We start from the raw sequence: 57,671 nt of genomic DNA on the forward strand, positions 1-57,671 counted from the left end.
TTGAACCATAGTCTACTGTAGGAAGTTCCTCTTCATGCCAGACTAACTTGTGGATTCTGCTGATGTGGATCATTCCGTCTCCGTGAGTTCTCGGCATCAGAGGGTTGACGATAGCCACAATAAGTTTTGCAGTATCTACAGCTGCTCTTGCGATGTCTACAGAGGTTCCCAACGTACAGAAACCGTGTTTGTCCGGTGGAGAAACGGTCACTAACGCCACATCTAACGGCAGTATGTTTTTTCTGAATAAAATAGGGATCTCGCTTAAGAAAACAGGAACGAAATCTCCGCGTTCAGAATTCACAGCTTCCCTCACAGGAGTGGATACGAATAGAGAATTGACAAAGAAACTATTCTTGTATTCAGGTTTTGCGATTTCTACATTTCCCTGCTGGGTAATGGAAACCATTTCTACATTTTCCAGACGGTGAGACTGTCTTGCCAGCTCGTCAATAAGATGATTCGGAGTACATGCACTCCCGTGAAAAAATACGCGGTTTCCGCTTTTTACAGTGTATATAGCTTCTTCTGCACTAATATAATTGTACATAATGAAATTTTTTTATGAATGTTTTTTTTATTCCTGAGAACGGTCTTCGATGGTTTTGTCTGATTCTTCCAGCCATGAAGTTTTGTATGAAGGATCTTCCACTTTCAAAGCTTCTTCCGTGATTTTCAACGGACGGAACGGGTCTACCATTACCGCATATTCTTCAGTGAATTTTTTACCGATACTTCTTTCCATAGCGCCCGGGTGAGGTCCGTGAACGATTCCTCCTGGATGTAAAGTAAAGTCCATCAGGTCGATATGATTACGGCTCATGAAATCTCCTTCCGTATAGAACAGAACCTCATCGGAATCGATGTTGGAGTGGTTGTAGGGAGCCGGAATAGCCATTGGATGGTAGTCGTACATTCTTGCACAGAATGAGCATACTACGAAATTATGACCTTCAAAATTCTGGTGTACCGGTGGCGGTTGGTGAATTCTTCCGGTGATTGGCTCAAAGTTTTTGATATTGAATTTATAAGGATAAAAATATCCATCCCATCCTACGACATCAAACGGGTGTGTAGCGTAGATGAAATCTGTGATCTGGTTTTCTTTTTTTACTTTAATTAAAAATTCTCCTTTTTCATCTTTCGGTTCTTTGAAAACCGGTGCGATCATGTCTCTTTCGCAGAACGGAGAATGTTCCAAAAGCTGCCCGAACTCGTTTCTGTAACGTTTCGGGGTATAAATAGGAGAGTGGCTTTCAAGGACAAAAAATACGGTGTCTTCTGAGTTCACTTCCACCTGATAAATGGTTCCTCTTGGAATAATAAGATAATCACCTGTGACAAATTCCAGGTCTCCTACAAAGGTTTTCAGAATTCCAGTTCCATTGTGAACATATAAAAGTTCGTCACATTCAGCATTTTTGTAGAAATAATCCATAGACTTTCTGGGTTTTGCCAATCCCATTTTCAGGTCATTGTTCATCAGAAGGATCTTTCTGCTGTCCATGAAATCATCTTCCGGCGTTACATTCATTCCCTTAAACATTCTCGGAGCAATATTCTTTTCTACCGCAATTTTTGGTGTCACATCTTTCGGTTCCCCGATAGATTTGATCTGCGTAGGACGGTGGGTATGATAAAGCAGCGATGAAATTCCATGAAAACCCTCCGTGCCGAAAAGCTGTTCATAGTAAAATTTATCTTCCGGTGATTTGAAAATCGTATGTCTTTTTTGTGGGATGTTTCCCGCCTGATGATATCTCATAGTACTTTTATATCTAGTTTCTCAAATTTAATCATTTTTCGTGAATTGATTCTAACAACATTTGTCATGGTGTTTTGTAATTCAAAAATAATTGTTAGATTTGTCTAACAATTTTAATTTCATGAAGCGAATACTATTTTCTATTACTCTTTTATCCTCTTATTGTTTTTCTCAGGAGACCGACAGCCTGAGTTTACAACCCCAAATAAAGCAAGACTCATCTACAGTTTCAAAACCGAAAATCAAGATGAGTACTATTGATGATGTGGTCCTAACCGGAACGATAAAACCTTTCAGCAGATCTAAAAGTCCTGTAGCCGTAGAGGTTTACAGCCAGAAATTTTTCCAAAAGAATCCTACACCAAGCATTTTTGAAGCCATTGCCATGGTGAATGGGGTGAAACCTCAGCTGAACTGCTCGGTATGCAACACGGGAGATATTCATATCAACGGACTGGAAGGTCCTTATACGATGATCTTAATTGATGGAATGCCTATTGTAAGTTCACTTTCTACGGTGTACGGACTCAGCGGAATTCCCAACAGTCTTGTCGACAGAATTGAAGTGGTAAAAGGTCCGGCTTCTTCTATTTACGGCTCAGAAGCGATGGGTGGAGTGATCAATATTATCACCAAAAATGCACTGACCGCACCGAAACTGAGCGTTGACATGATGACCAGCACCTGGAGTGAAAATAATCTTGATGTTTCAACGAAATTTAATATTGGGAAGAATGCAGCCTCTTTGTTAAGCTTAAATTATTTCAGTTTCAAGGAAAAGATAGACCAGAATAAAGACAATTTCACAGATTCAGCTTTGCAGAGCAGAGTTTCTGTTTTTAATAAGTGGAATTTTCAGCGAAAGGAAAACCGGCAGGCAAGTTTTGCTTTGAGGTATTTATATGAAGACCGTTTTGGCGGAGAAATGCAGTGGGACAGATCTCACCGTGGCAGTGGTGATGTGTATGGTGAAAGTATTTATACCAACAGGGCAGAGGTTTTCGGGCTTTATCAATGGCCTTTAAAAGAATATATCGTTACCCAGTTCTCCTATAATTACCATGACCAGAATTCTTTTTATGGGAGCAATCCGTACGATGCCCTTCAGAAAGTAGCGTTTGCACAGACCTATTGGAGTAAAAAGCTTGGAAAACATGATCTGACGGGAGGTGTGACTTTTAAAAGAACATTCTATGATGACAATACACCGGGAACTTTATCTGGCGACGGAATCACCAACGCACCGATGAAATCGCCGATCTGGGGAGCATTTGTTCAGGATCAGTGGGAAATCAGTGATCAGCATACTTTACTGGTAGGTTACCGTTTTGATTATGATAAAATCCATCATGAAGTGCATTCACCGAGGTTTGCGTGGAAATTTTCCCCGAATCCCTATCATACGCTACGTTTCAATTTCGGAACCGGATTCAGAGTGGTGAACCTATTTACGGAAGATCACGCAGCATTGACCGGTTCCAGAGAAGTTCTAATTAAATCGGATTTAAAACCTGAAAAATCTGTCAACGGAAATTTAAACTACATCTGGAAAATTCCTGTGGGAAGCCGGATGATTCAGTTGGATGCTTCAGCCTTTTATACGTATTTCAGCAATAAAATTGTGGGAGATTTTGATACCGATCCGGATAAAATTATTTACGATAACCTTCACGGATATGGAATTTCCAGAGGAGCTTCCATGAATGTGGATTTCAGTTTCAGCTTTCCTTTGAGTGTCAATGTGGGAGTAACTTATCTCGACGTTTATCAGAAATTTGATGCAGACAATAAAAAATCCCAGCAGCTACACGCTCCGAAATGGAGTGGGACCTACAATCTTTCGTATAAGTTCGCCAATGATCTGACTGTAGATTTCACAGGACAATTCTACGGACCAATGAGGCTTCCCGTGCTTCCGAATGACTACCGCCCGGAATATTCGCCATTCTATTCTTTAGCTAATATTCAGGTTTCAAAAAGTTTCAAATCTGGCTTCGAAGTGTATTGCGGAATTAAAAACCTGTTCAATTTTACACCGAAAGATCCTTTGATGAGACCGTTTGACCCGTTTGATAAATATGCAGACGATCCGATAAGCAACCCGAACCATTATACTTTTGACACCGCTTACGGCTACGCGCCGATGCAGAGAATCAGAGGTTTTCTGGGGGTAAAATATACTTTGAAATGAAAACTTTTATTTTATTTTTAATGTTAGTGCCCTGTTTTTATCTGTCTCAGATGAAGACAGGCACTTTTTCTGATCTTGAAGCATCGATGAAAAGAGATCCGAAACCAGTTATCATCCATATGTATACAGACTGGTGCTCGGTCTGTAAAATGGAAAAGCATGCCTTAAACAAAGACCAGGCAACGGTTGATCTGATCAATGAGCATTTTTATATGGTCAATTTTGAAGCTGAAAAAACAAAAGAAAAGATCAAATTCCAGGGCCGTGAATTTGGGTATCTATCCAATGGAAACGCAGGAATTCACGAATTGGCGCTGGCCTTGTCTAAAAATAAAAATCAGCCTGTTTATCCTTTGTGGATTGTTCTTGATAAGAATCAGAAGCTGGTGTATTATCATGAAGGGCTATTGACCCCTGAAACCATGAAGCAGAAACTTCTGGAAATTTCTGCTTTGTAGTTTTTTGTTGATGATCACAAAATTTTTTTTCTAAGTTGGAAGAACGCAAAGGCGCAAGTTTTTTTTAAATTCGAATGTTTTAAGGCGCAAGGATTTTATCTTCGATAAAATTGAGTGCTGTTTATTTCACACCGAATTCCTAGCTGAAGATCTTTGATTTTCTTGCGCCTAAAAAATGTAGTAAATAAAGCCCTGCATCTTTGCGCGTTTGCGTTTTTCCAACTCATAGAATTTCCAGCTTCCCGCAGATTACGCAAATGACACAGATTTTTCATTATTGTGAAATATTTAAACTGTGGAGCAATCTTTAAATCTTTAAATTCTTCAATTTTTAAATCTAAATTTCCGCATCAATCAAAACAGCGAGCTGAATACAAGGCTCATCCGATTTGTTGCTCCACGCATGATTGGTTCCTCTCTGGATAACAATATCTCCCGGTTTGAGAAGCGTTTCGCCTTCATCCATGATTAAATAAAGTTCCCCGGAAAGAATAATAATATAGTCCAGTGTTGGAGTCTGATGCATCATCGGATGGGGTTCACCTGCTTTAAATTCGAGGCCGAGGTTTTTATCCGGTGGAATAACGACGTAACGGAAATAGGTTCCGTTTTTGGGAGTCTGTGGAAATCCGGTGTTGGGGATCCGGATTTCAAGATCCAGTCCTGCCGGCATTTTCTGAGTGTTCCAGATATCTGAAATAATAAGGCCTGGAAGATGTTCCACTGTATTTTCAGTCTGCTGATCTTCTATAATGACAGATTTTCCATCTTTGATTCCTGTTACAACGCGTCTGGGTATTGTATTCATATATTAATGTTTCATGATCAGTTTATGACCTTGGGTCTGATTGTTTTTAAGAAGGGAATGGGCTTTTAAAACCGTATCCAGAGAAAGATCTCCTACCGTTTTATAATTAGGAGCACTGATTTTTCCATTTTCAATAAGCGTTGAAATCTTCTCTAAATTTCCTTTGTAATACTGATAGTCTTTGTTCATGCTGTAGGAATAGTTGGAAATATTCATGATCACAGTTCCTTTATTGAAAAGGGTTTCGTGGGCATCTTTCGAGATTAATGCGGTTACATCTACATAAGTACCGTTGATTTTCAAAACATCTGCCGTAATTTCAGACATATAGTTTCCCACCAAATCAATTCCGAAATCGAAAAGCTGACCATCATTCGCTTTTAAAAGATTGGTGGCAAGGTTTTCGTCTTTATAATTGATGATCTGATGATTCTTAAGACCCAATCCGAGGAGAATCTGTCTGTTTTCTTCACTTCCGACCGTCGCTGTAACTTTTTTAAATTGATTCGCTACTAAGAATTTAATAACAAAAGAACCAACTCCACCTGTCGCACCTGTTACTAAGATGGTGTCATTTTCGTCTAGCTTTAAACGGTTGACGGTCTGTAAACCCGTAAGCCCAGCCGAAGGAATGGCAGCGGCCTGTTCGAAAGAAATGTCTTTAGGTTTAAAGGCAACAATAGCCTCAGGAACTGCAATGTATTCAGCATAAGAACCGTTACTTCCCATAGAGCCGCTTCCGCAGAATACTTCGTCTCCAATGTTGAACTGATGGGCATCTGCTCCTTTTTCAACAACAATTCCCGACATTTCACGGCCTAAAATAGGTGATTTAAGCAGTTTCCGTTCCAGCTCGTTTTCGATCATCTGATAATCTATAGGATTAAAACCGCTGGCTTTGATCCGGATTAAAACTTCATGACTTTTCGGTGTAGGTTTTTCTATCTCAGCTTCTTTAAGCTGGAAATTTTCATCTAATATAATGGCTTTCATAAGAGTAATTTGATAGACAAATGTAAAAAGAGAATAGTTTATATTTGCTACCAGTTAACTATTGGTAACTAGTTACCTTAATGAAACTATTATGGCAAAAATCATAGAAAACGGAATAGAAAGAGAAGCCAACTGTACCGAAGAATTATTTGCAATGCGCGACAGTCTGGATGTTTTAGGTGGAAAATGGAAGCTGATGATTATCCGGTATCTGACCAACAGAACCGATCAGCAGATTCATTTTAAAAAGCTGCAGCGGGGTATTACCGGAATCTCTGCCAAAATGCTCAGCAAAGAATTGAAAGAATTGGAAATGAACCTTCTCATCACAAGAACTATTCAGGATACAAAACCCATCACGGTGGCTTATGCGGTTACAGAATATGGAAAATCAGTTTTCCCGGTGACGGAAACTCTTGTGAATTGGGGAATTATCCATCGGGAGAAGATCAAAGAGTCGATGAGTTAGTTTTATTTAAAGATTGAAGAATTTAAAGATTTAAAGATTTTTCCGCAGTTTAAATCTTTCACATAATGAAAAATCTGTGTCATCTGCGGGAGATATTTTTCTGAGATTGCTTCGTCGCTATGCTCCTCGCAATGACAGCGGTATTCAATTTTATCGGAGATAAAATCCTTGCGCCTTAAAGCATTCGAATTAAAAAAAACTTGCGCCATTGCGTTTTTCCAACTTAGAAAAAATCATACGTCTCTTTACGATCCCCTACAATATATCTAAAAAATTATCTCTGTATAAGCTGAAAACAATGATTCACAACTACGGCAATGATCGCCAGTATTGCCGGCAATGCCTGTACGAAAAATATTCTTTTAGTCGCTGTAACAGCTCCATAAATTCCGGCAATCGCTACACAGCTCAGGAAAAATAGTGAAACATTGGTTTGCCATTTCGGATCTTCAATCAACAATGACCAGATCAGCCCTGCAGCAAGAAAACCATTATACAGCCCCTGATTGGCAGCCAGACCTTTTGTAGGCTTGAACATTTCAGCCGGCAGTGCCGCTTTAAATACTTCCTTTCCTTTGGTTTCCCAGGCGAACATTTCCATCCACAGGATATAAATATGTTCCAGCGCAACGATGGCGATGAGAATTTTAGCAACGAGTTCCATGATTTACGATTTTGTAATTGTAAAACTAAAAAAATAAAGTTAAGTTTGGGTATTCAATTGCAAAGATGGATACTTTCAAAGCGCATTTAAATAAATTTGTTACAGTCACCGATGAAGAATATGCTTCTATATTTTCTTTTTTTCAGGAAATAGAAGTGAAAAAAAAGCAGAGCCTGATGCTTAGTGGTGAGATCTGCAAATCGATGTATTTTGTGTCTGTGGGTTGTCTGAGAAAGTTTTTTGTGAATGAGAAAGGGGCAGAACAGACTACTGAATTTGCCATAGAAAACTGGTGGATCACGGATACTTTCGCGTATGAAAGGCAGATCAAATCAGATTTCTGTATTCAGGCGGTGGAACGCTCTACAGTTCTGGTTATTGATCTTCAGCAGCAGGAACTTTTACTGCAGAAGCATCCGGTCATGGAAAGGTATTTCAGAATGATTTATCAAAGGGCTTATGCTGCTTCAGAGAGAAGGATCCGTTATCTGTATGAAATGTCAAGAGAAGAACTGTATGTGCATTTCAGTACTTTATATCCCTGGTTTATTCAGAGGATTCCTCAATATCTGATCGCTTCTTTTTTAAATCTTACTCCGGAATATCTTAGTGAAATCAGGGCAAAATTACGATCTTAAACCAGTTTAAGATTTTTACCGATTATAAGTCGGAGATTTGTCATGTTATTAAAAGCCAATATCATGACAGACAAAAACGTTCAGTTTCCGCAATTATTTTTAAGACTTGCTATTTCTGTGACCATGCTTTCTGCAGTGGCAGATAGGTTCGGTTTCTGGGGCAAAAATTCAGCCTGGGGCAACTGGGAGAACTTTGAAACATACACCCGAAAACTTACTTTTTTTCTTCCCGAAGGTTTAAGTACGTTTTCCGCTTATACCGCGACTTTTTTTGAAATACTTTTTCCACTCATGCTTCTTATAGGCTGGAAAACCAGGATTGGAGCTTACGGAGCGGGATTTCTTCTGCTGGTCTTCGCTTTGTCCATGACCATGGCATTAGGCGTTAAAGCTCCTTTGGATTACTCGGTCTGGGTAGGAAGTGCCGGAGCGTTTTTACTGGCCGTTCAGCCAAAGTATTCTTTTAGTATAGATCATTTAACCAACAAAAATAAATAATATTATGAGCGCAAGATTAAATATTGCCACAGTAGATTCAGCTGCTTACAAAGCAATGATGGGATTGGAAGGATATCTTCAGACGATTTCATTAAACCACATTCAAAAGGAATTAATTAAAATCAGAGCTTCACAGATCAACAAATGTGCTTTCTGCCTTGATATGCACACGAAAGATGCTCTTAAATACGGAGAAACCACACAGAGAATTTTCATTCTTGAAGGATGGAGAGAAGCCAAAGACTTTTTCACGGAAGAAGAACAGGTGCTTTTAGCGATGACGGAAGAAATTACCCTGATCAGCCATAACGGACTTTCAGAAGAAACTTTCCAAAAGGCAAAACAGTATTTTGATGATGCACAGATTGCACAGATTATTATGGCGATTGTTACCATCAATGCATGGAACAGAATTGCTATAAGTACGCATTTACCTGTTGCCAAATAATTTTCCGTTTAAAGTTATTGACTAAAAAAGAGCGCTTCAGTTGATGAAGTGCTCTTTTCTGTTATAAAAATTAGAAGAAATAAGTTTAATAAATAGCGACAGGGTTGATATTGACCTGGGTAGATCCTACATATAAAGGCTGTCCCAGAACAAATAAAAACTCCCATACTTTATCTTTTACCAATGGACGGCTGTCGATTAGTTCCAGATTGTAAATTCCTTTTTTTGCCAGCATAAACTGATTGATGGGAAATTCCTCTTTAGATTTTGGGTTGGGATACACTTCTGAAGCCCATGTATCGCCTCCGAAAGCGACGATTCCCTGCTCAGCAAGCCATTGCGCTGCCTCCATACCGATCCCCGGTTCTGTTTCTAAAAAACTTTTGTTGTCTTTACCAATCAGTTCCAGCCATCCGGTATTGAACAGTACAATATCTCCTTTTCTAAGGGTAATGTTTTGTTTCTTTAAAACGGCTTTAATATCTGCTGTTGTAAATTCCGTACCACCCGGAACGATGTCTTTTCCGTAATGAGCGGTCATATCTAAAACCACACCTCGGGTCACAAAAGGAGGGACTTTTTCAATACCTAATTTCCTGACGCCTTCTACCGTTACAAAATCAACGGCTTTATTTCCGTTGTAGTAGATGTTATCAATTCCGATGTGTCCGATGCCGTTGAGTTGGGTTCCGACACCTGTCCATCCATTCACAAGTTCGTCATTGAAGGTGAATTTATTGGGACCGATGCTCTTTCCGCCCTGTTCACCGGGCTGGATATTGTACAGATTAAAACTTCTGTGTCTGAAAGCCGGCAGATTTTTATCAATGGGAACAGCTAACGGAAGTGTTTTACCTTGCTTTACTAATCCTACGGCCTGTTTTACTACTTCCGCAGTTAATAGATTCGCGGCTCCTATTTCATCTTTAGCTCCGTAAACAGAAGGATACCAGGATTTATCATTGGGGTTAACGCTGAGGCTTTGAGCTTTTATGTCGATGTTGCTGATGGCCAATAGCATGACCAACCCGAACATTCTGATCAGATTCTTTTTCATTTTTTTTATTTTGTATGAGTGTAAAAGAGAGAAAATCAGTAAACCGTCCCAAAGGGAAAGTTTACTGATGATACAAGATTAAATTTCGCTTAGCGCTGTATTGATGAAATTCAATTCATCCTGAGAAAGATTTATTTCCATTGCTTTGGCATTATCAATGGCCTGCTGTGCATTTCTGGCTCCTGCCAAAACTACGGTAATAGCCGGCTGCAAGGTGGTCCATCTTAATACCAGTTGTGAAAGGGAAGCCCCTTTTTCCTGAGCAATGGGTTCTATTTTGTCTAAGAAAGATTTTACTTTACTTAAATCAAACTGTGAAAAATAACCGTTTCTGTGGTCATTGTCCTTTAATTTATCCTCTTTGAAATATTTACCGGTCAAAAGACCTCTTTCCATAGGACTGTAGACGATGATTCCTGAATTGTGCTCCAAAGCATACGGGACAAGATCGCTTTCAATAGCACGGTTCAGCATGCTGTAAGAAACTTGGTTGCTCGCTAAATGCAGTGTTCTGTTGGCTTCCTGCATTTGTGGAACGGTATAATTACTGACTCCTGCTGCAAGAACTTTTCCCTGCTGGATCAGAAGTTCCATGGCTTCCATGGTTTCACAGATAGGGGTTGTGCTGTCCGGCCAGTGAAGCTGTAAAAGATCGATATAATCTGTTCCCAGCCTTTTTAAGCTTTCTTCCACTTCTTTGATGATATTGGCCTTTGAAGCATATTTGTAAACCGGAAGTGTTTTGCCTTCGTCTTCTGCATCGAAGAAAAATTCACCTTTTCCGTTATTGCTGCCGTCCCATACCAAACCGAATTTGGTTAATAACTGAATTTTCGAACGGTCTTTTCCTTTAATGGCTTCCCCGATCATTTCCTCACTGAGTCCGAAACCATAAAAAGGTGCCGTATCAATGGAAGTTACGCCGTGATCCAAAGAAGCATGAATTGAATTGATGGAATCCTGTTTTTCATTGCCGCCCCACATATTTCCTCCGATAGCAAAGGCTCCGTGAGTAATTGCAGACAGTTCCAGTTCCGTATTTCCTAATTTTCTGTATTCCATTTTTTTGATTATTTATTTAAATTTTAAACTATACAGTATTTTGTTGGTGATCGCGAAGGCGCAATTTTTTTTCTAATTCGAATGCTTTAAGGCGCCAGGATTTTACCTACGATAAAATTGAATACTGTTTATCCCACACTAACACGTTGCTGAAAATCTTTGATTTTTTAAAAACTTATGTGATCTTCTTATTCACAAAGTATTTCAACTTCAAATAACTTAAGTGTTAAAATACTTTTGTGACTTTTGTGGTTAAAAAAAGGTTATCCATTAAGTCTCTTTGTGGTTATTTTTTTGACCACAGATTACACGGATTTTCACAGATGTTTATGTATATTTTTCTGTATAAAATCTTATGTGACCTTCCTATTCACAAAGCATTTGAACGTTAAATAACTTAAGTGTTAAAATACTTTTGTGACTTTTGTGGTTAAAAAAACGTTATCTATTAAGTTTTTTTGTGGTTATTTTTTTGACCACAGATTACACGGATTTTCACAGATGTTTATGTATATTTTTCAGTATAAAATCTTATGTGACCTTCCTATTCACAAAGCATTTGAACTTTAAATAACTTAATTGCTAAAATGCTTTTGTGACTTTTGTGGTTTAAAAAAAAGATTATTAATTAAGTTCCTTTAAGATCGCTTCACCTACACTTTTTGCAGACTGAGGATTCTGCCCTGTGATCACTCTCTGGTCCGTCACCACATGGTTTTGCCAAAGCCCAGATTTTTCAAATTTTGCGCCTCTTTCTTTCAGTTTATCTTCCAGAAGGAAAGGAACCACATTGGTTAATTTTACTTCAGCTTCTTCCTCATTGGTGAAAGCATTGATCTTTTTGCCGTCTACCAGATACTTTCCGTTGTTCAGTTTGATATTGACCAAACCGGAAGGACCGTGACATACCGCTGCTACAATACCGCCATTCTCATAAATTTTTGAAGCGATATCTGCTAATTCCGTATTGTCCGCAAAATCCCACATCGCACCGTGACCTCCTGCGTAGAAGATCGCACTGTAATTGTCCGGTTTCACCTGAGAAGGCTGTAAAGAATGATCGATTTTGTTTTTGTATTCTTTGTTTTCCCAGAATTCTTTGTTGACAGGATCTTTTAAATCAAATCCGTCTACCGGTGGAGTTCCGCCTTTTGGACTTACAAAATCAATTTCATATCCTGCTTTGTGAAGAACTTCCCATGGATGAGAAACTTCCCCCAAATAATATCCGGTATCTTCTCCCGTGTTACCTTTTTTGTCATGACTGGTCACGACGAATAAAATTTTCTTTTTCATACGTTGAGTTTTTTGGTGTTGTGCCTGAACAAATCCTATCGTCAATAGAGTTACCAATAAAAATGCTAATTTTTTCATCTTAAAGAATATGGGTGGTATAAATCTGTGGTTTTTCCTGTAATTTTTCATCTACTATTGCTCCGAAAGCCTGAATGTATGACTGCTGGTTATGTACTGCCAGTCCTTCATCGCTTTTCCAGATTTCGTAGAATATAAACTGGTTTTTGTCTTCGATTCCCTGGTGAAGGCTGTACAGTTCGCATGCGTCTTCTTTTCTGGTTTCTTTGACCATATTCTGAAGAACGTCCAGAACTTCATCACGGTGCTCTTCTTTCGCTTTGATTACTGCTGTAAGATATATTTTCATAACTAAATAAATTTTTCAATGGATTGATATTGCGGCTTCCAGCCCAGTTCTGTTTTTGCTTTGTCTGAATTACACAGGCTGTTGGATGCAAATCCAAAATATCCGCCTGCCGGACCAAAAGTATTCACGGCTTCCTGTATACTCACAGATTGCGCGGGTTGTAAATTATACTGTCTGCTGATATTTTCTGCCAGATTTCTGATCGTTGAAGATCCGTTTTCTGCATAATAAAGAGCGCCTGATTTTGCTTTTTCCAATGCGAGTACATACAGATCTGCCAGATCTTCAATATGGAGATTGGACCATATGTTTTCACCTTTACCAAAATAGACTCCAAACCCTTTTTCTTTAGAGAAATTGATTAAAGCCGGAAGCTGAATGCTATCCTTTTTCGGTCCCAGACCTTCTCCGTAAACCATTGTGGGTACAATCACAATACTTCTTATATCTTTTTTAGCAGACTGAAGAACATAATTATTGATCAATACCCTTGAAGCCATTTCCAGTCTTGGATCCAGAGGAATATCTTCTGTATAAACAAAATTACTTTTTTCCCCATTTTCTTTTCCTCCAAAAATAGCAGAACCTGAGGTGAAAATAAACGTCTTGCCTGTACCTTCCAGTGCATTGATCATGCTGTCTGCTGCATAGGCGTCATCAGCAGAATCTGCGGTGTGGATAATGGCATCAGCCTGGGAAATTGCAGCTTCCAAAACCGCTTCATCATGAATATTCCCTATAATGGGTTCAATTCCCAATGCTCTCAGCTTTTCTGCCGAATCTTCATTACGGACAAGTCCTGCCACACTGTAGTTTTTGTCTAATAACTTTCTGGCAACAGTACCACCGATATAACCGGTAATTCCTGTAATAAATACTCTTTTCATGTTAAGCTAACTGTGGTTTTAATTCCTGTGCAAAAACCTGTTCAAGATGTTCTCTGTAAAGCTTCATATCACGTTCTATATTGGCATTTTTCTCTACATCATGGAAGTGAAAACTTTCCATTTTTTCTAAGGAAACGAAGGCATTCATTCTATGGAAGCCAAATAATGGTCCATTATCTACACTTGTTTCGTTGAAGAATTCTCCTGGAAGTGTAAAAGCTGTTTCAGGAGCATTCCAGCTGGTTGTCACCATATATTTTCTTCCGCCAAGCATTCCTCCTGTTCCGTAATTGATTTCCGGATTTTCTGCATTTCTTCCGTCACTCATATAGATTCCTTTGGCATGGCCGGCTGTAAAAACGTCATCAATATATTTTTTCAGACCGTTGGGAAGCTGGAACCACCAGATCGGAGTGTGGTAGATGATAAAATCTGCCCATACAAATTTCTTTACCTCTTCATCCTTGTCGAAACCTTCTGAAACCTGAGTGGTCTTAACTTCTATATTTCCGAATTTCTCTAATACTTCCAAAGTATTCTGAGCGATGGTGTCGTTATATTTTCCTCCGGAATGTCCGAAATTCTGTCCTCCGTTAATGATCAATACTTTTTTCATTTTTTTATGATTGTTTAAATTTTATGATGCAAAGTTAGTTCGGGCTGTTGTATAATAAAAATAGCATGAATTATATCTAAGTATTAGAATACTGATAGTTTAAATTTTGTCATTCATGTGAAATGTCATACAGTTAATTGGTTCCATTGTCCTTCGTCTCCTGTAAATTTGTTATGATTAATAGAATGGATATGATACAGATTGCGGTTTTTAGTGATGTGCATGGAAATCTTCCCGCGCTGAATGCGGTGTTGGAGGATATGGAGAAAAGAGGGATACAACAGAAATTCTGTCTGGGAGATCTGGTAGATTTTGCTCCGTGGGGAAATGAAGTCACTGAAAAGATAACGCATCTCAACATTCCCTGCCTGATGGGGAATCATGATGAAAGAATTGCTTTCAATATTCCCGTAGTTCCTTTATCAAAACATTCTCAGGAAGAAACAGAGGCCAGGTTCATTGCTATTGATCATTCCAAACAGCATATTACAAAAGAGAATAAACGGTTTTTATCAACACTTCCCTTTCATTTAAAATTAAACTATAAAGTAGGGAAGAAGCATTGGAATATTCAGCTTGTGCATTCAAGTCTGTCCAGTAATGATACGTATTTGTATGAATCGGAGAATGATGAGGTTTTTACAGCTATGCTCAAGGAATCTCGGTCTGATGTTGTTGTTATGGGGCATACTCACTTGTCGTTCAAGAAATCTTTTGAAAATAATAAATGGGCTATAAACTGTGGTTCTGTAGGCCGTTCCAAAGAAGAGAACCGTTTAGCTTCTTACTTGGTTTTAACGATGAGTGAAGAACAGATTATTCCGGAAATTATACAGATCGCTTATCCGCTTGAAGAAACCGTTCACGCCATAGAAGAGAGCGGAATTCCGAATTATTATGCTGATTTTTTAAGAAATGAACAAGCTTTGATGCTCTGAAATATTTTCCAAAATAAATTCAAATTATTGATTTTTAGTGTTTTGTAGATAGTCGAACGTTGTTTTATAGAAAGCCGAACTCATTTTATCCGTTAAAATCAGTTCGACTTTTTTTATCCGGACTTTTCTGAAAATTTTCTGATTCATCTTTGCATCAGATTATTAAAATTTAGAAATCATGAAAAAAACAGCCCTGTTTATTCTTTTACTATTATCAGTATTTTGTTTAGCACAAGCCGTAAAAGTTGACACTATTCTCACCCCCGAAATTGGTGGAATAAAACAAGCCATCGAAATTAAAACCGATGATTCCACTAAGCCGATACTTCTCTTTTTATCAGGAGGCCCCGGAAGCTCAATGATGAAAAATGCGGATTCTTTTACTCATATTTTAAAAAATAAATTCACCATCGTTCAGTGGGATCAGAGAGATGCCGGAAAAACACTGGCATTAAATCCTTCTCCGGTGCAGCCGTCCGTTGAGCTGATGGGTAAAGATACCTATGAAGTGATCAATTTTCTTAGAAAGCAGCTCAAACAGGAAAAAGTATACTTGCTGGGAAGCTCTTGGGGAAATGCTTTAGGGTTTTACATTGTTAGAAATCATCCTGAGCTTCTGCATGCTTATTTTGCGGTCAATCCTGTGATTAGTCAGCTATCCAGTGAAAAGGAACTGCTTACGATTCTGAAAAATCATTTTAAAGAAGATCCTGTTGCCAGCAAAGAATTGGCGAGCGTACATATTCCGTTTACGATAGATGAAGATCTGTTTTATCTTAGAAAATGGCTTTTTTATAAAGACGGTAAAAAAAATGTCACCAGTGATGATTTCAAAAAAGGCTTTCTTCAGTGGTCCAAAACATGGTCACCAGCCTGGAATGAAGTCATGAAAATAGATTTACCAAAGACTTTAAAGAAAGTGAACTGTCCGATCTATTTTTTCGTAGGGAAAAATGATATCCAAACTTCTACCGGTATTACAAAAAAATATTTTGAGCAGGTAAAAGCACCTAAGAAAGACCTGTTTTTATTTGAAAACTCAGGACATCAGATCCATAAGGACGAGCCGGAACTATTTCAAAATAGAATCGTGAAAACATTAGAGTATTAAATTCAAATTAAAGTTTAGAAACCATGAAAAAAACAATTCTTTTTACTGTATCATTTCTCTCAGTATTTTGTTTAGGACAACAGCCAATCAAAGAAACCGATAATCTGAAATCAATAGTTGATCATGCCGTGAATAAGATGGTTGAAAAACCAGTGATCAACGCTGTGTCGATCGGAATTGTTTACCAGGGGCAGGAATACATAGGGCATTATGGTGAATTGGAAAAAGGAAAATCCAACCTGCCGAATAATGAAACCATCTATGAGATTGGTTCTCTGAGTAAAACTTTAACCGGAACATTAGTGGCGAAAGCGGTTTTGGATAAAAAATTAAAGCTTGAAGACCCTGTTCAGAAATATTTATCTGAAGATTATCCTAACCTGGTTTTCAATGGTCATCCCGTTCTTATAAAGGATTTGGTGACTCACACAAGTGGCTTGCCTAAAATGCTGCCTTTGGAAGTGAATGCGGTACTGAATGATTTCACGAATGAAAAAGCACCTGAGAATACCAATAATATCTTGAAAAACTATAAACAAAAAGATTTTTTAAGAGACCTGCACACCGTAAAATTGGATGCGGTACCGGGACATAAGTTTTCATATTCAAATGCCGGCATTGAACTTTTAAGTGCTGTTTTAGAAAAAGCTTATCATAAAAATTTTGAAGTTTTATTAAAAGAATATTTTGCTGATAACCTTCAAATGAAGCATACGAAGATTAATTTATCAAAAAAAGAAGAAGCCCATCTTGCCGTAGGATATCATTGTGATTATAATGCTATAGCTCCTCATTTAATGCCATCACTTTGGGGGTCATCAGGTAACGTAAAAACAACGCTTCCGGACATGATAGAATACATAAAGTACCAATTAAAAAATACTCCTGAAATAGCAGAATCGCATAAGCCTTTGGTTAAAATTGATGATACGTTCAGTTCAGGATATGCCTGGAGAGTCATTACGGATGAAAAATTGGGAATATTGTATAAGCATCATGGCGGCGTTTTTCGTGCACAATGCTTTATCTACATCATCCCAAAATATAATCTTGGCGTTTTTATTATAACCAACCAAAGTGGTGTAAATACAGCAAAAGATATGCAAAGTGTACTCGATGAAATATTAGCAAGTATATCATTATAATAATTATTCCATAACTTTGTATCAGAATATTAATAATTAAAGTTATGGTCAATCTAGAATGGTACCGCACTTTTAAAGCGATATACAAAACCGGAACACTCACGGGTGCTGCAGATTCCCTGTTTATTTCGCAGCCCGGAGTAAGTCTTCACTTAAGCTCACTGGAAGCTTATGTAGGCTATAAATTATTTGACAGAACCGGAAGAAAAATGATTCCCACCGAAAGAGGAAAGGTTTTATTCAATGCCGTTTCTGAGCCGATTGGCAGGCTGGAAGATGTGGAGAAGAATTTTCAGAAATCCACGGAAAAACTGACGCCGACGATCAGTGTGGGCATGTGTTTTGAAACATTTCAGACCACTCTGGAACAATATGTATCTACGTTACCTTTTAACCTGATTATTAGTTTCGGGCAGTATCCGGAAATGCTGGACCAGCTGGATAAAGGAATTTTGGATCTTATTATTACCCCAAAAAAAGGAGTTTCTCCCAATATTGAGCATGAAGCATTTTCTTCCGAACAGATTATTTTGGTAGGTGGAAAAAATGTAGATACGGAAAGCTTTCAGGAAGTTGTGCGTACGAAAGGAGCCGAACATATCGAGGAATGGCTGAAGCAGGAAAAATGGTACGGAACAACGGGAGATATGGAACATCTTTTTCAGTTCTGGATCATGAATTTTGGTCATAAACCGAATTTCCGTCCGAATTATATTGTTCCGAATTTAAACTCAATTATCCGTTGTCTGAAAGGCGGAACCGGACTGGCCGTGGTTCCCGATTTTCTATGTAAAAATGAAATAGAAAACGGAGACCTTAAACTGATCTGGGAAGGTGAGAAAAAACTGGAAAACACTTTGTATTTTGGCTGTAGGAAGAAAACCAATTATCAGTCTGAAATCGATCATATCAAAGGATTATTCAGAAAGGTCATGAGCAAGAAGGATCATGTCGCGCAGCTGTAATCCGTTTTCATAAATAGGGAGTGGGTAATTTTCAATAAAAAAGTTTTTACGCACTCCCTTTTTTATAAAACCGTTCTTTTCATAGAATTTAATCTGCTGAAATCCCTTATCTGAGGTACCTACGACTAAAGTGGTATAGCCGCTTTCTTTCGCAATTACTTTAGCCCGATCCATCAGAATACCGCCGATTCCCTGGCTTCTGTGGCTTTCAATAACGGCCATATTTTTAATTTCCAGTTCTGTGCTGCTATTTTGATACAAGGCGATCACAGCAATATCCTGAACACCATCGTTTAAAATATAAATGTCAGAATCAAAAATGTACTGATCAATAGCATCAACCGTTTCATCCGCAAGCAGCAAAAGCTCATACGGAATACCTGAAGCCGGATCTATTTTTCTAAGTGTCAATTTTTCCATTCTAAAGACTCATATGAATAATAGGATAGTCTTTTCCTGAACCGTCTTTTTCTGATCTCCTAATCTGTTTGAAACCCATTTTCTGATAAAATCCTATGGCTTGAGGGTTCTGTTCATTGACGTCAACTTTAGTCAAACCCGTTGTCTCTTTCATAAACTCGTACAGCTTTCTGCCGTGTCCTTTTCCCCGTACTTCATTGTGGATGAAAAGCATTTCCAGATTGCCTTCTGCGACGGAAGCAAAACCTTCTGCCTGATCATTTTCTACCAGTAAATAAACTTCCAGATGAGGAAGATAATCTCTCGGAATGACTTCTTTAAAATAATTGAAATCCTCTTCAGCAAGGAAATCGTGGGTCGCCAGTACAGCAGATTCCCAGATCTCCATAATTCTTGGATAATCTTCTGCCTGTGCTAATCTGATTGAATGTGACATTGTTTGGATTTGTTGCAAAAATAGGGAAAAATAGAAGTTAGAGGTTAGAAATTAGAAGTTAGATTTTGGAGGGTAGAAATTGGAAACTTCGGGGAGGATGGGGATTTTGGGAAAACAAGAATAGAGAACAGTTAAAAACAAAAAATATCTGTTAACAGTCTCCCAATACTTTAAAAACAGTAAAAATGGTAAGTAAGAATCCCGATTTTTTGTCGCAAATTTGTTAGGCTATACTTTAATATTAAAATTGAAATTTAAAAATTATGCAAAAGAAAACATATACAGGGCAGCCTGTAGTGACCTTAAATAACGGGGTGGATATACCTGCTTTAGGCTTTGGAGTTTGGCAGATGGAGAATCTTGAAGAATGTGAAAGAGCGGTAGTAAAAGCGATCCAGACTGGATACAGAATGATCGATACGGCAGCCATTTACCAGAATGAAACGGCAGTAGGAAAAGCGGTGAAAGATAGCGGTGTCAGCAGAGATGAGCTGTTTATCACTTCAAAAGTCTGGGTGCAGGATCATGGCTACGAGCAGGCAAAAAAAGCATTTCAGAGAACATTGGACAGACTTCAGATGGATTATCTGGACCTGTATCTGATCCACTGGCCTTACGGAGATTTCATCGGAACATGGAAAGCTTTGGAAGAATTATATAGTGAAGGGAAAATCAAAGCGATCGGAGTATGTAATTTTACGGTTGAAAAATTAGAGGAATTAAAAGCCAATTCAACAGTTTCTCCGGTGATCAACCAAATTGAACTTCACCCGGTTTTCCAGCAGAAAGAACTTCAGGTGTACAACAGAGAAAACAACATCATCACACAGCCTTGGAGCCCGCTTGGAAACGGAAATGCAGATCTTCTGAACAACGCTGAATTAAAAGCAATCGCTGAGAAATACAATAAAACGGTGGCTCAGGTGATTTTAAGATGGCACCTTCAGGAAGGATTTGTGGTTATTCCAAAGTCAGTGACGCCATCCAGAATTGAAGAAAACTTTAATGTTTTTGATTTCGAACTGAGTGCAGATGAAATAAATACGGTTCGTTCTTTAGATACCGGAAAAAGACTGTTCTTCGATCCGAAAGATCCTGAATGGGAAGAAAAAATGTTGAATGTTGTAGTAGATATTTAACCATATCACTGAATAATCATTGTCCCGCAGATGAAACGGATAACCTGGATTTTAATAGAATCGTATGGAGTCAGTTTAATCTGCGGGATATTTTTTAATTTTAAATAAAAACCATGACTGCAGCTCAATTCATAGAAAAACTCTCGACATTCAGAAATGAGAAAGAAATTGATAAGGTTGAAAAGTTTTTCAAAGGAGATGATGGTGTTACCAAACATTTCGGGGTGAAATTCGGGGATGTTTTTACGACAGCAAAAGAATTTTCTTCGATGTCCCTGAAGGAAATCAATATACTTCTGGACAATGATTTTTATGAAGTGAGAATGGGTGCGGTGAGCATCATGGATTTTCAGGCTGGAAATAAAAAAATGTCTGAAGAAAGGAAGAAAGAACTTTTTGACTTGTATCTAAACCGCCACGACCGGTTGAACAATTGGGATTTTGTAGACCGGGCAGCAAGGAATATCATTAGTGAATATCTGATAAACAAATCAAGAGCTATTCTCTACAAGTTGGCTGAATCTGAAAACCCGTGGGAAAGAAGAACAGCGATAGTAAGCACTCATGCTTTTATCAGAAAAAATGATACTGAAGATACCTTTAAAATCGCTGAAATCCTTGTTCACGATCCCCATGAACTGGTCAATAAAGCAGTCGGAAGCTGGATCAGAGAAGCTGGAAAGAAAAATCCCAAAAGATTATTAAGTTTCCTCAATCAATATGCGGAAACAATGCCCGCTGCTACATTTTCTTACGCTATAGAAAAGCTCGATCCGGACATGAAAAAGCATTATAAAGAACTCCGGAAAATGTTAAGATAAGCTTTCCGTTTTTGTATTCATGCTTCGTCAAAGAAATGAAGATACTTGACTGATATCATGCTTATTTAAAGAAGGGTTTCATCCGTTTTTCGTAAATTTTAAATAAAATAATTCTTATGTTTTGGCCAGACACCATCAGTAAAAGATTCAATATCAAATATCCTGTCATTCAGGCTCCGATGTTTGGAGTCAGTACACCACAGATGACTGCAGCAGCTGCAAAAGCCGGAGCTCTGGGATCGCTGGCCCTGGCTGATCTATCCCCTGAGAAATCTATTGAACTCATCCGGGAAACAAAAAAACTGACCGATCAACCTTTTGCTGCCAATATTTTTGTGCACAACATCCCAGAAATTACGGACAGTCTGAAGGAAAGGTTTATTAAAGCCAAACAGTTCATTACACAGCTGGCGAAGGAGAATAACATCGAGGTTACGCTTCCTGATCTTGAAGATATTAAAGTAAAAAGCTACCATGAACAGATAGATGCCATTATTGGCGAAGGCTGTAAAATACTAAGTTTTACTTTCGGAAATCTGGATGATCAAAGCATACAGAAACTGAAAGAAAACGGAGTGGTTCTCATCGGAACCTGTACTTCGGTGGAAGAAGCTTTAATTCTGGAAAAATCGGGAATTGATATGATCTGCGTCCAGGGAATTGAAGCCGGAGGACACAGGGGAACTTTCGATGCTGAGCATATCCCGATGATTGGAGGAATGTCCCTGTTTTCTGAGGTTTATGATCAGGTAAAGGTTCCACTGATCTATGCCGGAGGAATTTATAACGGAAAGACATTAAGAGCTGCCAGAGAGCTCGGAGCACAGGGTTTTCAGGTGGGAAGCCTATTGTTGGCATCGGAGGAAAGTGGATTACAGTCGTTTGAAAAAGAAAGACTCAAAAATGCCACAGAAAAAGAGATTATACTAACGAGAAGCTTTTCGGGGCGGTATGCGAGAGGAATTAAAAACAAGTTCATTGAAACGCTGGAAAATTCAGATTACATTATGCCTTATCCTTATCAGAATAAACTGACGAATGAGTTGCGCAGGGTGTCAAAAACTTTACATAATTCGGATTTTGTAAGCATCTGGGCGGGACAGTCTATCCATGATTATAGTGATCTTTCTACTAAAGAAATTTTGAAAGTATTGATTCAAAGTGCTGAAATATAAAAAGTAATGATTTCAAGGAAAGAAAATGACTACCGTATTCATGCTTATTCAAACATTAAGATGAGTGAAGGAAGTAAGGTTAGTTAAGAAAAAATCAAATGATTTTTTTAAGTTGTATGTCTTAAAGCGAAGCTAAAACTTAATATTCTTAAAAGCTTAACAGGAATCTTAATGGTTTTATTTTTTCTCTCGCGAATGATGCGGATAGAGGAGATTAATAAAAGTAAAAATCTGCATCATCCAATTAATCTGTGTGAAATTTGTAAACATACACATTGTAAAAAATCCCTTCATCTGCATGAAAGGATTTTTTATTTATATAGAAATTCAATAACGTTTATTCGTCATCAAATGAGCAAATCAACTCATCGTCAAATTACTTACTAAGATCCAGACCTCCGAAGTTACCCGAACTCATCATCAGGAAAACACCGTCTGTTTTGTCCAGAGTTTCCCAGTAAGCATGAAGATCTTCAGCATTGGTGAAAACCCTTAGTTTGTCATTTTTGAATTTTTCCTTAATGAATTCCGGAGAAATAGGTTCCATTCTTTTGATCTTTAAAGCATCTTCGGAATAGAAAACTATGGCTTCATCCAAGCCGTCCATTGCGTGGTCGTACTGTTCAAGAAAAACAGGATTTAAGCTGGAATACGTATGCAGTTCAAGGAAACCGTATTTCTTTTCCTTTTTAAACTGTTCCTGGAATGCCTTTACCGTTGCTTTTACTTTGCTCGGTGCATGTGCAAAATCTTTGTATAAAGTTCCCTTGTCTTCTCTTTCTACTTTTTCAAGACGTTTTGAAGCTCCTTTAAAGCTCATGATCGCCTCGTAGAAATCTTCATCCATGATTCCCAGCTGACGGCAGATATGTCTTGCGCCTTCCATATTCAGGAGGTTATGAGCTCCGAAAACAGAAAGAGGCACATCGCCCATTTCAGTTTTTAAATAGACTTTTCCGTTGCTGATCTCATATTCAGGCGTTTTGTAAGGAATTTTTCTGAAATAGTTTTCAGCGGCTTCCACTACTTTGACGACTTCTGCATCTTCTTCATTGTATACCAAAACTCCGCCGGCAGTAATGCTCGCGACGAATTTTCTGAACTGCTCAATATAATCGTCAAACGTTTTAAATACATTGATGTGATCCCATGCAATACCGCTCATTAAGGCAATATTCGGCTGGTACAGAAGGAATTTTGAACGCAGATCGATAGGAGAGGAAAGGTATTCATCCCCTTCCAATACCATAAAGTCATTGTCCTGCGTCAGTTTTACCATACAGTCAAAACCTTCCAGCTGTGCGCCCACCATAAAATCTACGTCTTTCTGGTGGAAATTCAGGACATGAAGAATCATCGACGTAATCGTTGTTTTCCCATGGGAGCCTGCGATTACGACTCTTGTTTTGTTTTTAGACTGTTCGTAAAGAAATTCAGGATAGGAGTAAATTTTTAAACCCAGTTCTTTCGCTCTTGCCAGCTCAGGATTATCCTGATGGGCGTGCATTCCAAGGATAACTGCATCTATGTCTGCCGTGATCTTTTCCGGGAACCAGCCCATTTCCGTAGGCAAAATTCCTTTATGATCAAGTCGGGATTTTGAAGGCTCAAAAATAGCATCATCCGAACCAGTCACCTGATATCCTTTGTCTTTTAACGCAATCGCAAGATTATGCATGGCGCTTCCGCCGATGGCAATGAAGTGGGTTTTCAATTGTATTTACTGTTTTTTTACGTTGTTATTAATGATCTCCTGGAAAGCGTTCAGGATATTGTTCCAGTTCGTTGTAAAGTTCGGCATGATCATGCTTGCATCCGTTTTGCTGCCTTCATTCTGGCCTTTCTTGATGTTGATGGAAGTACTCACATTATCATACAGCTTTTTCCGGTCTTCCTGTATTCTTCTGAAATTATTCTGGGAAAGCACCTGATCCAGTTTCTTCAGATCTTCATCTGAAATTTTGAAATCCTGTTTTTGCTTTTTCCCCTGGCCTTCAAAAGAATAATGGGCATTGTTACCTTTGATCAGCAGGTTTTCATACACGGGAGCAAGCCCTCCGCTTTTGGAATAGCTGATATCAAAATCCGAATATACTTTCTGACTGTTACACGAAACTAATACTATGACCGCGAATAAGATCCCTAATATTTTGTTCATAATTTTTTACTTACTTTAATGATTTGAATCCTTTTGTTCTAATTTTTTAGCCTTAAGTTCTTCATCATAATTGTGCAGTACATTGAAATCTTCTGTCTGCTCAATGGCAGTCATGATCTTCAATAAAATTTCAGGCGCCTTTTCATTATCGTAATCGATGTCCAGAGGTGCTTTGAACTCCATGGTAGGTTTTACGCCTGTTACCTTTACCCGGAGACCTTTCTTGTCAAATGCCCTTCTGAAACCGTTGATCTTGATAGGGATCACGATTGGACGCTGGCTTTTAACCAGTTTGGCCGTTCCTCTTCGTCCCTGTGCAAAAGCAGATGTAGTACCCTGAGGGAAAGTAGCTACCCAGCCGTTGTCCAGAGCTTTCATAATATTATCAACTTCGGTAAGATCTACCATCCTGTTGACGTTTTTACCCTCTGCTCTCCACGTTCTTTTTACGGTTACAGCACCGGCGATCTTGAAGATCTTCGGAAGAATCCCTTTATTCATGGTTTCTTCTGCCGCTACGTAGTAAAAATCGATCTTGGGGTTAAGCAGATAGATCGGGTTTTTAATGGTATCCAGATAACCGTTGTTTACAGCACAGAATGCATGATACATTGCTGCTACATCTGCAAAGTAGGTCTGATGGTTACATACAAAAAGCACGTTGGAATCCGGAAGATCCACAAGGTGTTCCGTACCGGTTATCTTCAGTTTATTAAAGCCGTTGAACCTTCTGTAGGATACAATTCCTAAAATAAAAATGATAAACCTTTTTAAAAAATAAGGTGTTCCGAATGCATCGGTGAAAATATTTTTCTTCGCCATCTCTCAATTAAACACGGTAGTGCAAAGTTACATTTTTTTCAGCAACTGGCTAAACTCGCTCAATATCATTGCTGTAGCACCCCAGATAATATATCCGTTGAAATTAATGACCGGAACTTCATGCCCGGCAGCACCCGGAAGTGCCATCATTTCTGGATTATCCGGAAGGCTTAAGAAAGAAGTGATAGGAAATTCTATAGTTTCTACCGCCTCGCTCTGCTGAAGAACGAAAAGCGGATTCTTTTTCGTATACGAAATATAGGGATAGACGTAAAAATTACTCGGCGGGATGTAGATTGGAGACATTTCCCTGATCACCCTGATATAATGCTTTTCTATACCGATCTCTTCGGAAGTTTCACGAACTGCGGTTTCAGCAAAGTCTCTGTCCATTTCCTCGCGTTTTCCGCCGGGTAGGGAGATCTGTCCGCTGTGTCTGTCATGTTCGTTGATGGTTCTCTGGATCAGGGGGAAATACCATTCATTGTCTTTCAGATAAAGGACAATATTTACCGCTGCAAATTTTGGGTTTTTCGCCAGTACTTCATCATAGGTAAATACCGGGCGGGAAGGTGGTGAAAATACCCCGTGAGCGTGTACTCCGGGCAGTTCTACATTCGTAATTTTTCTCAATAAATCTTTTCCAAAACTTTCCATAGCTCAAATTTAGCAATATATACTGAAGAAAAGAATAGGCGTTAACATTAATTAACCATTGAAAAAATTTAAGATTCAAAAATTCAAAGATTTAAAAATTCAAAAGGTTGAGAAAATGATTATTTTTTTTTATTTAATAAAATTAGAGTTATTTTATATATTTATGTGTAAATCACGGTGATAGCGTACCGTGTTTTCACGTAACTGAAACACGTTACGCAGAGAAAACGGTAAACAGTTACAACGGAAACGGTAAACAGTGATTTTTAAAATTTACACTTTAGCAGTGGTTTCTCGCTTGGGTTAAGCGTATACCTTTGTCATACTATTAACCAATTAATTTTACCAAAATGAAAAACTTTATCACAGGTGTATTTACACTAATGGCCATGAGTTTCAGCTTCGCACAATCAAACATTGATCTTACTGCCCAGATTGGAAACTTGAATGTTGCTACTGTTGACCAGACAGGGCTTTTAAACATCAACTCTTTAACACAGGATGGAAACCGTAATACGGCAGATATCGATCAGGTAGGTATTCTGAATATTAATACTGCTGAAAGTATTGGAAACAGAAACTCAATAGACGTAGATCAAGCCGGGATCGGTAATACCAATGATGTAAGCCAGACAGGAAACAGAAACTCTGCAACAACCTGGCAGTTGGGAGCATTAAACTCCACAGAACAGACTCAGATCGGAAGAAGAAATGAGACCTCTTCTTTACAGCTGGGAATAGGAAACGCAGTAGTACAATATCAGGATGGAAGAAGAAATGATGCTTCTGCTATTCAGTTAGGTAACGGAAATGATGCTTATCAGGTTCAGCTTGGAAGAAGAAATGACGCCAGCGGTCTTCAGGTAGGTAATGATAACCTTTTAGTGCAATATCAGGATGGTAATGATAACAGTGCAACACACGATCAGGGTGGTAACAATAATATTGCCGCTTCAGTTCAGGTAGGTGATGACAATATGGCTATGGGAGTTCAGATTGGAAACAGTAACCAGTTATACCAACTTCAATTAGGAGATTCCAATACAGCGATTGATGTTCAGATGGGTAACAATAACTTTACCTGGGTAGCTCAAAGTGGAGATTCTCACATCCACGTAGGAACTCAGATGGGTAACGGAAACTCAATGATTGTTAACCAATCCAACTAGTTCATGTACTGTAATCAAGCATAAAAGGAGAGACTGCGGTTTTCTCCTTTTTTAAGCTTTCAACGATTAACATACCCGGAAACCGTGATTTTATATTTGTACCTGCTGGGTGTGTTTTTCCAAATACTCTATTCATGTACCTTTATTAAAAATTAAGACCATGTTGAAAATCGGGTGGGGTGCCTTTACACTTTTCGCAGGACTGTTTGTGCAGGCACAGCAGGTAGACTGGGATAAGCTCAACAGCAGTACGGTTCTTGATCTTATGGCAAGACAGCAGACAGAGCAGGGGCTTTACGGCTCGAGCGTTCTCCAGATAGGAGATAACAATAGCGCTGAACTTTCTCTTAATGCTAAAACCAATATTGCCATTCAGCAACTGGGAGACTTCAATACACTTTTTTTCATTAATTCATTTACAAATCAAGAAACCAAAACTGCCATTACCGCTCAGGGAAATAACAATATTATTGATATTACCGGAAGCAACAGCATCTCAGACGGAATGCAGATCAGTGTAAAAGGTGACAACAAAACCATTTTCATGAGAAATTATTAAAACACACATGATGAAATTTTTATATTCCTTAAATCTGTGCACTTTATTTATCTTCCTGTCTGCGACGGTTGATGGGCAGGAAGATAAAAAAGTGAACGCAAGGATTGAAAAAAGCATCCTCGAAAATCAGATTAATCTCAAAGCCGTTGTTACCAATAATACTTCCGTATACAAAGAGCTGAACTATCTATTGGTTTCCATTAAAAAAGGAAATGCCGGCAATCTTTCCAATAATCAGCAAAACGGTAAGTTTTCTATCAATCCCAATGAAGTAAAGGTTTTATCTGAGATCAATGTGAATCTTGAACCGAAAGATGCTCTGAAAGCTTTCCTCTACGTAAAAGATGAAGAAACCCAGAAAATGATCGCGAAAGACAGTCTTGAAATTAATACCGATCTGTTCAAAAAGAAAACAGCCAAAGTAGAAGAAGATGCCGTGTTTGAACTGAAAGGGCTCACCATTGATGAAACCAAAACAAAGGTAGGAAAAGACTTTTATGATCTTTTTTATATGCAGTACAGCCAGATTCCTGATAAAAGCAGTGGTGCAGTGACTATTTCCGAGCTTCCTCTCCGCGGGACCAGTGGTCAGATTAACATCCAGATTGATGACAAAGTGATTTACAGTTTTATGACCAACCCAAGCGAAGATTACCTGAAAGAACAGCTGGCAGCCAGCTTGAAATATATCAAAGAATTTAATGCAAAGAAAAACCTCATTAAAAATGAATTCATCTACTAAAAACGTCCGCCATGAAAACTTTTATCATTATTTTGACCTTTATTGCGGGTATTTTCTCCGGAAAATCTCAGCAGCTCGTTTATAAGCCCATCAATCCGGCATTCGGAGGAGATACGTTTAACTATCAGTGGCTTTTAAGTTCAGCAAATGCCCAAAATCAGTTTGATGAAAAAGATGATTACAGCAGTTTGCTCGATAACGTTAATTCTCTAGACAGTTTCAGTCAGAGCCTCAACAGGCAGGTACTGAGTGAGCTGTCCAGGAAATTGTTTGAAGATCAGTTCGGGGAGGGCAGCCTGAAGCCCGGAAATTATCTTTTCGGTTCGCTTTATCTGCAGATTACCACTACAGCCCAGGGACTTTTGATCAATATTTTGGATACCAGTTCAGGTGATCAGTCCGAGATCGTCATTCCAAAATAAAAAATAACTAAAAACCAGACTTACCATGAGAACTTACACTTACACCAGAATTTTTTTCTGTACGTTCCTGCTGTGTATAATGCAGGCCTGCAGTTCGATACTGGGTCTTCCTTCCGATCCTGAAAGATCCACTATGGGAGAGCTTACTCCCTCTACCGCGGAATTGAAAAACCTTCCGCTTCCCAAAGAAAAAATCGTCATCGGCGTCTACAAATTCAGAGACCAGACCGGCCAGTATAAACCGTCTGAAAACGGCAACAACTGGAGTACGGCTGTTCCGCAGGGAACTACCACCATTCTGATCAAAGCACTGGAAGACAGCCGGTGGTTTATCCCTATTGAAAGGGAAAATATCGCCAATCTTTTAAACGAAAGACAGATCATCCGGTCCACCAGACAGGAATACAACAAAGATGCTGATAAAAACAGTCAGTCTCTTCCGCCACTTCTTTACGCAGGAATTCTTCTTGAAGGCGGCGTGATCTCTTACGACAGCAATGTCATGACCGGAGGCCTCGGTGCAAGATATTTCGGAATAGGGGCTTCTACACAATACCGCCAGGACAGAATTACCATTTATCTGCGGGCTGTTTCCACGCTGAACGGTGAAATTCTTAAAACCGTTTATATTTCCAAAACCATTCTTTCTACAAGCGTCAACGGAAGTTTTTTCAGATATATTGATACGGAAAGACTTCTGGAAGCTGAAGTTGGACTTACTCAAAATGAACCGGTGCAGCTTGCTGTAACCGAAGCTATTGAAAAAGCGGTAAGATCCTTAATCGTTGAAGGGATCAGGGATAAAATATGGGGTAAAGCATCTGAGAACTTAACGGGTTATCAGGCTTTGATCAATGATTACAATAAAGAACAGGAAGACAATATAGGCAGAACGGTAGGCAATAAATTTCCGGAAAATTACAGACAAAAAATGTCCGTTTTTGCTAATGTGGAAGCTCAGAAAATCAAAGATGACTACGTCAATCCTAAAATGAATGCAGGTGGAAAACTGGGGATGAAATACTTTATAAGTCCCAATTTCAATATTGAAACCAGCGTTGGCTATTTCACTTTAGAGAATAAGAATATTATTAAAAGAAGCTATATAGTTCCCGAGCTTAATCTGGAGTTTCTTCTGTTCCCAAAATACAGATTCAGCCCCTATGTTTATGGCGGTGCGGGCGCTATGTTTTCAAAATACAAACCTCAGTACAAGGGCCAGGTGGGTGGCGGACTGGAATACATGATCGGGAATAATACCGCAATCCGGGCCTCCTCGCAGTATGATATCGGTTTTAAAGATAACTGGGAAGGTTTGGTCAATGGAAAAAGAAAAGACCAGGCACTCCGCTTTGCACTTGGAATCAATTTTTACCTTGGAAACAAATAAAAACATGAACTATGAAAACTTTAATCAAAATACTCAGCATATTGATCCTCACTTTTTGTCTGTTTTCATGCGATGAAGATCTTGTGGAACAGGCTCAGACAGGAATATTGAAAGGAAAAGTTGTAAAAAGAGGGACCAATGTGCCCATTCCTAATGTGAAAATTTTTACAGCACCCACTACACAGACGGTTTTTAGCGGGACAGACGGTACATTCGAAATTGCTGCCATGCCGCTTGGAAATTATTCTGTGAAAGCAGAACTGTCCGGCTATATTACCACTTTTCAGGGTGTTAATATGCAAACCCAAAACCAGATAGTCACCGTGGTTTTTGAAATGGACGATGATGAATCACTTAATTCTCCTCCTTCCGCACCGCAGCTGCTAAGTCCGGTAGACAATGCGGTGAACCAGCCTCTGAACGTCGAACTGACGTGGACTGCTACAGATCCTGATACGGCTGATGTTTTAAAATATAGTTTAACAATTAAAAATAACCTCGATACTCATGTGATTCAGGTTAATGATTTGACGGTGAAGCATTATTCGCTTTCAAATTTGAAGTTTGGTGTTAGTTACTTCTGGCAGGTGTCTGTTTCGGACGGCATTCACCCGCCAGTTTTAAGTTCCATCAGTAAGTTTACCACCAATACGGTTCCGGCCAACCGTTACCATTATGTACAGAAACAGAACGGTAATTTCGTCATCATGTCTACGGACGGACAGGGAAACAGCTTTCAGCTGACCAATTCGTCCTACAACAGTTGGAGGCCGAGAAAAAATAATAATGCAGGACTGATTGCATTTCTGAGGACCGAAGGCGGGAGTACCCATATTTACACAGTAAACCCCGACGGATCCAATCCTTTTAAAGTAACCACAGTACCGGCAGCCGGTTTTAATAATTATGAAATGGATTTCGCATGGAGTACCAACGGCCAGGAAATTCTCTATTCCAATTTCAATAAATTATATAGAATCAATAAAGACGGCAGCGGCCTTACACTGGTATACACAACTCCGGACGGCAGCATGATCTCTGAATGTGACTGGAGCTACGACGGCAGCAGAATCGCCGTAAAAACGAATGATTACAGCGGTTATAATACAAAAATCTACATCATTGATATGACAGGAAGTGTTTTAAAAACGATTCTGACAGGATCAGCAGGAGCCTCAGGCGGACTCAATTTCTCTGTAGACGGACAAATGCTCGTATACACAAGAGATATGTCGGGATATCAGGATGGCAGCGGCAATTATCGCCAGCTCGATTCTCATATTTTCATCTATAATATAACCACCGACACCGTATACGATATTTCTGCGGAAAGCGAAAAACCGCTCGGAACCAACGATCTTGATCCAAGGTTTTCTCCAAACAATGCCCAGATTATCTTTATGAACACCTCCAACGACAATATTTCTCAGAAAAACGTAATGGCTATTGATCTCAACAGTACTATGACTGATCTTTCGAGAGCGTCTCTTTTCAGTAACGGTGAAATGCCGGATTATGAGTAGTTTGCGTTTGAGAGTCGCAGAGTTTGAGGGTAGGAGAGTTTGAGGGTTTGAGGGTTTGAGAGTAAGAGAGTAAGAGAGTAAGAGAGTAAGAGAGTAAGAGAGTTGCTGGCTGACAGCTGATTGTTGCTCGTAATTATAAATCATACTTTAATAGCTTTAAACCTTATATATCTGGGAATATTGAATGAAGGACAAGTATCTGGTGGCTGAGGTTACCGAAGCCACCAGTACTAATACCCAATATCTGAAATCTGATGTCTGATGTCTGGAATCTAGTATCTAAAGATTTTCTCATTTACCTTTCACTTGCGAAACAAAATTGACCAGAGCGTTTAACCTCCCAAAAAAAATCCAAACCGAAGGTTTGGATTTTTTTTGGGAGGTTAAACTAAATTGGTTTCATCAATCAATAATGTGGTTTTCTAAGGCATATTTTACAATTCCTACGGAATTTTTTGCGTTTAATTTGAGAAGAATTCTTTTGCGGTGGGTTTCTACGGTATTGATACTTATAAAAAGTTTTTCAGAAATATCTTTGCTGCTGAAGCCGTCGCATATCAGTTTAAGGATCTCCATTTCTCTGCGTGTGAGAGGTTCTTTGATGTGAGGATTGGGTTTTCCTTCCTCACTGCTGATAAAGTTGATCATTCTTTCTTTTGCGTTGTCGCAGATATAGATCTCATTCAAGAGCAGCGCATTGATGGATTTCAGGAATTCATCGTATCTGCTGTTTTTGTCAAGATAGCTCTTTATACCTTTGTTAAAAAGCTTCCGGATGTCAATCATATCATAACTATTGCCTATGACAATAATCTTGATTTTTTTGTCTTTTGAGGTAATGTCTTCTACGAGTCTGAAAATATCGGTAAGCATCAGCATATTGGAGCTTATGACCAGGATTTCAGGGGGATCTTCTTTTAATTGTTCAAATAAGGGTTCATAAGAATTACAAATGTCAATCGTGTTAAAAATTTTGCTCTGTGAGAGCAGTTTTGATAAACCTTCTGTATACAGTAATGGCTCATCAAAAATGGTTAATCTCGGTTTCATCATGGTTAGTTTTGTTTATATAAAAATATAAAAAAAACTTTACATTTTACATAAAAATAACAATTAATTGTAATTTTTTACATAATAAATGATCGTAAAATTGAATTTTTATTGATTATTTGATAAATAATTCTCTTATCGTGGAGTTTTGAATGTAAATTTTAGAGTTATTGTAGTTAATATGTTGTATTAGTGAGTGTTTTGGTGTTATTGAATCTAAAATAAAAATTATTTAACTAACACGGTAGGGATATGTTTCACCGGAAAATTCACCGAGCGGGCAATAAAACAAAACTGACCTGCTTTATGATGAAGCTCCTTCGCTTTTTCCACCATAGATTCTTCCGCAACAGTTACAGTAGGGTGTAAAGTAATTGAAGTGAAATTTCCACTGCCATCAGCCGTTTCAGTCATAATTCCGGTAGCTTCGTCTGCGTAATCAGTGACAATGATGCCTTCCTCAGAACAGAAATGAAGATACCAGAGCATGTGGCAGGAGGAGAGGGAAGAAAGAAACAGATCTTCCGGGTTATGCTTGGTCTTATCTCCACGGAAGGCGGGATCAGAAGAGCCTTCAATAACGGCTTTATTTTCAATATGGATGGTATGGCTCCTTTCGTAGTTTTTGTAGCTGCTGGTGCCTTTTCCTTTGTTTCCTGTCCAGATGATTGTTGATTTGTAATGATGTTCTTTGCTCATTCTTTAATTTTTTGTTTAAGTTGAAAAATAAAAAAGGTATTTACTAAAATTAAGTAAATACCTTTTCATATGGTTAAAAAGAGTTTATAAATTAAAATTAATTCTTTATAAGTTTTTTTGTAGTTGTTGTTCCGTTTTCGAATGTGATTTTTGCGAGGTAAGTTCCTTTTAATAATTCTGAAAGATTGGTATTGTTATCTTTTAAAATTTTCACAATTTTTCCATTAATAGAATAAATTTCTATTTTACTTACTTTTTCTTTTGTGCTGAAAACTAAGTTTTGTTTAACAGGATTCTCAAATGAAATAGAGGAGATATTTGTTTTTGTATGATTTGAAACAGATAATGTAGAAGTATTCAACGTAAATTTTAAAATATTATTTGCGCCTTTTGTAGTAATAATACTACTGTCGTTAATAATCATTTCACCAATAAAATTTGGTGTTCCTGTTGTTTCAGAATAATAATTAAAGATAGAATCAACAGCTCCGGTTGATGTAATTTTAGAAATAAAAAATGTTTCACCCATCGATCCGGTTAATCCGGAAATATAATAATTCCCATTTTTTTCGGTAATTATGGACGATAATGCCATTACGTTGAAAGGGAAGGAATTGCTATCAAACACAAAAGTATTATCGTGATCTCCGTTGGGTTTTATTCTAAAGATTTCATTATTTATATTTGAACATACAATATTGTTATTGCTATCCATAAAAGCAGAACCAGCACCTCCCGGATCTGATGTAAAAGCTAAAATACCATTATTTCCGAAACTCGTAAGAGCTTGTCCGTTATTGTCATATTTTGCTAAAGCACCATACGTATATACGTTTGTATTATTGTGATTGCTGATAAAGCTAATAATATTGGATTGATTATCTAAGAATATAAAATTTCCAGGAGTATGGAAAGAACCATTATTTCCAAAAGTGGTGTCAATACTTCCGTTGCTGTTTAATCGGTAAATGCTTTTATAATGAATATATGGTCCAGGATCGGATGTTGCTTGTCCGTAAACTATTATTTTATCATTTTGAAGATAAAAGCCATAACCTACACTGTTGAAATCTGTTCCGATGTTTTCAATTTTAGCAATTCCATTTATTCCAAATGTTGTATCGAGTAGTCCGTTTGGAAGTAATCTCACAATAGCAGATCCATTAGTATAAAAACACATGACGAGAATTTTACCGTCTGTTTGTTTTTTTAGCTCACTTTGTACGGCACTGAAATAATTACTAATTATTGTCTCTCCGTTATTTCCGAAAGAAGTATCAACTGTTCCGTTAGCATTAAGTTTAGATATAGCACATTCAGGGCCTGCCAGCGAGGGATTGTCTTTTGCGTAAGTAAAATAAATGCTGTTATCTGAATTTTGAACAATTCTTGTCTCATAGTAATTAGCACTTGTGAGAGTATATTTTCCGTTTGAAGCAAAAGAATTGTCGTATGATAGAATTTGCCCAAAAGCAACCTGTGCCGCAAGAAGCAGTACAAGAAATAATTTTTTTGTCATTGTGTACGTGTGTTTTAAGATTGCAAATATAACAAAAAACCTCCAGCACGGAGCCGGAGGTTTAAATTTTGTCTTAATTAGAAAATTCTATCAATTCTTCTTTCTTCGAATTGTAGATTTTATATTCTAAATATTTAAAAGAATCCCTTGGGATGATGGTTACCCATTTTTTGTATTTAATGAACCATTTCATCTGGATACTTTTGATGCCTTTGGTAAGGTAGGCTTCCACGAAAGGGTGTACATGCAGGAAAATCTTTCCTTTCTCTTTCTGCAGGATGCTTCTGAGAGTTTCACCCATTCTTTCCACGATTACGATCGGAGCTACGATTTCTCCGTCTTTGTTCGGGTTTTCTTCTTTGGTTTCAATCTGTTTTTCCGGGCGGTTTCTTTGTCTGGTGATCTGAATCAGTCCAAACTTGCTCGGAGGAAGAATTTTGTGGCGAGCTTTGTCGCGCTTCATTTCTTCTTTCAGGTGTTCGTAGAGATCCCTTCTGTGGTCGGGATTCTGCATATCGATGAAGTCGATTACAATGATGCCTCCCATATCCCGGAGACGAAGCTGTCTGGCAATTTCGGTGGCTGCCATCTTGTTCACTTTCAGAGCGTGTTCTTTGTTTACGGCGGTTCCGGTAGTGATATTGTTTCCGGAGTTGACGTCAACGACGTGGAGGGCTTCTGTGTGTTCAATAACGAGGTAAGCACCTTTTGAACTTGGAATATTAACGTGTTTACCAAAACTCTGTTTGAGCTGTTTTTCAACGTTGTAATATTCGAGAAGAGGAATGTGGGAATTATAAAACTGAACAATATTCTTTTTTTCAGGGGCTATGACCTCCACATAGTTGGTCATTTCGTCTACCATTTGCTCATCGTCACAGATGATGCTCACGAAATCCTGATTGAAATTGTCCCTTAAAATAGCTGAAGCTTTGTCTTCTTCGCTTAAAACTCTGGCTGGAACCTTACTTTTCTGAATGTTTTTGAATGTAGTTTCCCATTTCTGGATCAGCTGATTCATGTCATTGTGAAGGTCTGCTACTTTTTTTCCTTCCGCTACTGTTCTTATGATGACACCAAAACCTTCTGGTTTGATGCTATCGATAAGGGTTTTCAGTCTTTCTTTTTCCTCAGTGGTTCTGATTTTTTTGGAAATGGAAACTTTGTTGTCGAAAGGGATCAGGACCAGAAAACGTCCTGTCAAAGAAACCTGGGTAGAGATCCTGGGACCTTTTGTAGAAATGGGTTCTTTGGTAATTTGAAGCAGAACGAGATCGTCTTTTGCAATGACTTTGTCTACGGTTCCGTTTTTGTCTATTTCGGGTTGTATCTCGAAATTTTTTAAGCTTGAAGTGCTCTGTTTTTTAGAAATAGTATCTTTTAAAAACTTTCTGTAGGTAAGATATTGTGGTCCCAGATCCTGATAATGCAGGAATGCATCCTTATCGTACCCGATATTTACGAATGCTGCATTCAGGTTAGGTGCCAGTTTTTTTACTCTTCCTACAAACAGATCTCCAACTATAAATTCGCTTTTGTCCTCTTGCTCATGAAGTTCACATAGTCTTCCGTCTTCCAGCAGTGCAATCTTTGTAAGATCATCTTCATGCGAAACTATTAGTTCTTTCTTCATTTTGTTATAAGATAAAAATTATTAAGATTATAGGGAACTGGCGTATTTTTTAGCAGATAAATAATACTAAATATAAGAATTTTGAACGAAAATGCTCTATCTTTTTAAAAATATCTGCAAAAGCCCATGTTTGCCCCGGAATCTTATAGTTGCAAACAAAAATATAGTCGGTGAACTTTAAATAATTAAAAACACCAACTATATTATTATATTGTAAATCTCGAGAAAAAGAGATTATTTTTTCTTATGTCTGTTTGCTCTTCTTCTTTTCTTTCTCTTGTGAGTTGCAACCTTGTGTCTTTTTCTTTTCTTTCCGCTTGGCATAATTTTAATTTTTTAGTAACTAGTTAATATTCAGTTAATGTTTTATTTTACTGCGACTTTAGTTTTTACTTTCTCTACAAAAGATTTTGAAGGTTTGAAAGCAGGAATGTTATGAGCAGGAATCTCAATTGCAGTGTTCTTAGAAATATTTCTTCCTGTTTTAGCAGCTCTTGTTTTAATGATAAAAGATCCAAAACCTCTCAGATAAACGTTATCCCCATTATACATAGAAGTCCTGATCTCCTGCATAAAAGCTTCTACAACTTTCTGTGTTTCATTCTTTTCTGTTCCCAACTTATTTGAGATGGTGTTTACCAATTCTGCCTTTGTCATTTCCTTTTTTAATTTTAAATTTTAGGTGTGCAAATTTAGTTAAAAAAATTGAATACTAGCAAATTAGTGGCAAAATATTTTTGTTTAAAGAGTTGGAGTTTTCTTGTTTACCCAATATTAATATTACATTAAATCTCTCTACATGCTGGAATTGTAGTAGCCGTTTTCCACACAGAACCGGATGAGATGCAGTTTTGTCTTCAGTCCCAGTTTTTCCGTCAACCTGTTGATATACGTATCGATGGTACGTGCGCTGAGGTTCAGTTTTTCTGCAATTTCTTTGTTGCTGTAGCCTTCGTAACAAAATTTCATCAGCTGAATTTCGGTAGGGCTAAGCTCTTCCTGACCTTTTTTCTGCCTTTCCATATAATTCTGTACAGCGAGTGGCTGTTGCTCCCATTCTTTGGAGTATTTTTCATAATCGAAGCTATCTGAAGCAATGCTGCCCTTGATGAGATCTTTGATGATTGTACTCTTTTTTTCGCAGTAATAAACGTTGGGGATTTTTGAAAGAATTTCAGCCATATCTTCCTGATACGTACTGGAATAAGTAACGATAGGAGTTTCCGTATTGTTTTTACGGATGTATTTGATGGCTTCTATTCCGCTTAGCACGGGCATAAACAGTTCTATGATAAACACGTCTTCCTGTCTCCTGTAAATCCTGTTCACAAGCTCATGGCCGTTGTTACAGTCATTCAGAAGCATATAGAAGGGATTTTCCATAAGCGTTTTGATCATGATCTTCTTAAAGTAGAAATCACTGTCAGCTATAGAAAACCTTACTGTGTTTGATAATAATTTACTCACTTTTAATATCGATTTGGTATAGGATATTTAAAATTCAGAGGCCTAATTTAGGAAAAACTAATGAAAGTGGAAATTAAACTTAGGTTAAATAGGGTTTTTCCGAAATTACCTTAGGGAAAATACGTATTGTGCATAAAATTTTTTTTTTATATTTTCACAGGCCAAACAAATCGCAAATATATGTCTTCTAACAGGGAAAAAAAATTAAACAAATCTGACGTCAGAGTAGGCATTTGGAAGTTTATTCTATCTTTCGCCGTTCTGTCGGTGGTATCTTTTCTGTGTTTATTTCTCTTTTTTAAAAGCTACAGTATACAACGGGAAGGAATTGCCAGAGAAGCAGACGCTTATAAAGAACTGATGCGCCGCGGCGATGTTCTTAGAGATCATGTAGAAAATATCTACAACAAGATGAACCAGCTAAATGAAGGTAAAGTAAAGAGTGAAACCTTTCTTAAAACCAGCATTATGGATGATGTAGCGGATGCAAGAAATGCCATGGGCAAGGACAGTGCTGATAATTTTAAACATTATGCAGTTCTGATGAAACAGATAGGGTCTATGCTGACTTTAAAGAACAATATTCTGGAGGTAGAGTACGATAAAAAGATTGTTCTCAGAGATCTTGATGAATGCCTGCAGAAAATGCAAAAAGCAAACAAGGAGCTTAAAAAAGATCCTACGAGACATTTTACAGGGCCTAAAGGAAGATAATTAAGAAAAAAAGAAAACTTATGCAGGGACATATTACATTATCCAAAAAAGAAAGGCATTATCAGTTTCTTTATTTAATACTGATGCTTTTAGCGGCTATGATATTCCTCGGGATCATCTTTTTAAAAGGATTTGAATCTCCATTTTCAGATGAGGATGTAAGAGGAATAGAGAGTATTGAACAGAAAAAAGCGTTCGAAAGCCAGCAGAAAATCTTACAGCCTGTGATGGACAGTACCTATATCAGGATCAGCAGAATCAAAGATAAAGCTCCGGAACCTTTTGTGGAAGATAATATCTCTCAGGACATCAATGGTCTTGCGAGCTATTTTCATGGTAAAGATGTTGTGGATATCCGTAAAGATGCCTATCCACAGATCGCAAAATTCTACAAAATGTATTTTGACGACAAAAAAATTATTTCCATAACCACAGAAGATGTAAAAAGATTTGACAAGGAGGTTGAAGACTGTAGAATTGGCTTTAAAAACAAGCAGAGCTACATTAATGAAAGAGAAAATGCAAGAAGGGAAAGAACTCAGTAATCAGAGAAATAAACATTAAAGGAATAAAACACATCACAATCACTTAACTATGAATTATTTTCAAAAAAACAAAAAGAACATTATTATCGGTGTTATCGCAACGCTGCTCATTGCAGCCCTCGTTGCGCTATGGCTGCAGAAAAAAGTCATCCATTCTGCCGATGATATTGTAGGAATCGTGAACCCCACCTCATTATCAGTAGGAGATACGCTGTTATTTGAGGACAAAACCCAGTTTGCCAAAACTAAAAAATGGAATTTTGGAGACGGGACAACCTCCGACAAAAGCACAGGAATCCACTTTTACAACAAACCAGGGTACTATCTGATCAGTTTGATTATCGATAGCAAGTATACCAAAACCTTCCCGGTAATGGTATCGTCAAGAGCCCAGAAGGTAAAAGATACGATAAAGAGCGTTACAATGATCGAAGCTGATGCACAAGCCAGACAGTATGAAAATGTACAGTTCCGCGCTGTTTCAGATGCAACACGCTTTGCATGGAAGTTTGGCGAAACGGGAAATACAGATTCCAAAGATAAGGTAGCCTTCTATTCTTACAAAAAACCGGGAGACTACCGTGTAGCATTATACACAGAGGAAAGCGAGGAGCCTATTTATCACAATATCAGAATTGTTCCAGCCTATAATTCTTTAGAAGAGGAAGAGGTACCTGTAGAAGATTCTTACAAATTGATTGACGACGATTTCAAATACCACCTGCAGCAGATTGCCAACGGGAACAGTTTTAATATGCATTACAACTACCTGCTGAATAAATATCTGTGTAACAATGAAAATACAGTGGTAAAAGTAAGCGACAGTAAAGCCAATAACTTCTATATGTATTGTGCCGGACTTCAGTTTGACAAAAATATTGTGATCCAGACTGTAAAAGTAAACTTTGACGACAGGCAGAGCTGTGTAACAAAAGTTGACATCAACCAAAGCAAATAATAGGATCCGGATTTCCGGACACACCAATCATTAAAATAAAATAGGATGAAAAATAAATTTCCTCTAGCAGCATATTACATAGGATTATCGGTATTGATAACGAGTTGTCAGGTGAAGCTGCCTTCTAAAAGAACGCCGGAACCATCAAAATACGGACAGGTAGACAATTCTCCGGTAGTGAACGGATACCCGAAAAAAGCCACTCCATGGATCGTTATTTCAGACCGATCTAGAAATACGGCCTATCTCGATAAAAGTGACGAAAAGTCTTACAAAGAAGTGAAGTTCCTGGAGCCTTTAATGGTTCTGAAAAATAGAGACGGAATGGTAAAAGTAGCGGAATATGTTCCGGATGCTTTAATGAAAAAAGTTTCGTCTAAATCTATTAAAACCTACGGCTGGATCCCGGAATCTGAACTCCTTTTATGGAACAGTTCTTTAAAAAGCGAAAAGACCGGATATCCGGTAAGGGTAGCCGTAGTTCCGAATAACAGCGAAGTTATCCGAAGCGCGGAAAGATATTACAAGAATGACTCTATCATGGTGTTCAACTCACCAAGTCTTATAGAGACAGCCAATGTGAAAATTCCAAACGGACAGATGGTATACGTCTACAAACAGGCGGAAAATAATAAACGTTTTCTGGTAGGTAAAAGACCTTCCATTGATATGGACAGCATCAGCACCGGTCTTTACGGATGGGTAGATGCCAATGTGATCTCTGCCTGGGGTGAGCGTTCTGCAGTGAAAATTAAAAATGACACCAAAGTGACAGAGTCTTCCTTAGGAATCCATGAAGGATATCCGGGGGCTGCAGATTCTGACAGCAGAACAGCTATTCTTCTGACGGATACCCACAAAAGAACGCCTCTTGAAAACATTTATCCGGTAAATCTTGCTTTAAATGAAGCTCCGACACCGGATTCCAAAACAAAATATTTTACCAACATCCTGGACTACAGCAAGAACTATATTTTCAATGTGCTGGGTGAGGAAATTCGTTTTGACCGTTACAGAGAGATCACGGAAAGAGATAAAAATATCAACATCGTTTTTGCGTTGGATGTAAGTGCTCCTAATACGCCTTATGCACCTATCGTAAAATCCCTGCTTCAGGATCTGCAGCTTAGATTTGAAAAGCCTTCTTATTTCAACGATGTCAAATATGGGGTTGTTTTGTATAAAAATAATCCATGTGGAGAAAATGTTCTGGTTTCCAGTTTAAACAGGGATTACAGTAAAATCACCACATTCATTACAGACAGAACCAATGAAATGAATTGTGCAAGCAATAGCGGATATCAGCCGGTAGGAGAAGCGCTTACTGCCGCTGGAAACCTGCTTTCAAACGTTCCGGATGAAACCAATATTGTAGTCACTGTAGGTACTTCTGCCAACCAGAGTGGAAATATGTACAGCGTAATCAGTTCTCTTACACAGGCTCAGGCCAGACTGATCATGTTCCAGACCAGCGCAAGATCAGCGGATACGTACAATGATTTTGTATTGATGGCTGAGAATGTCGTGACTAACACCGCAAAAAATATTGCTGAACTTAAAAAACAAAAGATCATCAACCAAAACGATGTTCTTACTAAAAATAACTTTAGCCTTGTAGAAGGTGACGCCGGATTCTTCTCTCTTGATTATCCAAAACAGAGTATGTCTCAGGGATTTGTAATTTTCCCTAAAAAAGGTGATGTTGCAACACCTGGTTACCTGAAAAAATCGGTAGACAGCCTTATTGCACAGGTTACTCTGGACAATCAGACGATTGACAAATCACTTAATGAATATTTCCATTCTTCCGTAGGAGCGGGAAGAACAGATGTAGACCTGAAGTACAAATATCTGTTCCCTGGTCTTACCAATCCGGTTTCTGCAGGAATTGCAGCACAGCTGATCAATTATGGAAATCCTTTCCTGGTAAAAGGATATATTCCTAAAGATTTGAAAGATTACAAACCGGCTATTGAAAAAGGAATTCTTATCTCTGAAACGGAATATGATAACCTAAAAAATTTCTACACGGAAGTTTATCTTAAGACACAACCTGAAAGAGCTGATTTTAGCCAGTCTGCAGCTATCAATGAGTACATCAGAATCCTTAAAAAGTATAATCCTACCTTGAAATTCCTGGATAAATCTGAACTGTATGAAAAGCCAATGTCTTACGCCGTAGGATTAAGCACAGGTTTTGATAACTCCGAAGACGAACTGATGTCCAAATACAAGCTTAAGGGCTGGAAGAAATCTAAAATCGTTTTAAAAGAAACGGTAAGAAAGTATTTCAAGGATTATAAATTACTGGCAGAGAGAATGCTTTCCCACAGAAACAATCCTGCAGTGAAAATCCAGCAAAACGGACAGACGTTCTATTGGCTAAACGAATACTTTATGCCAACCACTCAGATTATTGAAGAGCCGGAATACACAAAGCATTAATCAATCACTAATTTGATACTATGAAAAGCAGGAGTTTTACTTCTGCTTTTTTGTTTGTGAGAAAGGGATAGAGTTAAGATTTAAGAAACAAGACTTTAGATGGCAGACATCAGATTTCAGACATGAAACTTTTAAAGGTTGAAATTGAGGGGGAAAGTGTCAATGGTGAATTTGCTTCGCAAGTGAATAGTGAATTTAAGAACCAAGAACCAAGAACCAAGAGACAAGATTTTAGATGCCGGACATCAGATGTTTTTCGGGATACGAGTTTCGGGATTTGAACCAGCAACTGTCAACGAGCAACTTATTTTCTCTCAAATCCTCAAACTCTCCGACACCCAAACCCGTTCCCAATACTAATAATCCAAAAAAAATATTAAACACTAAAGATATTTGATCCTTCATCCCGGTATCTCCAAACCTCGTATCTTGTCTTCCCAAACCCTACCTATTTCTCAATTAAGTGTAAAATGTCCTTGTTTTCACTGAAATACAGATACTTGGAAAGTGGCTTCCAGTAATGATTTGGAAATATTCTTAAATCCATAGTCGTAGAATTACTACAAGAAATCGTAGAACTACTACAAAATATGAGATTTCTGTTCAAATCCTTTTAGAATCAGAATAAGGGTTCTATATTTGTTAAACAATCACACCACATCACAAAATATTAATATTGTTTAAAATTTACCTATCATGGCGGGAAATTCAAGAGGAATCTTAAAATTCAATGGCGGAGAAGGGCAGAAATTATTGAAACTGAATTACAGTGTATCCAGATCTACAGACGTCTCAGGACGTGTAGCATCGGACCCTTCCAATGCACAGATTAAAATTACAATGGAAGCTACTGAGAAATCGGATATTCTGGAAAGTCTGCTGAACGGAAAGTACAAGCCTACCGTTGGAGAAGTAACTTTTAACAAGTCTCATGAAGAAGGAACACTGATCACTCTGAACTGGAAAAACGGATACGTAGTCCAGCATCAGGTAAGTTTCGATGCGATAGACGAAAACAGCATGCTGATCAGTTTCGTTGTGAGCGCAGAAACTATTGACTACGGCAACTCCGAATTTAACGGATTATGGCCATCTAATTAAGACACACTATTACACATCAACATTCATAGAAAAAGACTGTCCCTTAAAAGGCAGTCTTTTTTGCCTAAAATGCTTTAGATGATGTTTTTACGAAACAGAAATAGATAATCCTGAGATGATTCCATATAGAAAAATGGTAAGCTCAAATAAAAACATAACCAAAAACTTATTACTTCTCTAATCAAAGAATTAACTATCTTTAACCCTACCTACATTTTGTATAAAAAAGATATATTTGTACCAATGTATCTTTTCACAGATAACACCAAATCATCTGATAAAAACTAAAAAGAACACAGACATATTAATATTAGAAAAATTATAAATGGGAGTACTAGTAACCAACGAAACAGTAAAGCAGCTATTTCATATTGCTCAGTCGATAGCGAAGGAAAATTATAATGCAACCTATGGTGGGCCACATATTTTACAGGCCTTGATGCATAAAGATATCGGCCTTAATGAATTCCTGAAAAGTATTGATAAAGATCCCGGCTATTTTTATGAGTGGGCAGATGTCCGCATTGAAGACTATCCAAAAACAGCCCATCTTCCGGATGAGGTACGTGCGGATGAAGCTGTAGATACACTAACTGAAGAAGCAGACGATATCCGTCTGAAACTGGGACTGGATGAGATTACCCCGATCTGTATCCTTACCGCTATTGTAAAACCTCAGGTTGTTTTCTCGCTGCAGCAGCTGAAATCACTTCCGTTGAGAGAACATGAAATTTTCAATTTATATAGAAAAGATACCCCTTTCGCTGTATCGGAAGATGGTGATTTTGCTTCCCTTTTTTCCAACGGATCAGATTTCACAGATTCATCATTTCCTTCTATTAAAAGCTATTGTGTAGACAGAACAGCACAGGCCAGAAAAGGAGATCTGGAAAATATCATAGGAAGAGACAAAGAACTTAGGATGCTTGTAGAGATCCTTTGCAGAAGAAGCAAACCGAATGTCATCATCATCGGTGAACCGGGTGTCGGAAAAACAGCCCTGGTAGAAGGTTTTGCTACAGAAATTACCAAAGGAAATGTTCCCGAAATGCTTAAAAATGCAACTCTTCTGGAACTGGACACTGGAGCATTACTAGCCGGAACTTCTTACAAAGGCGAAATTGAAGACCGCCTGAAAAAAGTCATCAATGAATGCAAGAAAATTGAAAAAGCAGTTCTTTTCATCGACGAAATTCATACCCTTTTAGATCCGAAAGGAAGCATCGGAAACGTAGCTAATCTTCTTAAACCTGAACTGGCAAGAGGCGAGATTACCGTAATCGGAGCTACCACTCAGGAAGAATACAGAAAAATCATCGAGCCGGAGCAGGCTTTCAACCGTCGTTTTGAAGTGTTGACTGTCAATGAACCAGATGAGCAGACTTGTGTGAAAATGATTGACGTTCTTCTTGACGGCTATAAAAAACACCACGGCATCGAAGTGGAAAAAACTTCTATTCCTGAATGTGTACGTTTAGCAAAAAGATATGCAAAAGGTAAAAAACTGCCGGATGCTGCTATCGACCTTTTAGACAGAACCATGGCTGCAATCAAAATGCTGGATGAACTTTCAGAAAAAGAGCTCGCAAGCTGGAAAGAAACCTATGAAACCATTTTAAAAGAAGAATTTACCGACACCAAGGATCAGGCTAATGAACTGATCTGGAACTATAATCTTCTGAGAGACAAAATAAGTCCGATTCTTTGGGGATCATTAAGCGAACAGCCGGTTATCGACAATTCTATGCCGGTGGATCAGATCCATAAAATCATTGATGATACTTATGCAGAGCTTTTAGAGCATGCTGCTAAAAAAAGAGAAAAAGTAGACCGTCTGGAACTGGCAGCAGTGATGGCGGCAAAAACAAATATTCCGATCGGGAAAATTCAGGCGCAGGAAAAAGAAAAGCTTCTGAACATGGAATCTATGCTACTGAATAGAGTGGTAGGGCAGGATCATGCCTTAAAAATTCTTTCAGATGCCATTGTTGAAAACCGAAGTGGATTGAACAAGCCGGGACAGCCTATCGGATCATTCTTCCTTCTGGGACCTACCGGAACCGGAAAAACCGAGTTGGCTAAATCCATGGCAGAGCTTCTTTTCAATGATGAGAAAGCAATGGTGCGTTTTGATATGTCCGAATTTAAAGAAGAGCATTCCGCTGCCTTACTGTACGGAGCGCCTCCGGGATATGTAGGATATGAAGAAGGAGGGATGTTGGTGAATAAAATCAGACAGCAGCCGTATACCGTTGTTTTATTTGATGAAATTGAAAAAGCCCACCATTCCGTTTTTGATGTATTCTTACAGATCATGGATGAAGGAAAAGTACATGATAAACTTGGAAAAGAAGGAGATTTCAGTAATGCCATTATATTATTTACTTCAAATATCGGAAGCGAAGAAATCGTAAAGCAGTTTGAAGAAGGAAAAGTTCCGGAATCATCCTCACTGATGCAGATCATGTCCAATTCAGGAAGGTTCAGACCGGAGTTTTTAGCCAGGATTACAGAGATTATTCCTTTTGCACCAATTACAGAATCCATTGCAGAAAGAATCTTCAATATCCAGCTTAAATCCCTTCATACTTCATTAACAAGACTAGGAATGGCCTTGAAAATCTCAGACGAAGCAGTGAAAAACCTTGCGTTAGGAGGATTCAGCAGCAAGTACGGAGCAAGACAGATCTCAGGAGTGATCCGCGCCCAGCTGGCAAGACCTATTTCTAAAATGATCGTAAGAGAAGAAGTGAAATCCGGGCAGACCATTCATGTAGACTGGAATAGTGAAGAAGATAAACTGAGCTGGAAAGTAGAAGATTAACCATAACATGGAAAGCTGCTCGGTTGATAAACTGATCAGCTTTCTTTATGATAACCATTAAGGAATTAAAATGAAAACTGTATTTAAAAATATCATTACAGGACTGATGCTCGCAGGGACTTTTGTCATGGTGAACGGACAGTTTCTTGCCGCCTCCGATACATCGGAAGCCAGCGTGAGAAAATATAAAAATATCATCAATGGCAATAAGGAAGTCGTTGAGTTCATCGAACATGCATTGGTAGAAAAGGGTGTACCGAAACACTTGAGAAATCTGGCTTTAATTGAGTCCCATTTTAACAGGAATATCACATCGGGAGCCGGAGCAGTGGGAATGTGGCAGTTTATGAGTGCGCATGCCAACCAGTACGGTCTTACAGAGCAGGAACGTACGGATGTATATAAAAGTACCAAGACCGCCGCGATTTCTCTGGCGAATCTTTATAAAAAATACGGTGACTGGATCACGGTTGTAGCCGCTTATAACTGCGGCGAAGGAAATATTGCCAAGGCTATGCAGGCTGCAGGCTCTACACAGTATCATATTTTTTCCCAATATCTTCCGGGAGAAACCATCAATCATGTAAAAAAATACCTGAATGCATGCTATGCAACCGGTGAGTTGGAAAGTGTTTTAAACAATTATAATTCTTCCCGACTGAATAAAGTTTTCTTTACAGAAGCGGGAGGAAATAAAAACAACGGAGTGTCTCTTCAGGAAACCGAAATCAATGCAGGATTTAATCTGGATGTGATTGCTCATGAACTGAATGTACAATTGAATGAAATTCTTGCCTGGAACCCGGGAATTGTGGAAGAACTTCAGAAAAAAGGGGAAAGTCCGCTTTATCTTCCTACCGATCTTATGCCGGATTTTCTTCTGAAAAAAAATAAAATTCTTTTCCGTTCTATAAAAGAAGGGGGACGTGCTCAGCAATAAGTTCTACTGCTGTAGAAAAATATAATAACCGTCTTTTTAATGGCGGTTTTTTTATGCCTGATATTGTTTTATTTAACCGTGTGAAAGTTCAAAATCTTGACATGGTTAAAGGCTATAAATTGTCTTTAATTTGTCTTAAAAATTCTTAATATTTCTCCTTTAAGTGTAAAAAAATAATCAAATTTTGTTTTTGATATCGATTTTAATTACTTTTAAATCAGTTGTTTGTGTGTCTTGTTTAAATCTATTGTCGTAGAATTACTACATCAAATCGTAGAATTACTACAAAATTTTAAATTTATATTCAAAAGTTTTTTTTTCAAAATAGGTCGTTATATATTTGCTCTGTAATCAATCACCAAATCACAAAATATTAACAGTTAAAATTTACAAATCATGGCAGCAAATTCAAGAGGAATCTTAAAATTCAACGGAGGAGAAGAGCAAAAATTATTAAAGCTTAACTACAGCGTTTCCAGATCTACAGATGTATCAGGACGTGTAGCATCAGATCCTTCAAACGCACTGATCAAAGTAACAGTAGAAGCTACTGAAAAATCTGACATCCTAGAAAGTTTATTGAACGGAAAGTACAAGCCTACAACAGGTGAAGTAACTTTCAACAAGTCTCATGAAGAAGGTACCCTGACTACTCTGAAGTGGGAAAACGGATACGTAATTCAGCACGAAGTAGACTTCGATGCAGTAGACGAAAACAGTATGCTGATCAGTTTCGTAATCAGTGCTGAGGTTATTACACTTGGTAACTCTGAGTACAGAGGAATGTGGCCTTCATCCGGTCATTAATTTGAACAATCATCTTAGTAAAAATAAATTGGTGCAGGATAGTGTATTCGTAAGAATATGCTATTCTGTTTTTGCCGTTTTTGGAACATTATACCCGAAAGACTGATCCTGACGAAGTTCTTATATCAGAAGTCAATTCATATAAGAATGGAGAAACTGCCTTCCAGTGCTGTATGCTTCCGGAAGTTATTCAAAATTACTATATAGTTTAAGCAAAAAAAAACACACATTATGTTTAAGGATGATCAATCGATAAAAGTAAAAGGCCCGAAAAGCAGTATAAAAGATACAGCGGTAACAGAACAGGTGAAAAATGCTGAAGATATTGCCGTTCAGAAAGTAGAAGCCAAGCTTCAGAAAGCTGACGAAGCCGTAAAAAAATCAGCAAAAAAGGCACAGGAAATATATTCGGGAGCAGCACAGAGCTCCGGAATGTTCATGAACCAGACCTTGGTTCCGAATAACCCTTCTGTTACTGAAAGCAAAGTATGGTCAAAACAGCCTACTTCAAAGATACACAATGCCCAGGCTATTCCCGAAAGCATTATCGCCGGAATCAACCGTGTGGTGAAGCTTGACGTTGTGATAGAAGGCCAGGTGATAAATCATTTCAAGCACTTTAAGCTCGTACAGAGCGCTTCCAGACACCATGAATTCAGTTTGACACTTCCTCACGATAGTTTGGGCAGTGCAGAAAATCATAATCTTCAGGAAGCACAGAACTTTTTAGGAAAGAGAATTACAGTCGTATTTAAATATAAGGATATTGAACAGGGACCTGAACGGAATTTTGTGGGCGTCATTACGGAAGTAGGATTCAGTCAGGAAAAAGGAAACCTGGGAAATATCGTTCTTACAGGCTTCAGTCCGACAGTTCTGTTGGATGCGGCGCCTCATATTCAAAGCTTCGGAGGCGGACAGGAGGTAAGCTTAAACAGCATTGCCGATCATGTTATAAGAGAGGGTTTAGGACAGAGTAAGTTTGATTTCCGGGTAGATGCCCAACATGGAAATGTGCCTTACAGCTCTCAATACGAAGAAACCCATTATAACTATCTGGCAAGAATGGCAGAAGCCTATGGTGAGCAGTTTTATTATGACGGTGAAGTCTTGCATTTCGGAAAGCTTCCGCCACAGGAAAAACCTGTTAAACTTACCTATGGTAGCAGTGTAAGCGATATTGCGATCAAAATGAAAGCGCAGCATGTCAGTCCTAGTTTTTATGGCTACAACAGCAGTAAAAATGAAAAACTGACCACGGGAAATTCAAAAATAAGCCATACATCTGATATTGCCAAAAGGGCATATGAGATATCAGAAAAAACCTTTAAAACCCCTTCTTTAAGAGTAGCTCCTATCAAGGCAACATCTTTTATGGATATCGATGCCTCTCAGAAAGGAACAGCGGGAAGTAAGGCTTCGGAAGTTTTCATCACTTCAGGATCTACAACGGTTCCTTTCCTGTATCCGGGATGTACTGCAGACATTGAAATGCGTAAAGCAGATACCAACGATACCTCTTATTTTACCAAATTAATGATCATTGGCGTTACCCATGAGGTAGATGCAAGAGGTTATTACGACGGGACTTTTGAAGCTATCGCAGCAGATACGGGATTTATTCCACGTCCGGAGTTTGAAAGCCCGAAAGCAGAAGCTCAATTTGCCAAGGTCATTTCCAATACAGACCCTTTGAATCAGGGAAGAGTGAAAGTGCAGTTTGACTGGCAGAGTGGGCAGGATACCACAGAATTTATCCGTGTGATGTCTCCTGATGCCGGAAGCAGCGATAAAGTCAATAAAAACCGTGGTTTTATGTCTATTCCCGAAGTGGAAGATCAGGTGATCATCAATTTTGTTCATCAGCATCCTGACCGTCCTTTTGTGATGGGAGGAATGTTCCATGGAAGTATTGGCGCTGGTGGAGGTGCCGGAAATAATGTGATGAGTTTAAGCAGTAAAAGTGGGAATATTATCCAATTCCATGATGGATGCGGGATTGAAATTAAAGACCGTAATGGAAATCATGTAACATTAAGCGGAACCGGAGATATCAATACTTTTGTGAGCAATAACAGCACAGAAGATATAGGGAATAATCTTGCCATAAATGTTGAGACAAATACGACCATCAATGTAGGAAAAGGAAAATCCAAAATTACGATGGATAATGCTGGGAAAATTAATATTAATAGTGCAACGGAAATAAAACTGGAGACGGGGAAAAGTTCAATTACAATGAAAGAAGATGGGACTATAGATATTAATGGCAAAAAAATTAACATTTTAGGTGAAGATGTTTTGCTTGGAGGTTCTAAACTGGCTACTGTAGGCTCAAGTGCTGAAGGTAAGGTAGAGATAACCGGAGGAACGGCCGTTACAGTAAAAGCGACTCAAGTTGATATTAATTAAATATGGGATTCAAAACATACGAAATAAAAAAAGGAGATACGCTCGTTACTATAGCTAAAGAATTTGGATTAACAATAAATGAATTGTTAGACTTTCACAATTCTCATGCTATTTTGACACAGCAAATTTTTAGCACCCATATTCCTTTTCATATTAAAGAATTGTTTACCCCTGCCAAAAAAGAAGAAATAAAAAAGAAGTCATTTGAACAAATAGATTTTCAGCAGAAAGCCAGGTATCGTTGTGAACAAATAAATACATCAAAGTTTAATAATAATTTAGTCTATTATCTGAACCAAAGATTTCAGTATGTATTAAAATTAAATGTAGAAGAAGAAATAGGTTTTGTTAAATTAGAAGATTATAGCAAAGAATCATCTCCTAAAACGTTAGAAGAAGTTTTCGATTTTATTGAAGAAACAGAGAAAATAAAAAATAATGTTTTTTTTTCTTTAAATAAATTAGGAAAAATTCAAAAAATTCTGAACAAAAAAGAGATGCAAAAAGATTGGAAAAAATTTAAGGCAACAAAATTTTTTGAAATGCCTTTTATTCAGAGCCTGCAGAAAAATAACCCAAAAGCTGTAGATGAATTATTAATGATGGCTGATAATCAATTTTCTGAAAATGCATCAAATGAAGAAGAGTATTGGAGGAATTTTTTTTATTTTTCATGTTTTGATCAATACTTATACAGCCAAGATAATTTCGAGACTGTAGATTTCGATTTTGTGTCTACCATACTCCCACCATTGATCTTACCCTTGAAGATCAGATATGATAAAGTAGAAGAGAAAAACGGAATCTTGACTGTTCGAAAAATAGCTGAAGTGAGCATTTCAGATTCTCTAAAAAAAGAAATGAAAGATAAATACAATGAAATTCACAAAAGCATCGTAAAATATGAGTTTACAGAGTATAAAATTATTTTTAGATCTACTATAGAGATTGATATACATAGCGGTCTTATCTTGAGTGGAAAAGTAGTTTTAAAAGAAGAAGTTTCAGACAATGTTGAAAACGAATGTATTTATACAATTAAAAAGTTAGAAAATTTTACCCCATAATTTAATGGAAAATAAAGAATTCAGATTTGAAGGATTGGACGCAAAAACGGAATTAAAATTAGCATTAAACCTAATTCTTCCGGGATTAGCTGTGATGATTGGAACACTTATACTCACCAATATGCTGTTTCCGGGAATTTATTTTTTATATCCATTGCTTTTTGCCGCTTTCTTAACGCTTTCGGTGTGTATGCTTATTTTAAAACAGTTGGCAAAACGGGTAAAAGCTAAAGAATGGATTGTTGTAATAAATAATGAAAACCTAAAAATAAAATTTCAAAACCTGCAATATATTTTTAGTTTGGGTGATATTAAAATGATTAAAAATTTAGGGAATGATGGTTTTCGTTATTTAACAATTATAACAAACAAAGATGTTATTAAGATTAGAGTGGGTAACACAGGTTTGACACCGTTTTCTTCGGAAAAAGATATCGAACAGCTGGACGATTTTGTAGAATATTTAATGCCGTACGTTCGGGAAAATTTTAACCAAAAGGAACTGAGAAATATTATAAATACTAATATCTTTCCAAATTTTGGGGTGTATCTTGTAAAAAGAGAGAAAATAAAATATTCAATCATCAATAAGATGGAGCCCTGGCAAGTCTTTGTATTTGGTATTGGGTTATTTTTTGTAGTTCTTTTTATATTGATGCAAGTTTTGTTTTATTATTTTGATAATCATTAAACTTAAATTATGGCAGTTTACTTACCGGAAAAAGTGTTTGCAGTATGTACAAACCAATTAAATTCTGATCCTAAAAAATTTGAATTAGGTGATAACAGGCAAAAAAAAACGGTAAAATTAGGATCTCAGCAAAGAGTTTTTTTAATAAAGCTAGATAAAAAACTTTCCGAAGACTTCACTTGCAAAAGCGGTTGGAGTTCGGGGGCAGGAACTGCTGCATTTGGAGGCGGTGTGGTAGTAGGAATGCTACTTGTGGCAGGAACTGCGGCTACTGTACCTGTTGCAGGTTGGATTGTCGGTGGGATTATTGCTATTGGGGCAATTGGATATGGAATATGGCAAATGATGCAGACTCCCACGTGTAGTGAAATGATTGGCTTTCAGGAAAGTCAATGGAAAAAACACCATACTACAGTATACTTTGATAGTAATGGGAAGAAAGGAGATTCCTTTCTTGCGCTAACAAAAAATTCATTACTTGCTTGTAAGGAAGGTGGGGTCCTGTTGCCATTCATTACGGAAACGGCAGCCAATAATGCTGCCAAGAGTATAGCGACCAATAATCGTGTTGAAATGGGGGTAAATATCGTTTCAGGAGCATTGGCAGGTGTCTTATTCGGATTCAGCATGGGAACCTCATTAACAGCAGGTGGTTTTTTAGGTGGTGCAAGAACTCTACATGTTTTTCAACAAACTGCAATTTTCGGAGCATGGATTCCGGTCGGTTATTTTATAATCAATCCTATTGCTTCTGCAACGGGCGGATGGCTTAATAGCAATGAAAATTATGATAGTGTAAAAGATGCTTCTATCTCATCCACTGCATTGCCCCAACCTGCCGACAGTTGGGATCCCGTTACACCAGCAAAAGATATTAAAGAGGTTAAAACTTTATTAGGTCAGAATAACGCGAGTCAGAGCGATATGAATAAATTTGCTGCCGGAATTGCTGAAGCAGAAAGACAAGGAACCTATTCTTTAAAAAATAATCCTGAATTAAGAGAAATGATCAACAGAATGAAAGCAGGTGAATTTGGTCCGGAGTTACAGGATAGGGTTACTAATAAGAGTGGGAATTTGCGGGGTATGGTTAATGAAAAGAATATGAGTTCAGTTAAAGATACACATAATCAAAATTCCAATGCAGCCATTAAAGAAAACATTAAAGGAGCCCGTATTAAATCTGCAACGGGGGCTGGAGGTATTTTAACTCTAATAGCCCCTTTTATAGGCAACTATTTCGCAGAACGTGCAATTCGGGTCGCGGCAGATGTATTCGTCAACGAAGATACTCGTTCAATTACAGTGAATGCAAATAATGCTTGATAAGTTCTTTGCAGATTATACTCAAGGTCGTCTCAACGTTAATTCTTTCGGAACAGACTATATCAGGAATAATGATGTGTTCTCAAAATAACTTTTGTGAAACACCGACAGGAATTTTTACCTGCTTTAAACACTAAAATCTTTTTATGCAGAGAATTCAATCCTGCCTTGAATAATTTGCATCTTCAGATTCTCTATGAAAAAAAATAAAATCTTCACATTTAAAAACGTTTTGCCCTACCATAGCATCTGGACGGTTTTTGTGATCATTCCATGTATGTTTTTATATGGATCTTTGTATTATTTTTTATTCAAAGGGGGTTTTAAGCTTTCTTTGGTGAGTATTTTTACATTGTTTTATTTCGGGACCTGCTATCTGATTTTAAAAGCGATTTCTGTCCAGGTAAAAATTTGTTTTAATGATCAATATCTCTTCATAAAAAAGGGAAACAGGAAGCAGAAAAAATATCCTAAAGCTGATATTAAAGGATTTTATTCCTATAATTATGAAACAAAATCACCCATATTGAAAAATTCAAAGGTCTATTTTAGATTTTGCTTGAAAAACAATCAGGATATTTTTATTAATGACGTTGAATACAGGAGTCTATATGAAGCAGAAAAAGGTGAGAATCTTAAAAGATTTCTAAAGGAAGCTCAAAAAGAATTAAATTTTGTAAGAATAAGAAAGCGAAATTTTCAAAGCAGTTACTGGTATTCAAATCAGGAAAATGATAGTTGATGAACGTTTTATGTATTCAGCAAAATTATCCTTTGTGGCTTCTAAACCTCAGCCTCAATCTTAGCCTTATATTTCATGTCTGAAATCTCATATTTAAACTATTATTTCCCTTGATGGTGTAAAATTATGGCTTTTATCGAGCTTTAAAAAAAATAGTTAAATCCATTATAAATAAGCATTTTAAGTATTATGTTAACTCAAAAGTAGTAGAATTACTACATCAAATCGTAGTATTACTACAATATCTGAGATTTGTATCCAAAAACTTTTTCCTAGCCCATATCGGGTCTATCTTTGCTCTGTAATCAATCACTATTCACACAATATATAACAATTAAATTCACCAATCATGGCAGCAAATTCAAGAGGAATCTTAAAATTCAACGGAGGAGAAGGTCAAAAATTATTAAAGCTTAATTATAGCGTATCAAGATCTACAGACGTTTCAGGACGTGTAGCATCAGACCCTTCTAACGCTCTTATCAAAGTAACAGTAGAAGCTACTGAAAAATCTGATATCTTAGAAAGTTTATTGAACGGAAAATATAAGCCTACAAAAGGTGAAGTAACTTTCAATAAATCTCACGAAGAAGGTACATTGACTACCCTAAACTGGGAAAACGGATATGTAATTCAGCACGAAGTAGACTTCGACGCAGTTGACAGCAACAGTATGCTGATCAGCTTTGTAATCAGCGCAGAGGTTATTACTTTAGGAAACTCTGAGTACCGCGGAATGTGGCCAGGAGGTCAATAATGAATAGACCCAAGTCTTTTAAAAAAAATAACAACAGAACAGAGCAGCAGAAATGTTGTTCTGTTTTTTTATGGGAGATGGAGCAATAGCCAAGATTTTAGACATCAGACATCAGACATCAGACATCAGACATCAGAATATTAAAATATTTATTTAATTATTTCCAATCAGCAACTTCCTCTCATATCATATACACTACAGCCCTCAAACCCTCCGACTCTCAAACCCGCACCACGCACACCGAAACTCATCACTCATAATTTATAACTCATCACTCCTAAAAATATTCCTATTTTCTTATATTTGTTCATTATAGATATTATGGACGCAACACAAGATAAAAGACTCTTTCTCATCGATGCTTATGCAATGATCTTTAGAGGATATTACGCATTGATCAGGAATCCGAGACTTACCAGCACAGGACTGGATACTTCTGCTATTTTCGGTTTTACCAATTCTTTGATCGAACTGATCAGAAGGGAGAAGCCCTCTCACCTGGCAGTGGTTTTTGATGTAGGACAGGCGAGCGTTAGAACGGATGATTATTCAGAGTACAAAGCCAATAGAAGTGAGACTCCTGAAGCCATCAAAATTGCAATTCCATATATTCACAGAATCCTGCAGGCCATGCATATTCCTATCTTAGGAGTGGAAGGTTATGAAGCAGATGACGTTATAGGAACCATTGCCTGCAAAGCAGAAAAGGAAGGCTATACCACGTTCATGGTAACGCCGGATAAAGATTTTGCCCAGCTGGTTACCGATAAAATCAAGATTTATAAACCGGGTTTAAAAGGCGGTGATATAGAAATCCTTGGAGTAGATGAAGTAAAAGCAAAATACGAAATTGAAGATCCTAAGCAGGTCATAGATTTCCTTGCGATGATGGGAGATGCCGTGGATAATATCCCAGGATTGGATGGAGTAGGAGAGAAAACAGCGATGAAATTCCTTAAAGAATTCGGAAATATTGAAACCCTGTTGCAGAATACGGATAAGCTGAAAGGAAAGCTGAAAGAAAAAGTGGAAGCTTCTGCAGAGCGCGGAATTTTATCCAAAAAATTAGCGACCATTATCTGTGATGCACCTGTAGAATTTCATCAGGAGCAGTACGATCTTGATACCCCGGATTTTGAAAAAGTAAAAGAAGTTTTTGAGGAAATTGAATTCCGCAGATTATACGAAAACCTGTACAGAGCTTTTGCTTCTGCACCTGTAGAAACAGTAGTGATAAGTGAAGTTGAGGTTAAACAGATCGCTGAAGTTACACAGATAAAAGGGCAGGCCATGCAGCTTGATCTTTTCGCGAATTTTGAAGAACTGGATCAGGCAACGTCGACCAAATCCAGCATAGATCACAATGATCATCTCTATCAGTTCGTCGATAATCCGAAAGCACAGAAAGTATTGGTCAGTAATTTATTAAAGCAGAAAGCAGTCTGTTTTGATACCGAAACCACTTCACTGAATGAGCTGGAAGCTGAGCTTGTGGGAATGAGTTTCTCCTACAAAAAAGGGTTGGCTTATTATATTCCTTTATCTGAGGACAAAGGAGAAGTGCTTCAGACGCTGGAAATCTTCAGACCGTTTTTTGAAAAAGAGGATTTGCTGAAAATCGCACACAATTTAAAATTCGATTATAAAATATTAAAGCAGTACGATATCACGGTGAAAGGCGCCATGTTCGACACCATGATCGCCCATTATCTGCTGAACCCGGATGGAAGACATGGAATGGATTATCTTTCAGAAGTCTATCTGAACTATAAACCCGTTTCCATTGAAACCATTATCGGGAAAAAAGGGAAAAACCAGGGAACTTTCAGAGATGCAGATCTGAGAACACAGACGGATTATGCAGCGGAAGATGCTGATGTAACGTTCCAGCTGTACGAACTCTTTGCCCCGCAACTGAAAAAAGAAAACCTGGAAGACCTTTTCTTCAACATAGAAATGCCTCTGATGGAAGTTCTTGCTAAAATGGAGCTTTCGGGAATTTCACTGGATGAAAAATGGCTGGCACAGGAAAGTATTGACCTTGAAAATGATTTGAGACAATTAGAAAAGACCATTTTTGAGTTTTCAGGAGAAGAATTCAACATGAATTCACCAAAACAGCTAGGAGAAATTCTGTTTGAAAAAATGCAGTTGGATCCTAAAGC

56 protein-coding genes (2 of these 56 cut by a window edge) are annotated in these 57,671 nt (G+C 37.9%); 33 read left to right on the top strand and 23 right to left on the bottom strand.

Features of this window, described 5'->3' with window-relative positions:
- Nucleotides 1-550 carry the 5' portion of an acetyl-CoA hydrolase/transferase family protein gene (locus BM143_RS07670; RefSeq protein ID WP_090023978.1) on the bottom strand. 725 nt of this gene lie to the left of the window's left edge, so only the first 550 of its 1,275 coding nucleotides appear in the window; its start codon is at nucleotides 548-550; the stop codon falls past the left edge of the window.
- Nucleotides 551-577: 27 nt separating this feature from the next.
- Entirely contained in the window at nucleotides 578-1,765 is a 1,188-nt protein-coding gene (locus BM143_RS07675; RefSeq protein ID WP_090023979.1) for a homogentisate 1,2-dioxygenase, read from the bottom strand.
- A gap of 121 nt (nucleotides 1,766-1,886) precedes the next feature.
- On the opposite strand from BM143_RS07675, the gene BM143_RS07680 reads away from it, so the two are divergent.
- Together BM143_RS07680 and BM143_RS07685 are read left to right on the top strand one after the other, a co-directional pair.
- The gene (locus tag BM143_RS07680) at nucleotides 1,887-3,956 is read left to right on the top strand and encodes a TonB-dependent receptor plug domain-containing protein (RefSeq protein ID WP_090023980.1); all 2,070 of its coding nucleotides are present in this window, start codon (nucleotides 1,887-1,889) and stop codon (nucleotides 3,954-3,956) included.
- A complete protein-coding gene (locus tag BM143_RS07685; protein WP_090023981.1) occupies nucleotides 3,953-4,414 on the top strand; it encodes a thioredoxin family protein in 462 nt (153 codons plus the stop codon). The genes BM143_RS07680 and BM143_RS07685 overlap by 4 nt, the downstream gene beginning before the upstream one ends.
- A gap of 337 nt (nucleotides 4,415-4,751) precedes the next feature.
- Here the strand turns inward: BM143_RS07685 and BM143_RS07690 are convergent, their stop codons facing one another.
- The gene (locus tag BM143_RS07690) at nucleotides 4,752-5,222 is read right to left on the bottom strand and encodes a cupin domain-containing protein (protein ID WP_090023982.1); all 471 of its coding nucleotides are present in this window, start codon (nucleotides 5,220-5,222) and stop codon (nucleotides 4,752-4,754) included.
- Between the two features lie 3 nt (nucleotides 5,223-5,225).
- Nucleotides 5,226-6,215 (bottom strand): quinone oxidoreductase family protein, encoded by a 990-nt coding sequence (locus BM143_RS07695; RefSeq protein WP_090023983.1) that lies wholly within the window; start codon nucleotides 6,213-6,215, stop codon nucleotides 5,226-5,228.
- A 91-nt stretch (nucleotides 6,216-6,306) separates the two neighbouring features.
- Between BM143_RS07695 and BM143_RS07700 the strand changes: the two genes are divergently transcribed.
- Entirely contained in the window at nucleotides 6,307-6,684 is a 378-nt protein-coding gene (locus BM143_RS07700) for a winged helix-turn-helix transcriptional regulator (RefSeq protein ID WP_090023984.1), read from the top strand.
- A 274-nt stretch (nucleotides 6,685-6,958) separates the two neighbouring features.
- Here the strand turns inward: BM143_RS07700 and BM143_RS07710 are convergent, their stop codons facing one another.
- Nucleotides 6,959-7,348, bottom strand: coding sequence for a DUF1304 domain-containing protein (locus BM143_RS07710; RefSeq protein WP_090023986.1), 390 nt, complete (start codon nucleotides 7,346-7,348; stop codon nucleotides 6,959-6,961).
- Between the two features lie 65 nt (nucleotides 7,349-7,413).
- Between BM143_RS07710 and BM143_RS07715 the strand changes: the two genes are divergently transcribed.
- The 3 genes from BM143_RS07715 (at nucleotide 7,414) to BM143_RS07725 (ending at nucleotide 8,932) form a co-directional block, all read left to right on the top strand.
- Nucleotides 7,414-7,986, top strand: coding sequence for a Crp/Fnr family transcriptional regulator (locus BM143_RS07715; RefSeq protein ID WP_090023987.1), 573 nt, complete (start codon nucleotides 7,414-7,416; stop codon nucleotides 7,984-7,986).
- A gap of 63 nt (nucleotides 7,987-8,049) precedes the next feature.
- Complete coding sequence (locus tag BM143_RS07720; RefSeq protein ID WP_034728704.1) at nucleotides 8,050-8,484, top strand: DoxX family protein; 435 nt, start codon at nucleotides 8,050-8,052, stop codon at nucleotides 8,482-8,484.
- Nucleotides 8,485-8,488: 4 nt separating this feature from the next.
- Nucleotides 8,489-8,932 carry a carboxymuconolactone decarboxylase family protein gene (locus BM143_RS07725; protein WP_090023988.1) on the top strand — a complete coding sequence of 148 codons (444 nt, stop codon included), beginning with the start codon at nucleotides 8,489-8,491 and terminating at the stop codon, nucleotides 8,930-8,932.
- An 85-nt stretch (nucleotides 8,933-9,017) separates the two neighbouring features.
- Here the strand turns inward: BM143_RS07725 and BM143_RS07730 are convergent, their stop codons facing one another.
- From BM143_RS07730 to BM143_RS07755, 6 genes are all read right to left on the bottom strand, one after another.
- The gene (locus tag BM143_RS07730; RefSeq protein ID WP_090023989.1) at nucleotides 9,018-9,989 is read right to left on the bottom strand and encodes a cyclase family protein; all 972 of its coding nucleotides are present in this window, start codon (nucleotides 9,987-9,989) and stop codon (nucleotides 9,018-9,020) included.
- Nucleotides 9,990-10,067: 78 nt separating this feature from the next.
- The gene (locus tag BM143_RS07735; protein ID WP_090023990.1) at nucleotides 10,068-11,051 is read right to left on the bottom strand and encodes an aldo/keto reductase; all 984 of its coding nucleotides are present in this window, start codon (nucleotides 11,049-11,051) and stop codon (nucleotides 10,068-10,070) included.
- Nucleotides 11,052-11,675: 624 nt separating this feature from the next.
- Nucleotides 11,676-12,347, bottom strand: coding sequence for a type 1 glutamine amidotransferase domain-containing protein (locus tag BM143_RS07740; RefSeq protein WP_090023991.1), 672 nt, complete (start codon nucleotides 12,345-12,347; stop codon nucleotides 11,676-11,678).
- A gap of 79 nt (nucleotides 12,348-12,426) precedes the next feature.
- A complete protein-coding gene (locus BM143_RS07745) occupies nucleotides 12,427-12,714 on the bottom strand; it encodes a putative quinol monooxygenase (protein ID WP_090023992.1) in 288 nt (95 codons plus the stop codon).
- 2 nt (nucleotides 12,715-12,716) lie between these two features.
- Nucleotides 12,717-13,601 (bottom strand): NAD-dependent epimerase/dehydratase family protein, encoded by an 885-nt coding sequence (locus tag BM143_RS07750; protein ID WP_090023993.1) that lies wholly within the window; start codon nucleotides 13,599-13,601, stop codon nucleotides 12,717-12,719.
- A 1-nt stretch (nucleotide 13,602) separates the two neighbouring features.
- The gene (locus tag BM143_RS07755; protein WP_047455140.1) at nucleotides 13,603-14,217 is read right to left on the bottom strand and encodes an NAD(P)H-dependent oxidoreductase; all 615 of its coding nucleotides are present in this window, start codon (nucleotides 14,215-14,217) and stop codon (nucleotides 13,603-13,605) included.
- A gap of 191 nt (nucleotides 14,218-14,408) precedes the next feature.
- Between BM143_RS07755 and BM143_RS07760 the strand changes: the two genes are divergently transcribed.
- The 4 genes from BM143_RS07760 to BM143_RS07775 all read left to right on the top strand — a co-directional run bounded on the left by BM143_RS07760 (nucleotide 14,409) and on the right by BM143_RS07775 (nucleotide 18,376).
- On the top strand, nucleotides 14,409-15,155 hold the full coding sequence (locus tag BM143_RS07760; protein ID WP_090024440.1) for a metallophosphoesterase family protein: 747 nt from the start codon (nucleotides 14,409-14,411) through the stop codon (nucleotides 15,153-15,155).
- Between the two features lie 178 nt (nucleotides 15,156-15,333).
- A complete protein-coding gene (locus tag BM143_RS07765) occupies nucleotides 15,334-16,266 on the top strand; it encodes an alpha/beta fold hydrolase (RefSeq protein WP_090023994.1) in 933 nt (310 codons plus the stop codon).
- A gap of 23 nt (nucleotides 16,267-16,289) precedes the next feature.
- A complete protein-coding gene (locus tag BM143_RS07770) occupies nucleotides 16,290-17,411 on the top strand; it encodes a serine hydrolase domain-containing protein (RefSeq protein WP_090023995.1) in 1,122 nt (373 codons plus the stop codon).
- Between the two features lie 44 nt (nucleotides 17,412-17,455).
- On the top strand, nucleotides 17,456-18,376 hold the full coding sequence (locus BM143_RS07775) for a LysR family transcriptional regulator (protein ID WP_090023996.1): 921 nt from the start codon (nucleotides 17,456-17,458) through the stop codon (nucleotides 18,374-18,376).
- Here BM143_RS07775 and BM143_RS07780 read toward each other — a convergent pair.
- Both BM143_RS07780 and BM143_RS07785 read right to left on the bottom strand, forming a co-directional pair.
- Nucleotides 18,329-18,796, bottom strand: coding sequence for a GNAT family N-acetyltransferase (locus BM143_RS07780; protein ID WP_090023997.1), 468 nt, complete (start codon nucleotides 18,794-18,796; stop codon nucleotides 18,329-18,331). The two genes, BM143_RS07775 and BM143_RS07780, sit on opposite strands and share 48 nt — an antisense overlap.
- A gap of 1 nt (nucleotide 18,797) precedes the next feature.
- Nucleotides 18,798-19,232 (bottom strand): GNAT family N-acetyltransferase, encoded by a 435-nt coding sequence (locus BM143_RS07785; protein ID WP_090023998.1) that lies wholly within the window; start codon nucleotides 19,230-19,232, stop codon nucleotides 18,798-18,800.
- Nucleotides 19,233-19,495: 263 nt separating this feature from the next.
- On the opposite strand from BM143_RS07785, the gene BM143_RS07790 reads away from it, so the two are divergent.
- The 3 genes from BM143_RS07790 (at nucleotide 19,496) to BM143_RS07800 (ending at nucleotide 22,367) form a co-directional block, all read left to right on the top strand.
- Nucleotides 19,496-20,371 (top strand): aldo/keto reductase, encoded by an 876-nt coding sequence (locus BM143_RS07790; RefSeq protein ID WP_090023999.1) that lies wholly within the window; start codon nucleotides 19,496-19,498, stop codon nucleotides 20,369-20,371.
- A gap of 113 nt (nucleotides 20,372-20,484) precedes the next feature.
- Nucleotides 20,485-21,192, top strand: coding sequence for a DNA alkylation repair protein (locus BM143_RS07795; protein ID WP_228430723.1), 708 nt, complete (start codon nucleotides 20,485-20,487; stop codon nucleotides 21,190-21,192).
- 116 nt (nucleotides 21,193-21,308) lie between these two features.
- The gene (locus BM143_RS07800; RefSeq protein ID WP_090024001.1) at nucleotides 21,309-22,367 is read left to right on the top strand and encodes an NAD(P)H-dependent flavin oxidoreductase; all 1,059 of its coding nucleotides are present in this window, start codon (nucleotides 21,309-21,311) and stop codon (nucleotides 22,365-22,367) included.
- Between the two features lie 376 nt (nucleotides 22,368-22,743).
- Here BM143_RS07800 and BM143_RS07805 read toward each other — a convergent pair whose 3' ends face one another.
- From BM143_RS07805 to BM143_RS07820, 4 genes are read right to left on the bottom strand one after another with little or no spacing between them, the layout of a single operon-like run.
- A complete protein-coding gene (locus tag BM143_RS07805) occupies nucleotides 22,744-24,081 on the bottom strand; it encodes a UDP-N-acetylmuramate--L-alanine ligase (RefSeq protein WP_034728539.1) in 1,338 nt (445 codons plus the stop codon).
- Nucleotides 24,082-24,087: 6 nt separating this feature from the next.
- Nucleotides 24,088-24,525, bottom strand: coding sequence for a hypothetical protein (locus tag BM143_RS07810; protein WP_090024002.1), 438 nt, complete (start codon nucleotides 24,523-24,525; stop codon nucleotides 24,088-24,090).
- Between the two features lie 15 nt (nucleotides 24,526-24,540).
- Entirely contained in the window at nucleotides 24,541-25,347 is an 807-nt protein-coding gene (locus BM143_RS07815; RefSeq protein ID WP_090024003.1) for a lysophospholipid acyltransferase family protein, read from the bottom strand.
- A gap of 27 nt (nucleotides 25,348-25,374) precedes the next feature.
- Nucleotides 25,375-26,004 carry an NUDIX hydrolase gene (locus BM143_RS07820; RefSeq protein WP_090024004.1) on the bottom strand — a complete coding sequence of 210 codons (630 nt, stop codon included), beginning with the start codon at nucleotides 26,002-26,004 and terminating at the stop codon, nucleotides 25,375-25,377.
- A gap of 350 nt (nucleotides 26,005-26,354) precedes the next feature.
- Between BM143_RS07820 and BM143_RS07825 the strand changes: the two genes are divergently transcribed.
- From BM143_RS07825 to BM143_RS07850, 6 genes are all read left to right on the top strand, one after another.
- Nucleotides 26,355-27,173, top strand: a complete 819-nt coding sequence (locus BM143_RS07825) for a hypothetical protein (RefSeq protein WP_090024005.1) — start codon at nucleotides 26,355-26,357, stop codon at nucleotides 27,171-27,173.
- 160 nt (nucleotides 27,174-27,333) lie between these two features.
- On the top strand, nucleotides 27,334-27,732 hold the full coding sequence (locus tag BM143_RS07830; RefSeq protein ID WP_090024006.1) for a hypothetical protein: 399 nt from the start codon (nucleotides 27,334-27,336) through the stop codon (nucleotides 27,730-27,732).
- A 7-nt stretch (nucleotides 27,733-27,739) separates the two neighbouring features.
- Complete coding sequence (locus BM143_RS07835) at nucleotides 27,740-28,474, top strand: curli production assembly/transport protein CsgE (protein ID WP_228430725.1); 735 nt, start codon at nucleotides 27,740-27,742, stop codon at nucleotides 28,472-28,474.
- A gap of 11 nt (nucleotides 28,475-28,485) precedes the next feature.
- Nucleotides 28,486-28,896, top strand: coding sequence for a curli production assembly/transport component CsgF (locus BM143_RS07840; protein WP_034728526.1), 411 nt, complete (start codon nucleotides 28,486-28,488; stop codon nucleotides 28,894-28,896).
- 25 nt (nucleotides 28,897-28,921) lie between these two features.
- Complete coding sequence (locus BM143_RS07845; protein WP_090024008.1) at nucleotides 28,922-30,286, top strand: CsgG/HfaB family protein; 1,365 nt, start codon at nucleotides 28,922-28,924, stop codon at nucleotides 30,284-30,286.
- Between the two features lie 11 nt (nucleotides 30,287-30,297).
- The gene (locus tag BM143_RS07850; RefSeq protein WP_090024009.1) at nucleotides 30,298-31,809 is read left to right on the top strand and encodes a carboxypeptidase-like regulatory domain-containing protein; all 1,512 of its coding nucleotides are present in this window, start codon (nucleotides 30,298-30,300) and stop codon (nucleotides 31,807-31,809) included.
- Nucleotides 31,810-32,211: 402 nt separating this feature from the next.
- Here the strand turns inward: BM143_RS07850 and BM143_RS07855 are convergent, their stop codons facing one another.
- The 6 genes from BM143_RS07855 to BM143_RS07880 form a co-directional block, all read right to left on the bottom strand.
- Nucleotides 32,212-32,862, bottom strand: coding sequence for a response regulator transcription factor (locus tag BM143_RS07855; RefSeq protein ID WP_228384056.1), 651 nt, complete (start codon nucleotides 32,860-32,862; stop codon nucleotides 32,212-32,214).
- Nucleotides 32,863-33,087: 225 nt separating this feature from the next.
- The gene (locus BM143_RS07860) at nucleotides 33,088-33,558 is read right to left on the bottom strand and encodes an OsmC family protein (RefSeq protein ID WP_090024010.1); all 471 of its coding nucleotides are present in this window, start codon (nucleotides 33,556-33,558) and stop codon (nucleotides 33,088-33,090) included.
- A 97-nt stretch (nucleotides 33,559-33,655) separates the two neighbouring features.
- The gene (locus BM143_RS07865; protein ID WP_090024011.1) at nucleotides 33,656-35,077 is read right to left on the bottom strand and encodes a T9SS type A sorting domain-containing protein; all 1,422 of its coding nucleotides are present in this window, start codon (nucleotides 35,075-35,077) and stop codon (nucleotides 33,656-33,658) included.
- A 73-nt stretch (nucleotides 35,078-35,150) separates the two neighbouring features.
- A complete protein-coding gene (locus BM143_RS07870) occupies nucleotides 35,151-36,710 on the bottom strand; it encodes an Rne/Rng family ribonuclease (RefSeq protein WP_034728517.1) in 1,560 nt (519 codons plus the stop codon).
- Nucleotides 36,711-37,076: 366 nt separating this feature from the next.
- Nucleotides 37,077-37,367: an HU family DNA-binding protein gene (locus BM143_RS07875; RefSeq protein ID WP_002984212.1), complete on the bottom strand. Its 291-nt coding sequence runs from the start codon at nucleotides 37,365-37,367 to the stop codon at nucleotides 37,077-37,079.
- Nucleotides 37,368-37,505: 138 nt separating this feature from the next.
- Nucleotides 37,506-38,177: a response regulator transcription factor gene (locus BM143_RS07880; RefSeq protein WP_090024012.1), complete on the bottom strand. Its 672-nt coding sequence runs from the start codon at nucleotides 38,175-38,177 to the stop codon at nucleotides 37,506-37,508.
- 180 nt (nucleotides 38,178-38,357) lie between these two features.
- Between BM143_RS07880 and tssO the strand changes: the two genes are divergently transcribed.
- From tssO to polA, 14 genes are all read left to right on the top strand, one after another.
- Nucleotides 38,358-38,891 (top strand): type VI secretion system TssO, encoded by a 534-nt coding sequence (gene tssO / locus BM143_RS07885; protein ID WP_090024013.1) that lies wholly within the window; start codon nucleotides 38,358-38,360, stop codon nucleotides 38,889-38,891.
- A 20-nt stretch (nucleotides 38,892-38,911) separates the two neighbouring features.
- Nucleotides 38,912-39,436 (top strand): type VI secretion system transmembrane protein TssO, encoded by a 525-nt coding sequence (locus BM143_RS07890; protein WP_090024014.1) that lies wholly within the window; start codon nucleotides 38,912-38,914, stop codon nucleotides 39,434-39,436.
- Nucleotides 39,437-39,485: 49 nt separating this feature from the next.
- Complete coding sequence (locus tag BM143_RS07895; protein WP_090024015.1) at nucleotides 39,486-40,394, top strand: PKD domain-containing protein; 909 nt, start codon at nucleotides 39,486-39,488, stop codon at nucleotides 40,392-40,394.
- Nucleotides 40,395-40,439: 45 nt separating this feature from the next.
- Nucleotides 40,440-42,839, top strand: a complete 2,400-nt coding sequence (gene tssR, locus BM143_RS07900; RefSeq protein WP_090024016.1) for a type VI secretion system protein TssR domain-containing protein — start codon at nucleotides 40,440-40,442, stop codon at nucleotides 42,837-42,839.
- 696 nt (nucleotides 42,840-43,535) lie between these two features.
- Nucleotides 43,536-43,940 carry a type VI secretion system tube protein TssD gene (gene tssD, locus BM143_RS07905; protein ID WP_185116538.1) on the top strand — a complete coding sequence of 135 codons (405 nt, stop codon included), beginning with the start codon at nucleotides 43,536-43,538 and terminating at the stop codon, nucleotides 43,938-43,940.
- A 325-nt stretch (nucleotides 43,941-44,265) separates the two neighbouring features.
- Complete coding sequence (locus BM143_RS07910; protein WP_090024018.1) at nucleotides 44,266-46,764, top strand: ATP-dependent Clp protease ATP-binding subunit; 2,499 nt, start codon at nucleotides 44,266-44,268, stop codon at nucleotides 46,762-46,764.
- A 70-nt stretch (nucleotides 46,765-46,834) separates the two neighbouring features.
- Nucleotides 46,835-47,704 carry a lytic transglycosylase domain-containing protein gene (locus BM143_RS07915; RefSeq protein WP_090024019.1) on the top strand — a complete coding sequence of 290 codons (870 nt, stop codon included), beginning with the start codon at nucleotides 46,835-46,837 and terminating at the stop codon, nucleotides 47,702-47,704.
- A gap of 396 nt (nucleotides 47,705-48,100) precedes the next feature.
- On the top strand, nucleotides 48,101-48,511 hold the full coding sequence (gene tssD / locus BM143_RS07920) for a type VI secretion system tube protein TssD (protein WP_175548869.1): 411 nt from the start codon (nucleotides 48,101-48,103) through the stop codon (nucleotides 48,509-48,511).
- A gap of 231 nt (nucleotides 48,512-48,742) precedes the next feature.
- On the top strand, nucleotides 48,743-50,923 hold the full coding sequence (locus BM143_RS07925) for a type VI secretion system Vgr family protein (protein ID WP_090024020.1): 2,181 nt from the start codon (nucleotides 48,743-48,745) through the stop codon (nucleotides 50,921-50,923).
- 2 nt (nucleotides 50,924-50,925) lie between these two features.
- Nucleotides 50,926-51,990 (top strand): LysM peptidoglycan-binding domain-containing protein, encoded by a 1,065-nt coding sequence (locus BM143_RS07930; protein ID WP_090024021.1) that lies wholly within the window; start codon nucleotides 50,926-50,928, stop codon nucleotides 51,988-51,990.
- 4 nt (nucleotides 51,991-51,994) lie between these two features.
- Nucleotides 51,995-52,681, top strand: a complete 687-nt coding sequence (locus tag BM143_RS07935) for a hypothetical protein (RefSeq protein WP_090024022.1) — start codon at nucleotides 51,995-51,997, stop codon at nucleotides 52,679-52,681.
- A 9-nt stretch (nucleotides 52,682-52,690) separates the two neighbouring features.
- Entirely contained in the window at nucleotides 52,691-54,007 is a 1,317-nt protein-coding gene (locus BM143_RS07940) for a hypothetical protein (protein ID WP_090024023.1), read from the top strand.
- A gap of 1,091 nt (nucleotides 54,008-55,098) precedes the next feature.
- Nucleotides 55,099-55,506, top strand: coding sequence for a type VI secretion system tube protein TssD (tssD, locus tag BM143_RS07950; RefSeq protein WP_175548870.1), 408 nt, complete (start codon nucleotides 55,099-55,101; stop codon nucleotides 55,504-55,506).
- Between the two features lie 321 nt (nucleotides 55,507-55,827).
- Nucleotides 55,828-57,671 carry the 5' portion of a DNA polymerase I gene (polA, locus tag BM143_RS07955; protein ID WP_090024025.1) on the top strand. 991 nt of this gene lie beyond the right edge of the window, so the window shows 1,844 of its 2,835 coding nt (coding positions 1-1,844); the start codon lies at nucleotides 55,828-55,830; the stop codon falls past the right edge of the window.

It is taken from the genome of Chryseobacterium oleae, from assembly GCF_900115055.1.
GTDB lineage: Bacteria > Bacteroidota > Bacteroidia > Flavobacteriales > Weeksellaceae > Chryseobacterium > Chryseobacterium oleae.

Bases quoted from the DNA above. Each gene is read 5' to 3' on its own strand.
- BM143_RS07675 (WP_090023979.1), bottom strand. From the start codon at position 1,765: ATGAGATATCATCAGGCGGGAAACATCCCACAAAAAAGACATACGATT.
- BM143_RS07680 (WP_090023980.1), top strand. From the start codon at position 1,887: ATGAAGCGAATACTATTTTCTATTACTCTTTTATCCTCTTATTGTTTT.
- BM143_RS07685 (WP_090023981.1), top strand. From the start codon at position 3,953: ATGAAAACTTTTATTTTATTTTTAATGTTAGTGCCCTGTTTTTATCTG.
- BM143_RS07690 (WP_090023982.1), bottom strand. From the start codon at position 5,222: ATGAATACAATACCCAGACGCGTTGTAACAGGAATCAAAGATGGAAAA.
- BM143_RS07695 (WP_090023983.1), bottom strand. From the start codon at position 6,215: ATGAAAGCCATTATATTAGATGAAAATTTCCAGCTTAAAGAAGCTGAG.
- BM143_RS07700 (WP_090023984.1), top strand. From the start codon at position 6,307: ATGGCAAAAATCATAGAAAACGGAATAGAAAGAGAAGCCAACTGTACC.
- BM143_RS07710 (WP_090023986.1), bottom strand. From the start codon at position 7,348: ATGGAACTCGTTGCTAAAATTCTCATCGCCATCGTTGCGCTGGAACAT.
- BM143_RS07715 (WP_090023987.1), top strand. From the start codon at position 7,414: ATGGATACTTTCAAAGCGCATTTAAATAAATTTGTTACAGTCACCGAT.
- BM143_RS07720 (WP_034728704.1), top strand. From the start codon at position 8,050: ATGACAGACAAAAACGTTCAGTTTCCGCAATTATTTTTAAGACTTGCT.
- BM143_RS07725 (WP_090023988.1), top strand. From the start codon at position 8,489: ATGAGCGCAAGATTAAATATTGCCACAGTAGATTCAGCTGCTTACAAA.
- BM143_RS07730 (WP_090023989.1), bottom strand. From the start codon at position 9,989: ATGAAAAAGAATCTGATCAGAATGTTCGGGTTGGTCATGCTATTGGCC.
- BM143_RS07735 (WP_090023990.1), bottom strand. From the start codon at position 11,051: ATGGAATACAGAAAATTAGGAAATACGGAACTGGAACTGTCTGCAATT.
- BM143_RS07740 (WP_090023991.1), bottom strand. From the start codon at position 12,347: ATGAAAAAGAAAATTTTATTCGTCGTGACCAGTCATGACAAAAAAGGT.
- BM143_RS07745 (WP_090023992.1), bottom strand. From the start codon at position 12,714: ATGAAAATATATCTTACAGCAGTAATCAAAGCGAAAGAAGAGCACCGT.
- BM143_RS07750 (WP_090023993.1), bottom strand. From the start codon at position 13,601: ATGAAAAGAGTATTTATTACAGGAATTACCGGTTATATCGGTGGTACT.
- BM143_RS07755 (WP_047455140.1), bottom strand. From the start codon at position 14,217: ATGAAAAAAGTATTGATCATTAACGGAGGACAGAATTTCGGACATTCC.
- BM143_RS07760 (WP_090024440.1), top strand. From the start codon at position 14,409: ATGATACAGATTGCGGTTTTTAGTGATGTGCATGGAAATCTTCCCGCG.
- BM143_RS07765 (WP_090023994.1), top strand. From the start codon at position 15,334: ATGAAAAAAACAGCCCTGTTTATTCTTTTACTATTATCAGTATTTTGT.
- BM143_RS07770 (WP_090023995.1), top strand. From the start codon at position 16,290: ATGAAAAAAACAATTCTTTTTACTGTATCATTTCTCTCAGTATTTTGT.
- BM143_RS07775 (WP_090023996.1), top strand. From the start codon at position 17,456: ATGGTCAATCTAGAATGGTACCGCACTTTTAAAGCGATATACAAAACC.
- BM143_RS07780 (WP_090023997.1), bottom strand. From the start codon at position 18,796: ATGGAAAAATTGACACTTAGAAAAATAGATCCGGCTTCAGGTATTCCG.
- BM143_RS07785 (WP_090023998.1), bottom strand. From the start codon at position 19,232: ATGTCACATTCAATCAGATTAGCACAGGCAGAAGATTATCCAAGAATT.
- BM143_RS07790 (WP_090023999.1), top strand. From the start codon at position 19,496: ATGCAAAAGAAAACATATACAGGGCAGCCTGTAGTGACCTTAAATAAC.
- BM143_RS07795 (WP_228430723.1), top strand. From the start codon at position 20,485: ATGACTGCAGCTCAATTCATAGAAAAACTCTCGACATTCAGAAATGAG.
- BM143_RS07800 (WP_090024001.1), top strand. From the start codon at position 21,309: ATGTTTTGGCCAGACACCATCAGTAAAAGATTCAATATCAAATATCCT.
- BM143_RS07810 (WP_090024002.1), bottom strand. From the start codon at position 24,525: ATGAACAAAATATTAGGGATCTTATTCGCGGTCATAGTATTAGTTTCG.
- BM143_RS07815 (WP_090024003.1), bottom strand. From the start codon at position 25,347: ATGGCGAAGAAAAATATTTTCACCGATGCATTCGGAACACCTTATTTT.
- BM143_RS07820 (WP_090024004.1), bottom strand. From the start codon at position 26,004: ATGGAAAGTTTTGGAAAAGATTTATTGAGAAAAATTACGAATGTAGAA.
- BM143_RS07825 (WP_090024005.1), top strand. From the start codon at position 26,355: ATGAAAAACTTTATCACAGGTGTATTTACACTAATGGCCATGAGTTTC.
- BM143_RS07830 (WP_090024006.1), top strand. From the start codon at position 27,334: ATGTTGAAAATCGGGTGGGGTGCCTTTACACTTTTCGCAGGACTGTTT.
- BM143_RS07835 (WP_228430725.1), top strand. From the start codon at position 27,740: ATGATGAAATTTTTATATTCCTTAAATCTGTGCACTTTATTTATCTTC.
- BM143_RS07840 (WP_034728526.1), top strand. From the start codon at position 28,486: ATGAAAACTTTTATCATTATTTTGACCTTTATTGCGGGTATTTTCTCC.
- BM143_RS07845 (WP_090024008.1), top strand. From the start codon at position 28,922: ATGAGAACTTACACTTACACCAGAATTTTTTTCTGTACGTTCCTGCTG.
- BM143_RS07850 (WP_090024009.1), top strand. From the start codon at position 30,298: ATGAAAACTTTAATCAAAATACTCAGCATATTGATCCTCACTTTTTGT.
- BM143_RS07855 (WP_228384056.1), bottom strand. From the start codon at position 32,862: ATGATGAAACCGAGATTAACCATTTTTGATGAGCCATTACTGTATACA.
- BM143_RS07860 (WP_090024010.1), bottom strand. From the start codon at position 33,558: ATGAGCAAAGAACATCATTACAAATCAACAATCATCTGGACAGGAAAC.
- BM143_RS07865 (WP_090024011.1), bottom strand. From the start codon at position 35,077: ATGACAAAAAAATTATTTCTTGTACTGCTTCTTGCGGCACAGGTTGCT.
- BM143_RS07870 (WP_034728517.1), bottom strand. From the start codon at position 36,710: ATGAAGAAAGAACTAATAGTTTCGCATGAAGATGATCTTACAAAGATT.
- BM143_RS07875 (WP_002984212.1), bottom strand. From the start codon at position 37,367: ATGACAAAGGCAGAATTGGTAAACACCATCTCAAATAAGTTGGGAACA.
- tssO (WP_090024013.1), top strand. From the start codon at position 38,358: ATGTCTTCTAACAGGGAAAAAAAATTAAACAAATCTGACGTCAGAGTA.
- BM143_RS07890 (WP_090024014.1), top strand. From the start codon at position 38,912: ATGCAGGGACATATTACATTATCCAAAAAAGAAAGGCATTATCAGTTT.
- BM143_RS07895 (WP_090024015.1), top strand. From the start codon at position 39,486: ATGAATTATTTTCAAAAAAACAAAAAGAACATTATTATCGGTGTTATC.
- tssR (WP_090024016.1), top strand. From the start codon at position 40,440: ATGAAAAATAAATTTCCTCTAGCAGCATATTACATAGGATTATCGGTA.
- tssD (WP_185116538.1), top strand. From the start codon at position 43,536: ATGGCGGGAAATTCAAGAGGAATCTTAAAATTCAATGGCGGAGAAGGG.
- BM143_RS07910 (WP_090024018.1), top strand. From the start codon at position 44,266: ATGGGAGTACTAGTAACCAACGAAACAGTAAAGCAGCTATTTCATATT.
- BM143_RS07915 (WP_090024019.1), top strand. From the start codon at position 46,835: ATGAAAACTGTATTTAAAAATATCATTACAGGACTGATGCTCGCAGGG.
- tssD (WP_175548869.1), top strand. From the start codon at position 48,101: ATGGCAGCAAATTCAAGAGGAATCTTAAAATTCAACGGAGGAGAAGAG.
- BM143_RS07925 (WP_090024020.1), top strand. From the start codon at position 48,743: ATGTTTAAGGATGATCAATCGATAAAAGTAAAAGGCCCGAAAAGCAGT.
- BM143_RS07930 (WP_090024021.1), top strand. From the start codon at position 50,926: ATGGGATTCAAAACATACGAAATAAAAAAAGGAGATACGCTCGTTACT.
- BM143_RS07935 (WP_090024022.1), top strand. From the start codon at position 51,995: ATGGAAAATAAAGAATTCAGATTTGAAGGATTGGACGCAAAAACGGAA.
- BM143_RS07940 (WP_090024023.1), top strand. From the start codon at position 52,691: ATGGCAGTTTACTTACCGGAAAAAGTGTTTGCAGTATGTACAAACCAA.
- tssD (WP_175548870.1), top strand. From the start codon at position 55,099: ATGGCAGCAAATTCAAGAGGAATCTTAAAATTCAACGGAGGAGAAGGT.